48 protein-coding genes, 2 pseudogenes and 1 riboswitch (2 of these 51 running past the window's edge) are annotated in these 57,671 nt (G+C 53.7%); of the genes and pseudogenes, 23 read left to right on the top strand and 27 right to left on the bottom strand.

Annotation, left to right across the window (positions count from 1 at the left end; all coding sequences use genetic code 11):
- From citX to caiF, 6 genes are all read left to right on the top strand, one after another.
- A protein-coding gene (gene citX / locus ABVM99_RS18800; RefSeq protein ID WP_000679050.1) for a citrate lyase holo-[acyl-carrier protein] synthase crosses the window boundary here: on the top strand, window positions 1-286 show its 3' portion. Its footprint begins 266 nt before the window's first position; 286 of the gene's 552 nt are visible here — the last part of the coding sequence; its start codon lies beyond the left edge, outside the window; it ends in the stop codon at window positions 284-286.
- On the top strand, window positions 264-1,172 hold the full coding sequence (citG, locus tag ABVM99_RS18795) for a triphosphoribosyl-dephospho-CoA synthase CitG (protein WP_001103238.1): 909 nt from the start codon (window positions 264-266) through the stop codon (window positions 1,170-1,172). The genes citX and citG overlap by 23 nt, the downstream gene beginning before the upstream one ends.
- Window positions 1,173-1,351: 179 nt before the next feature.
- Complete coding sequence (gene dapB, locus ABVM99_RS18790; protein ID WP_023194854.1) at window positions 1,352-2,173, top strand: 4-hydroxy-tetrahydrodipicolinate reductase; 822 nt, start codon at window positions 1,352-1,354, stop codon at window positions 2,171-2,173.
- An 851-nt stretch (window positions 2,174-3,024) separates the two neighbouring features.
- Window positions 3,025-4,173 carry a glutamine-hydrolyzing carbamoyl-phosphate synthase small subunit gene (gene carA, locus ABVM99_RS18785; protein ID WP_000597280.1) on the top strand — a complete coding sequence of 383 codons (1,149 nt, stop codon included), beginning with the start codon at window positions 3,025-3,027 and terminating at the stop codon, window positions 4,171-4,173.
- Between the two features lie 18 nt (window positions 4,174-4,191).
- Window positions 4,192-7,419 (top strand): carbamoyl-phosphate synthase large subunit, encoded by a 3,228-nt coding sequence (gene carB, locus ABVM99_RS18780; RefSeq protein ID WP_001126317.1) that lies wholly within the window; start codon window positions 4,192-4,194, stop codon window positions 7,417-7,419.
- Between the two features lie 273 nt (window positions 7,420-7,692).
- Complete coding sequence (caiF, locus tag ABVM99_RS18775) at window positions 7,693-8,088, top strand: carnitine metabolism transcriptional regulator CaiF (protein ID WP_000333324.1); 396 nt, start codon at window positions 7,693-7,695, stop codon at window positions 8,086-8,088.
- 77 nt (window positions 8,089-8,165) lie between these two features.
- On the opposite strand, the gene caiE is transcribed toward caiF, so the two are convergent.
- From caiE to caiT, 6 genes are all read right to left on the bottom strand, one after another.
- Window positions 8,166-8,762, bottom strand: coding sequence for a carnitine operon protein CaiE (caiE, locus tag ABVM99_RS18770; protein ID WP_000122863.1), 597 nt, complete (start codon window positions 8,760-8,762; stop codon window positions 8,166-8,168).
- Between the two features lie 109 nt (window positions 8,763-8,871).
- On the bottom strand, window positions 8,872-9,657 hold the full coding sequence (gene caiD, locus ABVM99_RS18765; RefSeq protein ID WP_000004383.1) for a crotonobetainyl-CoA hydratase: 786 nt from the start codon (window positions 9,655-9,657) through the stop codon (window positions 8,872-8,874).
- Window positions 9,658-9,710: 53 nt separating this feature from the next.
- Window positions 9,711-11,264, bottom strand: coding sequence for a crotonobetaine/carnitine-CoA ligase (caiC, locus tag ABVM99_RS18760; RefSeq protein WP_052938226.1), 1,554 nt, complete (start codon window positions 11,262-11,264; stop codon window positions 9,711-9,713).
- A 62-nt stretch (window positions 11,265-11,326) separates the two neighbouring features.
- Entirely contained in the window at window positions 11,327-12,544 is a 1,218-nt protein-coding gene (gene caiB, locus ABVM99_RS18755) for an L-carnitine CoA-transferase (RefSeq protein ID WP_001016209.1), read from the bottom strand.
- A 111-nt stretch (window positions 12,545-12,655) separates the two neighbouring features.
- Window positions 12,656-13,798: a crotonobetainyl-CoA dehydrogenase gene (gene caiA, locus ABVM99_RS18750; RefSeq protein WP_023195025.1), complete on the bottom strand. Its 1,143-nt coding sequence runs from the start codon at window positions 13,796-13,798 to the stop codon at window positions 12,656-12,658.
- A gap of 34 nt (window positions 13,799-13,832) precedes the next feature.
- The gene (gene caiT, locus ABVM99_RS18745) at window positions 13,833-15,350 is read right to left on the bottom strand and encodes an L-carnitine/gamma-butyrobetaine antiporter (RefSeq protein ID WP_000787073.1); all 1,518 of its coding nucleotides are present in this window, start codon (window positions 15,348-15,350) and stop codon (window positions 13,833-13,835) included.
- A gap of 480 nt (window positions 15,351-15,830) precedes the next feature.
- Between caiT and ABVM99_RS18740 the strand changes: the two genes are divergently transcribed.
- The 8 genes and pseudogenes from ABVM99_RS18740 to ABVM99_RS18705 all read left to right on the top strand — a co-directional run bounded on the left by ABVM99_RS18740 (window position 15,831) and on the right by ABVM99_RS18705 (window position 21,692).
- Window positions 15,831-16,601: an electron transfer flavoprotein FixA gene (locus ABVM99_RS18740; protein ID WP_000692185.1), complete on the top strand. Its 771-nt coding sequence runs from the start codon at window positions 15,831-15,833 to the stop codon at window positions 16,599-16,601.
- A 15-nt stretch (window positions 16,602-16,616) separates the two neighbouring features.
- Entirely contained in the window at window positions 16,617-17,558 is a 942-nt protein-coding gene (locus tag ABVM99_RS18735) for an electron transfer flavoprotein subunit alpha/FixB family protein (protein WP_001032198.1), read from the top strand.
- Between the two features lie 49 nt (window positions 17,559-17,607).
- Window positions 17,608-18,894: an FAD-dependent oxidoreductase gene (locus ABVM99_RS18730; RefSeq protein WP_001287773.1), complete on the top strand. Its 1,287-nt coding sequence runs from the start codon at window positions 17,608-17,610 to the stop codon at window positions 18,892-18,894.
- On the top strand, window positions 18,891-19,178 hold the full coding sequence (fixX, locus tag ABVM99_RS18725; protein ID WP_000203736.1) for a ferredoxin-like protein FixX: 288 nt from the start codon (window positions 18,891-18,893) through the stop codon (window positions 19,176-19,178). The genes ABVM99_RS18730 and fixX overlap by 4 nt, the downstream gene beginning before the upstream one ends.
- Window positions 19,179-19,324: 146 nt before the next feature.
- Window positions 19,325-20,665, top strand: a complete 1,341-nt coding sequence (locus ABVM99_RS18720; RefSeq protein WP_001187057.1) for an MFS transporter — start codon at window positions 19,325-19,327, stop codon at window positions 20,663-20,665.
- An 88-nt stretch (window positions 20,666-20,753) separates the two neighbouring features.
- Window positions 20,754-20,984 carry a YgdI/YgdR family lipoprotein gene (locus tag ABVM99_RS18715; protein WP_001172089.1) on the top strand — a complete coding sequence of 77 codons (231 nt, stop codon included), beginning with the start codon at window positions 20,754-20,756 and terminating at the stop codon, window positions 20,982-20,984.
- 31 nt (window positions 20,985-21,015) lie between these two features.
- A pseudogene (locus tag ABVM99_RS18710) lies at window positions 21,016-21,105 on the top strand (glutathione-regulated potassium-efflux system ancillary protein KefF); the annotation flags it as partial.
- A gap of 170 nt (window positions 21,106-21,275) precedes the next feature.
- Window positions 21,276-21,692 (top strand): hypothetical protein, encoded by a 417-nt coding sequence (locus tag ABVM99_RS18705; RefSeq protein WP_000767274.1) that lies wholly within the window; start codon window positions 21,276-21,278, stop codon window positions 21,690-21,692.
- A 223-nt stretch (window positions 21,693-21,915) separates the two neighbouring features.
- Here ABVM99_RS18705 and srfN read toward each other — a convergent pair whose 3' ends face one another.
- Window positions 21,916-22,206 (bottom strand): DUF1471 family virulence protein SrfN, encoded by a 291-nt coding sequence (srfN, locus tag ABVM99_RS18700; RefSeq protein WP_000745961.1) that lies wholly within the window; start codon window positions 22,204-22,206, stop codon window positions 21,916-21,918.
- 898 nt (window positions 22,207-23,104) lie between these two features.
- On the opposite strand from srfN, the gene ABVM99_RS18695 reads away from it, so the two are divergent.
- Window positions 23,105-24,994 (top strand): sulfatase-like hydrolase/transferase, encoded by a 1,890-nt coding sequence (locus ABVM99_RS18695; protein ID WP_000066315.1) that lies wholly within the window; start codon window positions 23,105-23,107, stop codon window positions 24,992-24,994.
- Window positions 24,995-25,345: 351 nt separating this feature from the next.
- Here ABVM99_RS18695 and ABVM99_RS18690 read toward each other — a convergent pair.
- A pseudogene (locus ABVM99_RS18690) lies at window positions 25,346-25,426 on the bottom strand (hypothetical protein); the annotation flags it as partial.
- Window positions 25,427-25,547: 121 nt separating this feature from the next.
- Between ABVM99_RS18690 and kefF the strand changes: the two are divergent.
- From kefF to folA, 3 genes are all read left to right on the top strand, one after another.
- Window positions 25,548-26,078: a glutathione-regulated potassium-efflux system oxidoreductase KefF gene (gene kefF / locus ABVM99_RS18685; RefSeq protein ID WP_000600707.1), complete on the top strand. Its 531-nt coding sequence runs from the start codon at window positions 25,548-25,550 to the stop codon at window positions 26,076-26,078.
- A complete protein-coding gene (gene kefC / locus ABVM99_RS18680) occupies window positions 26,071-27,933 on the top strand; it encodes a glutathione-regulated potassium-efflux system protein KefC (protein WP_052938227.1) in 1,863 nt (620 codons plus the stop codon). Before kefF ends, kefC begins: the two co-directional genes overlap by 8 nt.
- Window positions 27,934-28,131: 198 nt before the next feature.
- The gene (folA, locus tag ABVM99_RS18675) at window positions 28,132-28,611 is read left to right on the top strand and encodes a type 3 dihydrofolate reductase (protein ID WP_000624379.1); all 480 of its coding nucleotides are present in this window, start codon (window positions 28,132-28,134) and stop codon (window positions 28,609-28,611) included.
- A 105-nt stretch (window positions 28,612-28,716) separates the two neighbouring features.
- On the opposite strand, the gene apaH is transcribed toward folA, so the two are convergent.
- The 6 genes from apaH to lptD are packed head-to-tail and all read right to left on the bottom strand — an operon-like array spanning window position 28,717 to window position 35,463.
- Window positions 28,717-29,565, bottom strand: a complete 849-nt coding sequence (apaH, locus tag ABVM99_RS18670; protein WP_000257211.1) for a bis(5'-nucleosyl)-tetraphosphatase (symmetrical) ApaH — start codon at window positions 29,563-29,565, stop codon at window positions 28,717-28,719.
- 10 nt (window positions 29,566-29,575) lie between these two features.
- Entirely contained in the window at window positions 29,576-29,953 is a 378-nt protein-coding gene (apaG, locus tag ABVM99_RS18665) for a Co2+/Mg2+ efflux protein ApaG (protein WP_000610894.1), read from the bottom strand.
- A gap of 2 nt (window positions 29,954-29,955) precedes the next feature.
- The gene (gene rsmA, locus ABVM99_RS18660) at window positions 29,956-30,777 is read right to left on the bottom strand and encodes a 16S rRNA (adenine(1518)-N(6)/adenine(1519)-N(6))-dimethyltransferase RsmA (RefSeq protein ID WP_001065397.1); all 822 of its coding nucleotides are present in this window, start codon (window positions 30,775-30,777) and stop codon (window positions 29,956-29,958) included.
- Window positions 30,774-31,763, bottom strand: coding sequence for a 4-hydroxythreonine-4-phosphate dehydrogenase PdxA (gene pdxA / locus ABVM99_RS18655; RefSeq protein ID WP_000093005.1), 990 nt, complete (start codon window positions 31,761-31,763; stop codon window positions 30,774-30,776). Before pdxA ends, rsmA begins: the two co-directional genes overlap by 4 nt.
- Window positions 31,763-33,049: a peptidylprolyl isomerase SurA gene (gene surA / locus ABVM99_RS18650; RefSeq protein WP_000800482.1), complete on the bottom strand. Its 1,287-nt coding sequence runs from the start codon at window positions 33,047-33,049 to the stop codon at window positions 31,763-31,765. The genes pdxA and surA overlap by 1 nt, the downstream gene beginning before the upstream one ends.
- A gap of 53 nt (window positions 33,050-33,102) precedes the next feature.
- Entirely contained in the window at window positions 33,103-35,463 is a 2,361-nt protein-coding gene (gene lptD, locus ABVM99_RS18645; protein WP_052938539.1) for an LPS assembly protein LptD, read from the bottom strand.
- 253 nt (window positions 35,464-35,716) lie between these two features.
- Between lptD and djlA the strand changes: the two genes are divergently transcribed.
- Window positions 35,717-36,529: a co-chaperone DjlA gene (gene djlA / locus ABVM99_RS18640; protein WP_001200595.1), complete on the top strand. Its 813-nt coding sequence runs from the start codon at window positions 35,717-35,719 to the stop codon at window positions 36,527-36,529.
- 94 nt (window positions 36,530-36,623) lie between these two features.
- Here djlA and rluA read toward each other — a convergent pair whose 3' ends face one another.
- From rluA to ABVM99_RS18620, 4 genes are all read right to left on the bottom strand, one after another.
- Window positions 36,624-37,283, bottom strand: a complete 660-nt coding sequence (gene rluA / locus ABVM99_RS18635) for a bifunctional tRNA pseudouridine(32) synthase/23S rRNA pseudouridine(746) synthase RluA (RefSeq protein ID WP_000525196.1) — start codon at window positions 37,281-37,283, stop codon at window positions 36,624-36,626.
- An 11-nt stretch (window positions 37,284-37,294) separates the two neighbouring features.
- On the bottom strand, window positions 37,295-40,201 hold the full coding sequence (gene rapA, locus ABVM99_RS18630) for an RNA polymerase-associated protein RapA (protein ID WP_001116966.1): 2,907 nt from the start codon (window positions 40,199-40,201) through the stop codon (window positions 37,295-37,297).
- Between the two features lie 173 nt (window positions 40,202-40,374).
- Window positions 40,375-42,726 carry a DNA polymerase II gene (gene polB, locus ABVM99_RS18625; RefSeq protein ID WP_023195792.1) on the bottom strand — a complete coding sequence of 784 codons (2,352 nt, stop codon included), beginning with the start codon at window positions 42,724-42,726 and terminating at the stop codon, window positions 40,375-40,377.
- Between the two features lie 43 nt (window positions 42,727-42,769).
- Entirely contained in the window at window positions 42,770-43,390 is a 621-nt protein-coding gene (locus ABVM99_RS18620; RefSeq protein ID WP_023181834.1) for a YdcF family protein, read from the bottom strand.
- Between the two features lie 517 nt (window positions 43,391-43,907).
- Here ABVM99_RS18620 and ABVM99_RS18615 point away from each other — a divergent pair.
- Window positions 43,908-44,327 carry a DUF4751 family protein gene (locus ABVM99_RS18615; protein ID WP_001103154.1) on the top strand — a complete coding sequence of 140 codons (420 nt, stop codon included), beginning with the start codon at window positions 43,908-43,910 and terminating at the stop codon, window positions 44,325-44,327.
- A 5-nt stretch (window positions 44,328-44,332) separates the two neighbouring features.
- Here the strand turns inward: ABVM99_RS18615 and araD are convergent, their stop codons facing one another.
- From araD to araB, 3 genes are all read right to left on the bottom strand, one after another.
- On the bottom strand, window positions 44,333-45,028 hold the full coding sequence (araD, locus tag ABVM99_RS18610; protein WP_023195791.1) for an L-ribulose-5-phosphate 4-epimerase: 696 nt from the start codon (window positions 45,026-45,028) through the stop codon (window positions 44,333-44,335).
- 140 nt (window positions 45,029-45,168) lie between these two features.
- Window positions 45,169-46,671, bottom strand: a complete 1,503-nt coding sequence (gene araA / locus ABVM99_RS18605; protein WP_023195790.1) for an L-arabinose isomerase — start codon at window positions 46,669-46,671, stop codon at window positions 45,169-45,171.
- Window positions 46,672-46,681: 10 nt separating this feature from the next.
- Window positions 46,682-48,391 (bottom strand): ribulokinase, encoded by a 1,710-nt coding sequence (araB, locus tag ABVM99_RS18600; RefSeq protein ID WP_023195789.1) that lies wholly within the window; start codon window positions 48,389-48,391, stop codon window positions 46,682-46,684.
- A 340-nt stretch (window positions 48,392-48,731) separates the two neighbouring features.
- On the opposite strand from araB, the gene araC reads away from it, so the two are divergent.
- Complete coding sequence (gene araC / locus ABVM99_RS18595; RefSeq protein WP_000852387.1) at window positions 48,732-49,577, top strand: arabinose operon transcriptional regulator AraC; 846 nt, start codon at window positions 48,732-48,734, stop codon at window positions 49,575-49,577.
- A gap of 118 nt (window positions 49,578-49,695) precedes the next feature.
- The gene (locus ABVM99_RS18590; protein WP_001148369.1) at window positions 49,696-50,463 is read left to right on the top strand and encodes a DedA family protein; all 768 of its coding nucleotides are present in this window, start codon (window positions 49,696-49,698) and stop codon (window positions 50,461-50,463) included.
- 38 nt (window positions 50,464-50,501) lie between these two features.
- On the opposite strand, the gene thiQ is transcribed toward ABVM99_RS18590, so the two are convergent.
- The 4 genes from thiQ to sgrR form a co-directional block, all read right to left on the bottom strand.
- Window positions 50,502-51,209 (bottom strand): thiamine ABC transporter ATP-binding protein ThiQ, encoded by a 708-nt coding sequence (thiQ, locus tag ABVM99_RS18585; protein ID WP_000915965.1) that lies wholly within the window; start codon window positions 51,207-51,209, stop codon window positions 50,502-50,504.
- Window positions 51,193-52,803: a thiamine/thiamine pyrophosphate ABC transporter permease ThiP gene (gene thiP / locus ABVM99_RS18580; protein ID WP_001647644.1), complete on the bottom strand. Its 1,611-nt coding sequence runs from the start codon at window positions 52,801-52,803 to the stop codon at window positions 51,193-51,195. The genes thiQ and thiP overlap by 17 nt, the downstream gene beginning before the upstream one ends.
- The gene (gene thiB, locus ABVM99_RS18575) at window positions 52,779-53,762 is read right to left on the bottom strand and encodes a thiamine ABC transporter substrate binding subunit (protein ID WP_023195788.1); all 984 of its coding nucleotides are present in this window, start codon (window positions 53,760-53,762) and stop codon (window positions 52,779-52,781) included. The genes thiP and thiB overlap by 25 nt, the downstream gene beginning before the upstream one ends.
- A 31-nt stretch (window positions 53,763-53,793) precedes the next feature.
- Window positions 53,794-53,893: riboswitch (TPP riboswitch) on the bottom strand.
- Between the two features lie 46 nt (window positions 53,894-53,939).
- Window positions 53,940-55,598, bottom strand: coding sequence for an HTH-type transcriptional regulator SgrR (gene sgrR / locus ABVM99_RS18570; protein ID WP_023195787.1), 1,659 nt, complete (start codon window positions 55,596-55,598; stop codon window positions 53,940-53,942).
- Window positions 55,599-55,690: 92 nt separating this feature from the next.
- On the opposite strand from sgrR, the gene sgrT reads away from it, so the two are divergent.
- Entirely contained in the window at window positions 55,691-55,813 is a 123-nt protein-coding gene (gene sgrT / locus ABVM99_RS18565; RefSeq protein ID WP_001248755.1) for a glucose uptake inhibitor SgrT, read from the top strand.
- 334 nt (window positions 55,814-56,147) lie between these two features.
- Here the strand turns inward: sgrT and leuD are convergent, their stop codons facing one another.
- Window positions 56,148-56,753: a 3-isopropylmalate dehydratase small subunit gene (gene leuD, locus ABVM99_RS18560; protein WP_000818264.1), complete on the bottom strand. Its 606-nt coding sequence runs from the start codon at window positions 56,751-56,753 to the stop codon at window positions 56,148-56,150.
- Between the two features lie 10 nt (window positions 56,754-56,763).
- A protein-coding gene (leuC, locus tag ABVM99_RS18555; RefSeq protein WP_001140632.1) for a 3-isopropylmalate dehydratase large subunit crosses the window boundary here: on the bottom strand, window positions 56,764-57,671 show its 3' portion. 493 nt of this gene lie beyond the right edge of the window; the window shows 908 of its 1,401 coding nt (coding positions 494-1,401); the start codon falls outside the window, past its right edge; its stop codon occupies window positions 56,764-56,766.

The following is a 57,671-nucleotide window of genomic DNA, read 5'->3' as shown; positions in this document are numbered from 1 at the left end:
CGGCCCGGAATGGATGGCAGCGGTCTGTGCGCCGGCAATGGCGTTGAAACAGCACATGTCGACACTAGAGATGAGCCATCCGTTAGGGCGGCTTTGGGACATCGACATTATTGATAGCGACGGTAAGTCGCTATCACGCCGTGAACTCGGGCATCCTGCCCGGCCATGTTTGATATGCCAGCAGGATGCTCATCTCTGTGCCCGGGGCAAGCATCACACCCTTGACCTTTTGTTGGATGAAATTGCACGAAGGATTGAATGCTATGAACGTGAGCGTTGTGACTGAACGGCGTACGCCAGCGTACTCATCGCTGGCGGCTGGCGAACTTAATGGGTTGGTTGCAAGAGCGCTGCTGACGGAAGCCAGGCTGACACCAAAACCCGGTCTGGTCGATATTCGTAATTCGGGAGCGCATAGGGATATGGATCTGGCGGCATTTGAACGTAGCACTACCGCCATTGCTCCATGGATGGAAAAGTTTTTTATCATGGGCAACAACACGGCGGCGCTGGCGGCAGAAAATGTCCTGGTGATGCTGCGTCCGCTGGGGATGGCCTGTGAGAACGATATGCTACAGGCGACCAATGGTGTGAATACCCATCGCGGGGCGATTTTCGCTTTTGGCCTGCTGAGCGCAGCGATTGGCCGACTTCTCGCGCGGGGAGAACCGTTGGAGCAAAATCGTATCTGCGACCAGGTTGCCCGCCTGAGTCGGAATATTGTTGCCCACGAGCTCTCAGCAAAAAAAGCGGGAAAACTGACAAAGAGTGAAACCCATTTCCAGTGTTATGGCCTGTCGGGCGCGCGGGGAGAAGCGGAAAGCGGTTTTCGAACCGTCAGAACGCAGGCTTTGCCGGTGTTTAACCGGGTCGTGCAGGAGCATGACGATACCCATCTTGCCCTGCTGCAAACATTGTTGCATCTGATGGCGTGGAATGATGATACCAATCTGGTGTCACGGGGAGGCCTGGAAGGGCTTTACTACGTGCAGCAGCAGGCACAAAAATTGTTGTGGCAAGGGGGCGTATTGGTTGAGGGGGGCATTGAAGCGATGCAGTCCCTCGATGATGAACTCATCCTGCGTAACTTAAGCCCTGGCGGTAGCGCGGATTTACTGGCAGTGACCTGGTTTTTAAGTCATTTTCCTGCCGGTTCCCTCTATCCTGAGTAAGTTTCTCTTCTTTCATTCTCTCCAGCAATGATTCATCCTGCGGGATGAATCATGTCTTTTACTGATATCGCTCCCTGTTTATCATTAATTTCTAATTATCGGCGATTTTAGATGGCGGCCTCCGGGCGCGCTGGTTACTCTGAAAACGGTTTACGCAATTTTTACAAAAGAGAATAGCTATGCATGAAGCACAAATCCGCGTCGCCATTGCCGGCGCCGGTGGCCGCATGGGACGGCAGTTAATCCAGGCCGCCATGGCGATGGAAGGTGTTCAGCTGGGTGCCGCGCTGGAGCGCGAAGGCTCTTCCTTGCTGGGCAGCGATGCTGGCGAACTGGCGGGGGCGGGAAAGTCCGGCGTGATCGTTCAAAGCAGCCTTGAGGCGGTAAAAGATGATTTTGACGTTTTCATCGATTTTACCCGTCCGGAAGGCACGTTGGCGCATCTGGCGTTTTGCCGCCAGCATGGTAAAGGGATGGTGATTGGTACTACCGGCTTTGACGACGCCGATAAACAGGCCATTCGCGAGGCGTCACAAGAGATTGCGATCGTTTTCGCCGCAAACTTTAGCGTCGGCGTTAACGTCATGCTCAAGCTGCTGGAGAAAGCGGCGAAGGTAATGGGCGACTACACCGATATTGAAATTATTGAAGCGCACCACCGCCATAAAGTGGATGCACCGTCGGGTACGGCGCTGGCAATGGGCGAGGCAATCGCCGGGGCGCTGGATAAAGATCTGAAGGACTGCGCGGTCTACTCGCGTGAAGGTTATACCGGCGAGCGCGTACCGGGCACGATTGGCTTTGCGACCGTTCGGGCGGGCGACATCGTCGGCGAACATACCGCGATGTTTGCCGATATTGGCGAGCGCGTAGAGATTACGCATAAAGCTTCCAGTCGCATGACGTTTGCAAATGGCGCGTTGCGATCGGCATTATGGCTAAAAACGAAGAAAAATGGGCTATTTGACATGCGGGATGTGCTGGGGCTGGATGTATTATAGCGACTAAATACCTTCGTGATGTGGTTGTGGTAATCAAGATTAATTGATTACAAAGGGCAATATATTATTGCCCTTTTGTTTTTTGCCCCCGGTTATTCGGTCAGATAAATAACGCCTTTCACCATTCATGTTTCGACAGTTTCTTCGCCCACGACATATTCAGCCGCAGTGGCTTACCGTATGCAAAAGGCACCTCGACCAGACTGATATCCATCGGAGGGGGAGTGCTGTTCCTCGGGGGCGTTTTATCTCTTTTGCTTCAATAGGTTGGCTTTTTTATGCTGTAGTGAGGCTGGTTGTGGTCCAATCGTATGCGCTAGTCTTAAAAAAAAGAAGCTGTATCTTTATATCGCGATTGTAATTCTTATTACATTGTCTTAATTTGCTGTTTTTTATTGATTTTATAATGCATTTGATTTGTTTTTTATCTTTTTAAGATATTGATTTTTAAAATGTTTTTGTCGTTAATTTTCTTAATTTTGAATTTTTATGCATTTGGTGGCATTAATGACTATTAAATGAATTTTTATCGTTGTTTTTTGTTGTTTTAATGTGAAATTTGACCATTTGGTCCACTTTTTATCGTTCCAGTCAGCTTTTTTCGAACTTAAGGAAGCGCAAGCGTTTTCTATCGTCACTTAGTTGATCTTTTTACCTATTAAACAGAATAACTTCCTTATAATGTGCAAAATAACATAAAAAATACCCTCTTTAAGTTGACTTTTATCCGGCTTAACTTCAGAATGCCGCCGTTTGCCAGAAATCCACGGGTAAGCAAATTTGCATTGCTTCATACTGACTGAATGAATTAATATGCAAATAAAGTGAGTGAATATTCTCTGGAGGGTGTTTTGATTAAGTCAGCGCTATTGGTTCTGGAAGACGGAACCCAGTTTCACGGTCGGGCCATTGGGGCAACGGGTTCGGCGGTTGGGGAAGTCGTTTTCAATACTTCAATGACCGGTTATCAAGAAATCCTCACTGATCCTTCCTATTCCCGCCAAATCGTCACTCTTACTTATCCCCATATTGGTAATGTCGGCACCAATGAAGCCGATGAAGAGTCTTCTCAGGTTCATGCGCAAGGTTTAGTGATTCGCGATCTGCCGTTGATTGCCAGCAACTTCCGTAACACCGAAGACCTCTCTTCTTACCTGAAGCGCCATAACATTGTGGCGATTGCTGATATCGATACCCGCAAGCTGACCCGACTGCTGCGTGAGAAAGGCGCACAGAACGGCTGCATCATTGCAGGCGATAGCCCGGATGCGAAGCTGGCGCTGGAAAAAGCGAAAGCATTTCCTGGACTGAACGGTATGGATCTGGCGAAAGAAGTGACCACGGCGGAAACTTACCGCTGGACGCAGGGTAGCTGGACGCTGAAAGACGGTTTACCGGAAGCGAAATCTGAGGATGACCTGCCGTTCCACGTGGTGGCCTACGATTTTGGCGCCAAGCGCAACATTCTACGTATGCTGGTGGATCGCGGCTGCCGCCTGACGGTGGTGCCAGCGCAGACCTCTGCTGAAGAGGTGCTGAAAATGAATCCGGACGGCATCTTCCTGTCAAACGGCCCTGGCGATCCGGCCCCGTGCGACTACGCGATTACTGCTATCCAGAAATTCCTCGAAACCGACATTCCGCTATTTGGCATCTGCCTCGGCCATCAACTGCTGGCGCTGGCGAGCGGTGCGAAGACCGTTAAGATGAAGTTCGGCCATCACGGCGGCAACCATCCGGTAAAAGATATGGACAGAAACGTGGTGATGATCACCGCGCAGAACCACGGCTTTGCGGTGGATGAAGACTCGCTGCCAGCCAACCTGCGCGTGACCCACAAGTCGCTGTTCGACGGCACCCTGCAGGGTATTCATCGTACCGACAAACCGGCGTTCAGCTTCCAGGGACACCCGGAAGCGAGCCCCGGCCCGCACGATGCGGCGCCGCTGTTCGACCACTTTATCGAGCTTATTGAGCAATACCGTCAGTCCGCGAAATAATCAGGAGTAATAAGAGCCATGCCAAAACGTACAGATATAAAAAGCATCCTGATTCTGGGCGCGGGTCCGATTGTTATCGGTCAGGCGTGTGAGTTTGACTACTCCGGCGCTCAGGCGTGTAAAGCCCTGCGCGAAGAGGGCTACCGCGTTATTCTGGTGAACTCCAACCCGGCCACCATCATGACCGACCCGGAAATGGCCGATGCCACCTACATCGAGCCGATTCACTGGGAAGTGGTGCGCAAAATCATTGAAAAAGAGCGTCCGGATGCAGTGCTGCCGACCATGGGCGGCCAGACGGCGCTGAACTGTGCGCTGGAGCTGGAGCGGCAGGGCGTGCTGGAAGAGTTCGGCGTCACCATGATTGGCGCCACCGCCGACGCCATTGATAAAGCCGAAGACCGTCGTCGCTTCGATATCGCGATGAAGAAAATTGGTCTCGACACCGCGCGTTCCGGTATCGCGCACACTATGGAAGAAGCGCTGGCGGTTGCCGCTGACGTGGGCTTCCCGTGCATCATCCGTCCGTCCTTTACCATGGGCGGCACCGGCGGCGGTATCGCTTACAACCGTGAAGAGTTCGAAGAAATCTGCGAACGCGGTCTGGACCTCTCGCCAACCAACGAGCTGCTGATTGATGAATCGCTGATCGGCTGGAAAGAGTACGAGATGGAAGTGGTGCGTGATAAAAACGACAACTGCATCATCGTCTGCTCTATCGAAAACTTCGATGCGATGGGTATCCACACCGGTGACTCCATCACCGTGGCCCCGGCACAGACGCTGACCGACAAAGAATACCAAATCATGCGTAACGCCTCGATGGCGGTGCTGCGTGAAATCGGCGTCGAAACCGGCGGTTCTAACGTCCAGTTCGCAGTAAACCCGAAAAACGGTCGTCTGATCGTTATCGAAATGAACCCGCGCGTCTCCCGCTCCTCGGCGCTGGCGTCGAAAGCCACCGGTTTCCCGATTGCCAAGGTAGCCGCCAAACTGGCGGTGGGCTACACCCTCGACGAACTGATGAACGACATCACCGGTGGACGTACTCCGGCCTCCTTCGAACCGTCCATCGACTACGTTGTGACCAAAATTCCACGCTTCAACTTCGAAAAGTTCGCGGGCGCGAACGACCGTCTGACGACGCAGATGAAGTCCGTTGGTGAAGTGATGGCGATTGGCCGCACGCAGCAGGAATCCCTGCAAAAAGCGCTGCGCGGCCTGGAAGTGGGCGCCACCGGCTTCGACCCGAAAGTCAGCCTCGACGACCCGGAAGCGCTGACCAAAATCCGCCGCGAGCTGAAAGATGCGGGCGCAGATCGTATCTGGTACATCGCCGATGCTTTCCGCGCAGGCTTGTCTGTGGATGGCGTGTTCAACCTGACCAACATCGACCGCTGGTTCCTGGTGCAAATTGAAGAGCTGGTGCGTCTGGAAGAGAAAGTAACTGAAGTCGGGATTACCGGCCTCAACGCCGACTTCCTGCGTCAGCTGAAGCGTAAAGGGTTTGCCGATGCGCGTCTGGCGAAACTGGCGGGCGTGCGCGAGGCGGAAATCCGCAAGCTACGCGACCAGTATGACCTGCACCCGGTCTACAAGCGTGTGGATACCTGCGCGGCGGAATTCGCCACCGATACCGCCTACATGTACTCCACTTATGAAGATGAGTGCGAAGCGAACCCGTCCGTTGACCGCGACAAAATCATGGTCCTCGGCGGCGGCCCGAACCGTATCGGCCAGGGCATTGAGTTTGACTACTGCTGCGTACACGCCTCGCTGGCGCTGCGCGAAGACGGTTACGAGACCATCATGGTCAACTGTAACCCGGAAACCGTCTCCACCGACTACGACACTTCCGACCGTCTGTACTTCGAGCCGGTGACGCTGGAAGACGTGCTGGAAATCGTGCGTATCGAGAAGCCGAAAGGCGTTATCGTGCAGTACGGCGGCCAGACCCCGCTGAAGCTGGCGCGCGCGCTGGAAGCGGCAGGCGTGCCGGTTATCGGCACCAGCCCGGACGCCATCGACCGCGCGGAAGACCGTGAACGCTTCCAGCATGCGGTTGACCGTCTGAAGCTGAAGCAACCGGCCAACGCCACCGTCACCGCCATTGAACAGGCTGTCGAAAAAGCGAAAGAGATCGGCTACCCGCTGGTGGTACGTCCTTCTTACGTGCTGGGCGGTCGGGCGATGGAAATTGTCTATGACGAAGCCGATCTGCGTCGCTACTTCCAGACGGCGGTCAGCGTCTCTAACGATGCGCCGGTGCTGCTGGACCGCTTCCTTGATGACGCGGTTGAAGTGGACGTGGACGCTATCTGCGACGGCGAAATGGTGCTGATTGGCGGCATCATGGAGCACATCGAGCAGGCGGGCGTACACTCCGGCGACTCCGCCTGTTCCCTGCCAGCCTACACGCTGAGCCAGGAAATTCAGGACGTGATGCGCCAGCAGGTGCAGAAGCTGGCCTTCGAGTTGCAGGTGCGCGGCCTGATGAATGTGCAGTTTGCGGTCAAGGACAACGAAGTCTACCTGATTGAAGTCAACCCGCGTGCGGCGCGTACCGTACCGTTCGTCTCCAAAGCCACCGGCGTGCCGCTGGCGAAAGTGGCGGCGCGCGTGATGGCCGGCAAATCGCTGACCGAGCAGGGCGTGACCCAAGAAATTATCCCGCCGTACTACTCGGTGAAAGAAGTGGTGCTGCCGTTCAACAAATTCCCGGGCGTTGACCCGCTGTTAGGGCCAGAAATGCGCTCCACCGGGGAAGTGATGGGCGTGGGCCGTACCTTCGCGGAAGCGTTCGCTAAGGCGCAGCTGGGCAGTAACTCCACGATGAAGAAACAGGGCCGTGCGCTGCTCTCGGTTCGCGAAGGCGACAAAGAGCGCGTGGTGGACCTGGCCGCTAAGCTGCTGAAACAAGGCTTCGAGCTGGATGCCACCCACGGTACCGCGATTGTGCTGGGCGAAGCCGGTATCAACCCGCGTCTGGTGAACAAGGTGCACGAAGGTCGTCCGCACATTCAGGACCGTATCAAGAATGGCGAATATACCTACATCATCAACACCACCGCAGGCCGCCGCGCGATAGAAGACTCCAGGGTGATTCGCCGCAGCGCGCTGCAGTATAAAGTGCATTATGACACCACGCTGAACGGCGGTTTTGCCACGACGATGGCGCTCAATGCTGATGCCACCGAGAAGGTAACCTCGGTGCAGGAAATGCACGCGCAGATCAAAAAGTCGTAAACAAAGGGTCCGGCGGATATTGCTCTAACCGGACCTGTAATATAATGTTGAAAGGGTTTCTGTAAAGAAACCCTTTTTTTATCTTGCGTAAGGTCATTCCTGGAGAAGTCCGTTTCCGTAACCACATTTTCAATGTAATAAGCACGATATTGCTCACACTAATCAATATTTAAGTCGCATACTATCTTGCATATCCACAATTTTAATATGGCTTAGTTTTTATTAGTTTGGACAGGCCGTAGCCAGATTTTTAATTTGTGAAATGGTGTGCTTATGTGTGAAAAATATGTTGAAAGACCGCTTTATTTGTTAATTGCTGACTGGATGATGGCAGAGAACCGATGGATCACTGCCAGGGAGATTTCCCGTCAATTTGATATTGAACATTGCAAAGCAATTAATACGCTCTCCTATATTCTGTCAGAAGTGGGGGAAATTGTTTGTGAAGTGAAGATGATCCCTAACCAAATTGCAGGACGAGGCTGCCAGTGCCAGCGTCTGGTGAAAGTCGTGAGTATCGACTCTCAACTCTATCGCCGATTGAATCATAATTTGCAGGAAAGAAAAGTGAGCGTGGCGAAAGCGCCGCGGCTGTCTGCCGTTCCCCCCACAGAGCTAAACCGTGAGCAGAAATGGCAGATGATGCTCTCCAAGAGTATGCGTCGCTAATTGTCTGTTTAACCTGTTGGCGGGGTAAACGGTAATTGACGCGTAGGCCGGATAAGCGTGAGCGCATCCGGCATCAATTACTGTGCTGATTTTGGCTTCACGTCCGTCGTGCCTTTCAGGCGCGGTCGGTTTTCTTCGACCTGCGTTAACGGCTTCGTTTCAGATAACCCCGTTCGACAACGGATCGCAAGATCCTGATATTCTTTGGTATTGAGGCGTTTCCAGTGCAGCTCCTGGTCCGTAACCTGGCGTAGTACGCGCGCCGGTGATCCCACCAGCAGTTGCCTTGCCTCACCCTGAAATCCGGCTTTGACAAAACTCATAGCGGCGACAATGCTCTCTTCGCCAATCACTGCGCCGTCCATAATGACGCTATTCATGCCGACCAGGGCGTCCCGTCCCACCACGCAGCCATGTAGAATAGCGCCGTGGCCGATATGGCCGTTTTCATGCACGATGGTATCGGTATCGCAGTAGCCATGCATAATGCAGCCATCCTGCAGATTAGAGCCTGCCTCCAGGATCAGGCGACCATAATCCCCACGCAATGACGCGAGTGGGCCAATATAAACACCGGCGCCCACGATGACATCGCCAATCAGCACGGCGCTGGGATGGACAAACGCGTCCGGATGCACCACCGGGATCAGTCCTTCAAAGGCGTAATAGCTCATAGTTGTACCTCGGTTTTTTTGCCGGATGGCGGCGTAAACACCTTATCCGGCCTACGGTTGCGCATGTGCTGTAGGCCGGATAAGCGGAGCGCCATCCGGCATAGTCACATTAACGACCTTTCCACACGGGATCGCGTTTTTCGGCAAATGCCTGCGGTCCTTCGAGCGCATCTTCTGAATGCAGTACCGACGGATAATGCTTCAGTACGCCGCTGCGGATGTAGCGGTAGCCTTCTTCTACCGGCATTTCGCTGGTCGCGCGATAAATCTCTTTCAGCGCCGCGATAGCCAGCGGGGCGCTATTGACCAGTTGTTGCGCCAGTTCGCGCGCGCTATCCATCAGTTCGCTCTGGCTGACAACGCGGTTCACGACTCCCCAACGCAGCGCTTCTTCGGCGCTCATTCGTCTGCCGGTCATTACCATTTCGTTGACGATAGCCGGTGGCAGCAGCTTAGGCAGACGCAATACGCCGCCGCTGTCAGGCACGATGCCGAGCTTGGCTTCCGGCAGCGCGAAGCTGGCGTTTTCGGCGCAGACAATAAAGTCCGCCGCCAGCGCCAGCTCAAAACCGCCGCCAAACGCGTAGCCGTTCACCGCGGCGATAACCGGCTTATCGAGGTCAAATATTTCGGTTAAACCGGCAAAGCCGCCGGGACCAAAATCAGCATCCGGCGCTTCACCTTCCGCTGCCGCTTTTAAGTCCCAGCCAGCAGAAAAGAATTTCTCCCCGCCGCCGGTAATGATTGCTACGCGTAATTCCGGATCGTCACGGAAATTAAGAAAAGCTTCACCCATTGCAAAGCTGGTTTTGGCGTCAATGGCATTCGCTTTAGGTCGGTCGAGGGTAATTTCCAGGATCGGGCCGTTACGGGTCAGATGTAATGACTCACTCATAGTTCATCTCCAGATAAATAGTTTCCCGGCGGGAGGGATTCCTGCCGGAAGGTTTATTTCAGATTTTTTTTGATTATTTTTCCTGAACAGTTGCGCGGCAGGTCGGTTCTGATCTCCATAAAAGAGGGAACCTTGAATTTCGCCATATTGTTTTCGCAAAAGCTGAAAAACTCGGCTTCGCTTAATGTTTCACCTTCATTAAGGACGATAAACGCTTTAATGGCCTCATCACGGATCGCGTCTTTAATACCGACCACCACAATGTCCTGTATTTTCGGATGCGCAGAAATAATATTTTCCAGCTCGACGCAGGAGACATTTTCCCCGCCACGTTTAATCATGTTGCAGCGTCTGTCGACAAAATAGAAATAGCCATCCTCATCCTGGTAACCCGAATCACCGGTATGTAACCAGCCCTCTGGTTCCAACGCCCTGGCGGTTGCCTCCGGCTGCATGTAATACTCTTTGAAGATAGTCTTGCCGGGGATGCCTTTAATACAGATTTCGCCAATTTCTCCGGCGGGCAGCGGGCGATTTTGATCGTCGCGAATTTCAGCTTCATAGCTAAAACCCACGCGACCAATGGAAGGCCAGCGCCGTTTGTCTCCGGGACGGTCGCCAATAATTCCGACAATGGTTTCAGTCATACCATAAGAGGTCAGCAGCCTGACGCCAAAGCGTTCGGTAAAATCGTCTTTTTCCTGCTCGGATAAATTGAGATAGAACATCACTTCGCGCAGGTGATGCTGCCTGTCCGTTGGTGCGGCGGGCTGGACCATCAGCGTGCGGATCATCATCGGGATGCACTCGGTCACCGTCGCCTGATATTTACGTACCTGATCCCAGAAGGCCCGGGCGCTGTACTTTTCCAGGAGCACAAAGGTGCTGCCGGCGGAAAAGGCTGGCATTGCGGCGGTACACTGGCAGTCGATATGAAACGCGGGCATCACCGTCATGTACACGTCATCATCGCGCAGGGCGATTTGCCAGGCAGAGTAGTAGCCTGCAAAACGCAGGTTGTAGTGGGTAATTACCACCCCTTTAGGCCGTGAGGTGGTGCCTGAGGTAAACAGAATTTCCGCCGTATCGTCAGTGGATAACGCGGGCGTATAGCACAGCGTGGCCGATTGACGTGCTTGCAGTTGGGTAAAGTGGCTCACGCCGTCGTCAGCCGGAAGCTGCTCGCCAATCAGACAGATATGATTAAGCGGAGTGCTATTTTCCTGGCGTATTTCACGGTACATAGGATAAAACTGGGCGCTGGTAACCAGCAGACTCACCTGGCTGTTTTGCAGGATCCAGGCGCTTTCTTCGCCCAGTAAGCGGGCATTAATCGGCACCATAATGGCGCCGATTTTTGCCAGTCCAAACCAGCAAAAGATGAATTCCGGACAGTTATCCAGATGCAGCGCGACCCTATCACCCTTGCGGATCCCTAAGGAATAAAAAAGGTTCGCCGTGCGGTTAATCTCTTCATTGAGCGAAGCATAGCTAAACTGCCGAACGATTCCCTCACAGGATTCGAAAATTAACGCCGTTTTATCTCCGTACACCCCGGCCAGGTCGTCCCACATCTGACGTAAGTTTTGTCCGCCAACGATATCCATATTGCTTTATCCACTGAAATCAGGCGTGAGCGCTAACCGGAAAACCGATTAGCGCATCGCGTTTAATCCTCAACTTTGGCCAGGCCTTTGCCGACCAGTTCCTTAATATCTGCTTCGCTATAACCAATGTTTTTCAGAATGGCGGCGGTATCCATGCCGTGTGACGGCATGCCACGCCAGATTTTCCCCGGGTTGTTTTTAAATTTCGGCATGATGTTCGGCCCTTTACAGGTGCGACCGTCCATTGTTTGCCACTGAGTAATCGATTCGCGGGCAACGTACTGCGGGTTACCTTCCAGTTCCGGAATGGTGAGCACCTTCGCACAGGCGATATTCAGCTCAGCAAAACGCGCCTGAACGTCGGCGATGGTATGTGCTGCCAGCCAGGCGTCCAGTTTCTCTTCGACGAGCGGGCCGTAAGGGCATTCCACGCGATGGATGAGCTGCGTGCCTTCCGGAACTTCCGGCGTACCGAGAATATGGGCCAGGCCAATATCTTTAAAACACTCGTTGATTTGCGTGATGCCGACCAACTCCATGACGATGTAACCATCGGCGCATTTATACAGGCCGCAACCGGCGTAGTAGGGGTCTTTCCCTTTCGTCATACGTGGACAGATTTCGCCGCCGTTGAAGTAGTCCATCATGAAATACTGACCCATGCGCAGCATCACTTCGTACATGGCGATATCGATGCTTTCACCTTTACCCGTTTCGCGTACTTTGTGCAGGGCTGCCAGCGCGGCTGTCGTCGCGGTCATCCCGGAGAAGTAATCGGCGGTATACGGGAAGGCTGGCATCGGTTGGTCAACGTCGCCGTTTTGGATCAGATAACCACTGAATGCCTGCGCGATGGTGTTATACGCCGGAAGATTGGTGTACTCCTCGGTACCATACTGGCCGAAGCCGGAAAGGTGGGCAATGACCAGTTTCGGGTTATGTTCCCACAGCACTTCATCAGTAATACCACGGCGGGCAAAGGCCGGGCCTTTACTGGCTTCAATGAAAATATCGGTGGTTTCCATCAGTTTCAGAAACGCTTCCCGACCTTCATCTTTGAAAATATTCAGCGACAGGGCGTGCAGGTTGCGGCGTGAGAGCTGCGGGTAGTTAGGCTGTACGCGAATGGTATCGGCCCATGCGACGTTTTCAATCCAGATAACCTCGGCGCCCCATTCGGCGAACATCTGTCCGGCGAATGGACCGGCGATTTCGATTCCTGAAAAAACAACGCGTACCCCAGCAAGCGGGCCAAAGGTTGGCATTGGTAAATGATTCATCATTTTTCTCCTGGCATTTTTTGCGGTATGTAGGCCGGATAAGCACAGCGCCATCCGGCATGATTGCCTGATGGCGACGCCCCGCGTCTTATCAGGCCTACAAGGGATCGATTAGCGGTATTGCTTAAGTACCGCACGACCCAACGTCAGGATCTGCATTTCGTCAGAACCACCAGAAACACGGTCAACGCGCAGGTCACGCCAGAAACGCGTGATGCGGTGGTTGCCCGCGATACCAACACCTCCCAGTACCTGCATGGCGGTGTCTACCACTTCAAACGCGGCGTTGGCGCAGAAGTATTTGCACATGGCCGCGTCGCCGGAGGTAATCGTGCCGTTATCTGCTTTCCACGCGGCTTCCAACAGCATATTTTTCATGGAGTTCAGTTTGATCGCCATATGCGCAAACTTCTCCTGAATCAGCTGGAAACGGCCAATAGCTTCACCAAACTGCACGCGCTGATTAGCGTAACGCGCAGCGTCTTCAAAAGCGCACATTGCGGTACCGTAGTTGGTCAGCGCGACGAGGAAGCGCTCATGGTCAAACTCTTCTTTCACGCGGTTGAAGCCGTTACCTTCCCGACCGAACATGTCTTTCTCGTCCAGTTCAACGTCGTCAAAGGTGATTTCACAGCAGCTGTCCATGCGCAGACCGAGTTTATCCAGTTTGTTGACCTTGATACCCGCTTTGCTCATGTCCACAAACCACTCGGTGTAAACCGGTTTATCCGGCGATGCACCGTCTCTCGCCATGACCACGATGTACGGGGTATAGGCGCTACTGGTGATAAAGCACTTACTGCCATTGAGATAAACCTTACCATTTTTGCGTGTATAAGTGGTTTTCAGACTACCAACATCCGATCCCGCTCCCGGTTCAGTGATAGCAGAGTTCCACATCTGCTTACCGGTGCCCCGGAACGCCATGATTTTATCAATTTGCTCCTGAGTTCCTTCACGCAGGAAAGTGTTAAAACCTCCCGGCAATTGGTACAACACGTAAGTTGGCGCGCCAAGACGTCCCAGCTCCATCCAGACGGCGGCGACGGTAACAAAACCCGCTTCCAGACCGCCGTGTTCCTCCGGGATCAGCAGGCTATCAATACCCATATCCGCCAGCGCTTTTACAAAACGCTCAGGGTAGACGCTGTCACGATCGCACTCGGCAAAATAAGCTTCCCAGTTCTCACTGGCCATCAGTTCGCGAATACCGGCGACAAACAGCTCCTGTTCGTCATTTAAGTTGAAATCCATCTTTCAGCCTCTTGATCAATTGGGTTAATAAGAATTACTTGTCTTTCCAGTGCACTTTGGCGTCTTTAATAAAGGACAGCGTCACCATAATGTTGACGAAGAACAGCGGGCATCCTCCGGCGATAATCGCGGTCTGAATCGGCTTCAACCCACCCAGCGCCAGCAGAACGATACCGATGATGCCGACCAGCACCGACCAGCCGATACGCACTAACAGAGGCGGCTCTTCACCATCGCGAACTTCACGACAGGTCGACATCGCCAGGGTGTAAGAGCAGGCGTTAATCAGCGTGACGGTGGCAATAAAGCAGAGGATAAAGAAGCCCCACATGGTGGCGGTGCTGAGCGGCAAGGCGGCCCAGGTTTCGATAATGGCGCGCGCCACGCCGTGTTGCTCAATCAACTGCGGAATGTTGAGGATGTTTTTATCCATCAGCAGCAGCGTGTTGCTGCCAAGGACTGTCCACAGGATCCAGGTAGACGCGGTCAGACCCATCACCATCCCGAAGCACAGTTCACGTACGGTACGACCACGGGAAATACGGGCCAGGAAGATACTCATCTGGATGGCGTAAATAACCCACCACGCCCAGTAGAAAACAGTCCAGCCCTGTGGGAAGCCGCCTTTACCGATGGCGTCGGTATAGAACAGCATCCGTGGCAGGTGCATTAACAGCATCCCGACGGAGTCGGTGAAGTAGTTCATGATGAAGCTGGCGCCGCTGACGATAAACACCCAGCCGAGCATCAGGAAGCTCAGGTAGCTACGCACATCGCTGGCGATTCTGACCCCTTTTTGCAGGCCGCAGGCCACGCAAATCGCGTTCAGAATGATCCAGCAGGTAATGATGATGGCATCCAATTGCAGCGTATGCGGAATACCGAACAGCCATTGCATACACTCGGTGACCAGCGGGGTAGCCAGACCGAGGCTGGTGCCCATCGCGAAGATCAGCGCCACCAGGTAGAAGTTATCGACGATGGTACCGAACAACCCTTTCGCATGCTTTTCACCGACGAGCGGTACCAGCGTGGAGCTGGGGCGGATGACATCCATCTTGCGTACAAAGAAGAAGTAGGCGAAGGCCACGGAAAGGAAGCTATAGGTTGCCCACGGTAGCGGCCCCCAGTGGAACAGGCTGTACGCCAGGCCTATCTCTTTCGCGCCCGTGGAATTTGGTTCCAGGCCGAACGGCGGGGTGGAGATATAGTAGTAGATCTCAATAGAGCCCCAGAACAGAACCGCAGCGGATGTACAGGAGGCGAACATCATGAAAATCCAGCTGGCGGTGCTAAACTCCGGTTTTTCGTCACCTAATCTCTTTTTGGCATAGGGGCCAAAAACCAGCCAGAACCAGCCGAAGAGCATGACGACCATATACCATTCAAATGCCCAACCCCAGACGTTGGTGACATAACTGAATACCGCATTAATAACGACGTTAGCGGCATCAAGATCTCTGACTGTTAGCCAGCAAAGTATCCCGACAATTATTAATGGCGGAAAAAAAACCTTCGGTTCAATTCCCGATTTTTTCTTTTCATTTTTCATAAGTGAATTCCAGTGTGAAAACGAAATTTATTTAGCGTGCCAGTCCATGAACGTTTGTTTATTTATTATTAATGATTTGTTGATAAGTTTTTAACCTCTGGGACGCCTCAATGAGTAACTCATGATGGGTATTCACTTCGGGTGATTCTGTTATCTTCGTCACACTTTTTTGCGTTGATTATTTTGTGTCTAAATTTTTATTTTTTCTTTATTTATCAATTTGTTGGTTGTGGTTTTTTAACTTTTTTAAGTATCTGACGTTCAATATTGTTGAGCCAGCAAACAATATTGAAAATTTTCATATTTGGCATATTTCTTTCAATATTGGTGAGGTGCGTAACACTATTGAAAGTTACGAATATCAATGTGTGACATTTTCAATATTGGTGATTAAGGTTTTATTTCCGAATTAAAGAGCGTGATATCTGTATTTAACACCGCCGATATAAATACGTTTCCTTCATGATTTCTGGAGATGCAATGAAGATAATTACTTGCTACAAATGCGTACCTGATGAGCAGGATATTGCGATTAATAATGCTGACGGAACACTCGATTTCAGCAAAGCGGATAGCAAAATCAGCCAATATGATCTGAATGCAATTGAAGCTGCTTGCCAGTTAAAACAGCAGTTGGGAGACGCTCAGGTTGTCGCCATGAGCGTTGGCGGCAAAGCGCTGACTAATGCAAAAGGGCGCAAAGATGTCCTCTCTCGTGGCCCTGATGAACTGATTGTGGTCATTGACGATCAATTTGAGCAGGCGCTGCCGCAACACACCGCTACCGCGCTGGCCGCTGCCGCGCAAAAATCAGGTTTCGATCTACTTATCTGCGGCGACGGTTCTTCCGATCTTTATGCTCAGCAGGTTGGTTTGCTGGTGGGCGAAGCGTTGAACATTCCGGCGATTAACGGCGTGAGTAAAATCCTCTCTCTTACCGACAGCACATTGACAGTAGAACGCGAACTGGAAGATGAAGTTGAAACGCTGAGCATCCCGCTCCCGGCGGTGATCGCGGTTTCCACCGATATTAACACCCCACAAATCCCTTCGATGAAAGCCATTCTTGGCGCGGCGAAAAAACCGGTTCAGGTCTGGTCGCCTGCGGATATCGGGCTGAACAGCGTACCCGCGTATTCCGCACAACAGGTTGCCGCACCGAAGCAGCGCGAGCGTCAGCGCGTGGTGATTGAAGGTGACGGTGAAGAACAAATCGCCGCGTTTGTCGAGAATCTGCGCAAAATCATTTAATTATCAGGGGATGTTATGAACAAATTTTCCAGTGTCTGGGTATTCAGCGATACCCCTTCTCGTCTGCCCGAACTGATGAGTGGCGCGCAGGCTGTAGGTGAAAAAGTTAACGCGTTCGTACTGAACGAAGCAGACAGCGCGACAGCATGTCATTTGGGCGCGGATCATGTCTGGCTGCTCAGCGGCAAACCAGAAGACCGCATGATCGAAGACTACGCTGCTGCGATGGCTGAGACTATTCGTCAGCATAGCGAGGGCGGCGCGGTGCTGCTGCCGAATACGCGTCGGGGCAAGCTGTTGGCGGCAAAGCTGGGCTATCGCTTGTCGGCTGCGGTTTCCAATGACGCCAGCGAAGTCGCCCTGCAGGATGGAAAAGCGGCGGTTAAACATATGGTCTACGGCGGTCTGGCGATAGGGGCAGAAACCATCGCTTCGCCGTTTGCCGTGATCACACTCAGCAGCGGAACGTTTGACGCACAACAACCGGATGCTTCTCGCAGCGGCGAGATGCACACCGTGCAGTGGCAGGCTCCGGCTACTGCCGTGACCCGCACCGCAACCCAGGCGCGTCAGAGCAACAGCGTTGACCTCGACAAAGCACGTCTGGTGGTCAGCGTGGGACGCGGCATCGGCAGCAAAGAGAATATCTCGCTGGCCGAAGCGCTGTGCCAGACGATTGGCGCCGAGCTGGCCTGTTCCCGCCCGGTAGCGGAAAACGAGAAGTGGATGGAGCACGAGCGCTATGTCGGTATCTCCAACCTGATGCTTAAACCTGAACTGTATCTGGCGGTGGGGATCTCCGGGCAGATCCAACACATGGTCGGCGCCAACGGCGCGCAGACGATTTTCGCCATCAACAAAGATAAAAACGCGCCAATCTTCCAGTATGCGGATTTTGGCATCGTTGGCGATGCGCTGAAGATCCTGCCTGCGCTGACGGCTGCCTTAGCGCGATAAACCATTTCGGGCAGGATGCGAAGGTATCCTGCCGCTGACAGGAGTACGTATGTCCGAAGATATCTTTGATGCCATCATCGTGGGTGCAGGTCTGGCCGGTTCGGTTGCGGCGCTGGTGCTTGCTCGCGAAGGTGCACAGGTGCTGGTTATCGAGCGCGGCAATTCTGCTGGCGCGAAGAATGTCACCGGTGGGCGTTTGTATGCACATAGCCTGGAACGCATCATTCCCGGCTTTGCGGATCAGGCCCCCATTGAACGCATGATCACCCACGAAAAACTCGCCTTTATGACCGACAACGGGGCGATGACTATCGACTACTGCAATGGTGAAGATGCTTCAGCGTCGCAGGTTTCCTATTCCGTCTTACGCAGTAAATTTGACGCCTGGCTGATGGAGCAGGCCGAAGAGGCGGGGGCGCAACTGATCACCGGTATTCGCGTCGATAACGTTGTTCAGCGTGATGGCAAAGTCGTGGGCGTGGAAGCCGATGGCGATATTCTGGAAGCCAAAGTCGTGATCCTCGCTGACGGGGTGAATTCTCTGCTGGCTGAAAAGCTGGGCATGGCCAAGCGTGTTGAGGCATCGCATGTTGCTGTCGGCGTGAAGGAACTGATCGAATTGCCGAAGTCGGTCATTGAAGATCGTTTCCAGTTACAGGGCAACGAAGGTGCCGCCTGTCTGTTTGCCGGAGCGCCGACCGATGGTCTGATGGGCGGTGGCTTCCTGTATACGAATGAAACAACCCTTTCCCTGGGGCTGGTCTGTGGACTTCATCATCTGAAAGACGCGAAAAAATCGGTCCCGCAAATGCTGGAAGATTTCAAACAGCATCCGGCCGTTGCGCCGCTGATCGCCGGTGGCAAGCTGGTGGAATATGCCGCGCACGTTGTACCCGAGGCGGGAATGAATATGCAGCCTGAACTGGTGGGCGATGGCGTACTGATTGCCGGGGATGCTGCCGGCATGTGTATGAACCTCGGCTTTACCATCCGGGGTATGGATCTCGCCATATCCGCAGGCGAAGCGGCGGCGAAGACGGTGCTTTCGGCGATGAAGCGCGACGATTTTAGCAAGCAATCGCTGGGGGAATACCGTCAGCATCTGGACGAAGGTCCGATGCGCGATATGCGTATGTATCAGAAACTGCCGGCTTTTCTTGATAATCCCCGCATGTTTACCGCCTATCCCGAAATGGCGGTCAATATCGCGCGCGACCTGTTCACCGTGGATGGCTCCGCTCCGGTGCCGATGCGTAAAAAAATCCTGCGCCATGCGAAGAAAGTGGGCTTCATCAATCTGATGAAAGATGGCCTGAAAGGAGTGACCGTATTATGACATCTCCCGTTAATGTTGACGTCAAACTGGGCGTCAATAAGTTCAATGTGGATGAAGACAGTCCGCACATCATTCTCAAAACCGATCCTGATAAACAGGCGCTGGAGGTGCTGATTAAGGCCTGTCCGGCGGGACTGTATAAAAAGCAGGACGACGGCAGTGTTCGTTTTGATTACGCCGGGTGCCTGGAGTGCGGAACGTGCCGGATCCTCGGCCTTGATACGGCGCTGGAAAAATGGGAATACCCGCGCGGGACGTTTGGCGTGGAGTTCCGCTACGGCTAATAAGTACGAAGTTGTGCCCCCGTAGGCCGGATAAGATGCGGTAGCGTCACCATCCGGCAATCATGTGGCGCCAATGCCGGATGGCGGCGGAAACGCCTTATCCGGCCTACAGATGCGCTTTGCCCGTGTTGACACAGGACATCACCATGCAGCAGCCCAGGAACTTTGATGACCTTAAATTCTCCTCCATTCATCGCAGAATTATGCTGTGGGGAAGCGGCGGCCCGTTCCTTGATGGCTACGTGCTGGTGATCATTGGCGTGGCGCTGGAACAACTGACGCCGCTATTGCACCTTGATGCTGAATGGATTGGCGCGCTCGGCGCGGCTACGCTTGCCGGACTGTTTATCGGCACCTCGTTGTTTGGCTATATTTGCGATAAAGTCGGGCGGCGTAAAATGTTCCTGCTTGATATTATCGCTATCGGCGTTATCTCCGTGGCGACCATGTTTGTTTCCACGCCGCTTGAATTGCTGGTGATGCGCGTTTTAATTGGCATTGTTATCGGCGCGGATTACCCTATCGCCACTTCCATGATTACGGAGTTTTCCAACACCCGCCAGCGCGCGTTCTCCATCGGTTTTATCGCCGCGATGTGGTACGTCGGCGCGACCTGCGCCAACCTCGTGGGCTACTGGCTGTATGACATGGAAGGCGGCTGGCGCTGGATGCTTGGCAGTGCCTTTATCCCGTGCTTAATCATTTTGATTGGCCGCTTTGACCTGCCGGAATCGCCACGCTGGCTATTGCGAAAAGGACGGGTAAAAGAGTGTGAACAAATGATGATCAAACTGTTCGGCGAACCGGTCTGCTTTGACGATGAGCCGCCGCAGGAGACCCGCTTCCTGCAGCTGTTTAACCGCCGTCATTTCCCGTTTGTACTGTTCGTTGCGGCTATCTGGACCTGTCAGGTGATCCCGATGTTCGCTATCTATACCTTTGGGCCGCAGATCGTCGGGTTACTCGGCTGGGAGCAGGGGCGCAACGCGGCGCTCGGCAATGTGGTGATTAGCCTCTTTTTTATGCTGGGCTGTATACCGGCGATGTTTTGGCTAAACAGTATTGGCCGTCGCCCTCTGCTTATTGGCAGCTTCGCCATGATGACTATCGCGCTGGCGCTACTGGGGCTGGTGTCAAATCTGGGCATCATACTGGTCGTGGTGGCGTTTGCGGTATACGCCTTCTTTTCCGGCGGACCGGGCATACTGCAATGGCTTTATCCTAATGAACTCTTCCCGACGGATATTCGCGCTTCGGCCGTGGGGGTCATCATGTCATTAAGCCGCATCGGAACCATTGTCTCCACCTGGGCATTACCGATTTTCATTACTCGTTACGGTATTAATAACGTCATGCTGATTGGCGCGTTGATTTCGTTAGTCGGGCTTGGCGTATCGGTGATGTTTGCCCCGGAAACTCGCGGCTTGACGCTAACACAGACCGGAAACATGACTTTGCGCGGAACGCCATCGGATAACCCTCGTTAAGAGTGTTCTGCATTTCTCCCTGCTTTTCGCCAATAACGCTACAGTTAACAGTCACATGCTAAAACAACTGAAAAGCAGGGAGAACACCATGCAAAAACGTCTTATGACCGCACTGTTTACCGCAGCAACACTATTCACCGTCGCAGGATGCTCTTCTAACCAGGCGGTTGAAACCACGGATGGCAAAACTATTGTCACCGACGGGAAACCCGAGGTCGATAACGATACCGGTATGGTGTCTTACAAAAACGCCGCCACCGGGAAAACCGAACAGATTAACCGCGATCAGCTGAAAAATATGAGCGAGCTGGATAATTAATTCAATTTTTTCTGGTTAGCCGCTCAATAATATTCTCTCTTTATACGCATCCATTTATTCCCATGCGAATAAACGGATGCCTGAACAGGCAGGGACGCCGGAAAACGTCGAAATACGTTCGCCCGTGTTCCCGCTTTCCCCACCGCGCTGTCCGCTTACATGAGGTTACACTCATCGACATTTCTCTGAACAGCGGCTCAACATTTCCCGGAAAAAAACATATCGCAGGGCATTTATCCTTATGATTAGGTATAAATGATGAGGTATAAGGAACAGGAGTCTGTAATGAAACTGAAACTAATACCTTTTTATTTGCTCGCGCTATTTTCTGCCGCCTCCGGGGCTACGGAGATAAACGCCTGCAAAGACCTGATCGGAACATGGAAAACCACGGCAGATAACCCGCCTTATACCATGACAATATTGCCGCCAGTAGAAGGCTGCGGGGAAAAATGTGTGAAACTGAACGTACAGTATGAACTTGACGTGACTCACCGCAACGCGCTTTATTGCCATGAAGGACAAGAGGGGGTAAAAGGGCAGGGACCCATGGTGATAGCATTTGAAGGGGCGTATGGTGGACACGCTATTGGAACCTATAACCGACAGCTGCAATTACTTTGGGCTGGCGTAATACCGAAAAATAAAAAGGGGAAATGGATAACGAAAATGGAAAATTATTGGTTCAGGCAGGTAAAAGCGCACTAAATATTACCTTAAAACAGCCCGCAAAACCGTCTTATTCACGAAGGGCTTACTGCCTGCGCGCGCACATTCCAACGGCTTGCCTGCCCCGGATGAACTGTTGATAAAAAAGAGGGCCAGCATCTGTTTCCAGACGGCCCTGAGTGGATTGTGACGGAACATGGCACCTTGCTGGCGCTCTCTTATTATTTCATGCCTGTGCCCTCGTTATGGCGCAATCAGAGCTTTATTTCGTCGCATCGTTATAAACTTCGGCAACGGCTTCAAAATTCGGACCATGCTCACGTGCAGCGATAATATGATAATATTTTCCGCCTTTCGCATCGGCTAATTCTGACAGTTTTTCGCGTAGATCAGAGGGTGAGGAAATCTGCCCGCCACTCTGGGACACATTTATGGTGCCGACCTTAACCAGTTTGAAGTGGCTGATTTCTTGCTTAGAGACCTGCTCTGCCGCAAGCGTGCTGAATGAAGCAACCGTTGCCAGTAATGCGGCGGCAATAATGCGTTTTTTCATGGTTCTGTTCCTGTTGCATTGATGATAAGGTTTGCGCAATATCAGTAATCCGTAACGAAATTATTTATACCCTTCATACTTCAAGTGGCTTATGGGTTGGCTACGGATTACTCGGCCCATCCATGGGCCTCGCCCTGACGGGCCGTCGCATGCGACGTTCAAATCTGCTCCCGGCAGATTTGTCGCTCACCTCAGTCACATAATTATCTATGCTCCTGGGGACTCACTCCCTTGCCGCCTTTAAGCAACTCGAATTATTTTGGGTATATAACCTCGGTTGATTATCTGAAAATAGACTTATTTGGTGTGACCGTCTTATATCTTGTTATAGTCACCTCTTTATGTTGTTGTCAATGTAAAATAATGCGCTGCCAGTTAAAAAGAAACTTAACCCCCTGTAAATAATAGTTTTTATATTATTTCTTGTAATGACGTAAGTTTTATTGAATCACGCGGTAATACGCTAGTTTTATTCATAAGCAACATAACAGAATTGAGTTATGTTTTAATTTCACAGAGTGATATTACCGGTTGTATGTCTATGGTTGCGCGGCCTGTTACTGATAGTGTTTCTTTCGGGGCGATTTTATTGTAGCGGCATAGGGTAATCACCGTAGCTGAAGGGAAAAGGCACGAACACAGCGCTATAGAGTATGTTTAATAATGTATTTTTTTATGAAGTAATGTCTGCAGTTGTATCTCTAAAATAAAAACAATGAGCTTTTTATCTAAATAATTTTTCAGTGAATTATGCTCATTTATTAATATATTTCTAATTTGAAATACAAATCAATTTATAACACATATTCTTACCCGGAAGGCATTGATACATATCCACGCTTCCTCGTACAGTAATAAATGAATATGTGATAAAGTTACTGACTACAGGTATAATAATATGAGTAATAAAAAAAATCTGTCCGCAGAAGAGACGGATCTTACGCGTAGGAAACTGTTAACCAGCGCCGGTATTCTTGCCGCCGGCGGTATGCTATCCGGCGCGGTAAAGGCTGATGAAAAATGTGCCGTCAAGGCGAAACCGGCGTGGGATAAACCGTTTACTGGCGAAATCCCGGAAAAATTGCCAGAAGGATATAATATTCTGTTAGTCGTGACCGACCAGGAGCGTTTTTTTCCTACGTTTCCTTTCCCGGTACCCGGCAGAGAGCGGCTCATGAAAACGGGGGTGACATTCTGTAATCATCAGAATACCAGTAATGTCTGTACGCCTTCCCGCTCCGTATTGTATACCGGCTTACATATGCCCCAGACAAAGATGTTCGATAATCTGGGCTTACCCTGGATGCCTTATGACCTTGACCCCGCTCTTGGAACCACAGGCCATATGATGCGGGAACTGGGATACTATACGGCCTATAAAGGTAAGTGGCATCTTACAGAAAAACTGGAGAAGCCTTTGCCTGACGAAAAAGATGAGGATATTGATGTCGGGGATATTCCTGAACCAGAATTACATAAAATTATGGAAAAATATGGTTTTGCTGACTATCACGGCATCGGCGATATTATAGGCCATAGTAAAGGCGGCTATTTTTATGATTCAACCACCACGGCTCAGACTATAAATTGGTTAAGATGCAAGGGACAGCCCTTGAATGACCAACACAAGCCCTGGTTCCTGGCCGTTAACCTCGTTAATCCTCATGACGTCATGTTTATTGATACCGATAAAGAGGGAGAAAAGGTACAGTGGCGTGGCGAGTTGGATCAGGATGATAATACCCTGGCGCCCACGCAGCCACCGGAAAACGAACTTTATCAGGCAAGCTGGCCGAACTATCCGCTGCCGGCAAACAGGCATCAATCATTCAATGAGCAGGGAAGACCGCCGGCGCATCTTGAATACCAGACGGCGCGCGCTGCGCTGGAAGGGCAGTTTCCTGATGAAGATCGTCGTTGGCGTAAACTGCTTGACTACTATTTCAACTGTATCCGCGATTGTGATACTCACCTTGACCGGATATTAAATGAACTGGATGCCCTCAAGTTAACTGATAAAACGATTGTTGTATTTACTGCCGATCATGGCGAATTAGGCGGAAGCCATCAGATGCACGGTAAAGGCGCTTCCGTTTATAAAGAACAGATCCATGTACCGATGATTATTTCCCACCCGGCGTACCCCGGTAATAAGAAATGTCAGGCGTTGACCTGTCATCTTGATATCGCGCCGACATTAGTTGGGCTGACCGGTTTGCCGGAAGAAAAACAGCACCAGGCGTTAGGCAACCGCAAAGGCGTTAATTTTAGCGGATTGCTAAAAAACCCGGAGGGCGTTGCGGTTAATGCGGTGAGAAATGCCAGCTTATATTGCTATGGCATGATCTTGTATACCGATGCCCATTATCTCCACCGCGTTATCGCGCTACAAAGAGATAAACAAAAAACGGTGGCGCAAATCAAGCAGGAAATATCCCATCTGCATCCTGATTTTAGCCATCGTTCAGGGACGCGGATGATTAACGATGGCCGTTATAAGTTTGCGCGTTATTTCTCGCTAAGGGAGCATAATACGCCGGAAACCTGGGAGGATCTTATTAAGTACAACGATCTTGAACTTTACGATCTTAAAAATGATCCCGATGAGAACCATAACCTTGCTGCTGATAAACAGAAATATCAGGATCTCATTCTTACGATGAATGAAAAACTGAATAAAATTATCAAAGACGAAATTGGCGTGGATGACGGCAGTTTTATGCCGGATGCGGCCCATGAGCCGTGGGATCTTACTATTGAGCAGTTTAACCGCATGGCGAAAGATTAAGAGCCTGGCCCATTAGGCTATTTTATTCGCCATTTTGGGACCGGGCAGTGCTCAAAATCCTCACGTACTACGTGTACGCTCCGGTTTCTGCGCGCTGGTCGGCCCCAAACTGGCTTCAACAATTACGCCTGGTGGGCCAGGCTCTAAGTGTTTGACCCATTAGGTTAATTTATGCGTCGGCAATCTGGCATCCAGCGTGTCTGGAGGTTCAGATGCTGTTGGCGCTGCGCTTATTGGGCCTGTGTCATCATGTAATCTATTGATATTACTGTCATTACAGGCAAATTTAGCGCAGCGCCGCCCGACAAGAAGGCCTTAAACCGATTGGTCAGCGATTTAAGGCTGCTATCATCACCGACCTTTCCACACCGGATCGCGCTTTTCCGCAAACGCCTGCGGCCCTTCGAGAGCGTCTTCCGGGAGCAGGATGGCGTCAACTCCTTGCTGGCGTTAATTCAATTTTTTCTGATTAGCCGCTCAATAATATTCACTATTAGCCTGGCGAATTTGTCACTACACTTTGTGATAAAAAACAGATCATCACAGGCTAATCATGATCCTCATTATTTATGCGCATCCGTATCCGCATCATTCTCATGCGAATAAGCGGATGCTTGAACAGGCAGGGACGCTGGAAAACGTCGAAATACGTTCGCTTTATCACCTCTATCCCGATTTCAATATTGACGTTGCCGCCGAGCAGGAGGCGCTGTCACGCGCGAGTCTTATCGTCTGGCAGCATCCGATGCAGTGGTACAGCGTCCCTCCTTTACTCAAATTATGGATGGATAAAGTCCTCACCCACGGCTGGGCTTACGGTCATGGCGGTACGGCATTGCATGGTAAACATCTGCTGTGGGCGGTAACGACCGGCGGTGGTGAAAACCACTTTGCTATCGGTTCACATCCGGGATTTGACGTCCTTTCTCAGCCGCTACAGGCGACGGCGCTCTATTGCGGCCTCAAATGGCTGCCGCCGTTTGCCATGCACTGCACGTTCATTTGCGATGACGACACCTTACAGGCGCAGGCGCGTCAGTATAAACAGCGTTTACTGACATGGCAGGAGGTGAATCATGGATAGCCATACTCTACTGCAGGCGCTGATCTATCTTGGTTCGGCGGCGTTGATTGTGCCGATTGCGGTACGTTTGGGCTTAGGAGCGGTGCTGGGGTATCTGATTGCGGGGTGTATTATCGGCCCCTGGGGACTACGGCTGGTGACGGACGCCGAATCTATTCTGCATTTTGCGGAAATCGGCGTCGTGCTGATGTTGTTTGTTATTGGGCTTGAGCTGGACCCGCAACGGTTATGGAAGCTGCGCGCCTCGGTATTTGGCGGCGGCGCGTTACAGATGGTGGTCTGCGGCGGACTGATTGGTCTGTTCTGTATGTTTCTTGGCCTGCGTTGGCAGGTGGCGGAACTGATTGGCATGACGCTGGCGCTTTCGTCCACGGCTATCGCCATGCAGGCAATGAATGAGCGTAACCTGACCGTTTCACAAGTAGGACGTAGCGCATTCGCAGTGCTCTTGTTCCAGGATATCGCGGCGATCCCGCTGGTGGCGATGATCCCGCTGCTGGCCGCCAGCGGCGCATCCACCACGCTTGGCGCGTTTGCGCTATCGGCGTTGAAAGTCGCAGGCGCGTTGGCGCTGGTGGTGGTGCTGGGACGCTACGTCACGCGCCCGGCGCTGCGCTTTGTCGCGCGTTCTGGTTTGCGGGAAGTGTTCAGCGCCGTGGCGCTATTTCTGGTGTTTGGTTTCGGCCTGTTGCTGGAAGAGGTTGGGCTGTCAATGGCGATGGGCGCGTTCCTGGCGGGCGTTCTGCTGGCGAGTTCGGAATATCGTCATGCGCTGGAAAGCGATATTGAACCCTTTAAGGGGTTGCTGCTGGGGCTGTTCTTTATTGGCGTCGGCATGTCGATTGATTTCGGCACGCTGGTGGAGAATCCGCTGCGCATTCTGCTGTTGTTGGCCGGTTTTCTGGCAATCAAAATCGTCATGCTGTGGCTGGTCGCGAGGCCGCTGGGCGTACCGGCAAAACAGCGTCGCTGGTTTGCCGTCTTATTAGGCCAGGGAAGTGAGTTTGCGTTTGTGGTTTTTGGCGCGGCGCAAATGGCGGGTGTACTTGAGCCGGAATGGGCAAAAGCGCTGACGCTGGCGGTCGCGCTGTCGATGGCGGCAACGCCGATTTTTCTGGTGCTGCTGACGCGCATGGAGAAGACCGCGACGGGTGAAGCGCGCGAGGCGGATGAAATCGACGAAGAGCAGCCGCGGGTTATTGTGGCCGGGTTTGGACGATTTGGGCAGATAGCCGGGCGTTTGCTGCTGTCGAGCGGGGTGAAGATGGTGGTGCTCGATCACGATCCCGATCATATCGAAACGCTGCGTAAATTCGGCATGAAGGTTTTTTATGGCGACGCGACGCGTATGGATTTACTGGAATCTGCCGGAGCGGCGAAGGCGGAGGTATTGATTAACGCCATTGACGATCCGCAAACCAATTTGCAACTGAGTGAACTGGTGAAGTCGCATTTCCCGCATCTGCAGATTATCGCCCGCGCCCGTGATGTCGATCATTATATTCGCCTGCGCCAGGCTGGTGTGGCGATGCCCGAACGTGAAACCTTCGAAGGCGCGCTCAAAAGCGGGAGACAGGCGCTGGAAGCGCTGGGGCTGGGGCGTTATGAAGCCCGCGAGCGCGCGGATCTGTTCCGCCATTTTAATACCCGGATGGTGGAAGAGATGGCGAAAGGGGAAAACGATCCGTTATCTCGCGCCGCCGCCTATAAACGTACCAGCGCGATGTTGAGCGAAATTATTACCGAGGACCGGGAGCATCTGTCGTTGATTCAGCGCCACGGCTGGCAGGGAACGGCTGAGGGCAAACATTCCGGGGAGGCCGCTGATGAACCCGAGGTCAAACCGTCAATCTAAAGTAAAAAATGTGATGTTCTGCAAACTTTACTGCTAATTGGCTGTTTTTGAACTACTGTAATGCTGGCGCTCCACATCAAATGAGTGGCGTCGCCAGCAGAACGAAAAATTTTCGTGCTCATCCTCTTTTCGTCAGTCGACGAAAGATTGCGCTTTACGTATAGTGGCGGCAATTTTTTTTGTATCAGGAAATAATTAATGATCAGTCTGATTGCGGCGTTAGCGGTGGATCGCGTCATCGGTATGGAAAACGCCATGCCGTGGAACCTGCCTGCCGATCTCGCCTGGTTTAAACGTAACACGTTAAATAAACCTGTCGTCATGGGACGTCACACCTGGGAGTCCATCGGACGCCCCTTACCGGGACGTAAAAATATTGTTATCAGCAGCCAGCCGGGCACCGACGATCGCGTGCAGTGGGTGAAGTCTGTCGATGAGGCGATTGCCGCTTGCGGCGATGCGCCGGAAATTATGGTCATTGGCGGCGGGCGCGTGTACGAGCAGTTCCTGCCAAAGGCGCAGAAGCTTTATCTGACGCATATTGATGCGGAAGTCGAAGGCGATACCCATTTTCCGGATTATGAACCGGATGACTGGGAATCGGTATTCAGTGAGTTTCACGATGCCGACGCGCAGAATTCTCACAGCTATTGTTTCGAGATTCTGGAACGTCGTTAATACTGTAGTGCCGGATGGCGGCGAAACGCCTTATCCGGCCTACTCTTGAGCCAGATGTAGCCGGATGTAGGCCTGATAAGCGTAGCGCCATCAGGCATAAACCTATCAGGCGTTGACCGCTTCGCCTTCGCCCATATCCATCTGGCGGTTTGACGGCTGCACAAAATACTGTTTATCTTCCCAGCGTAAACAGGTCAACTCCCCGCCCCAGCAGCAGCCGGTATCCAGCGCGTAAATACCTTCTGGCGTCCCTTTCCCTTCCAGCGACGCCCAGTGCCCGAAAGCAATACTGTAAGCCTCGCTCACCGGCCCCGGAATGGCGAACCACGGCTTCAGCGGCGCCGGGGCATTTTCCGGCGACGCTTTACTGTACATATCCAGTTGACCGTTAGGAAAGCAGTAACGCATACGGGTAAAAGCATTAGTAATAAAGCGTAGCCGCGCCAGACCGCTTAACTCCGGCGACCAGTTATTCGGCATATCGCCATACATCGCGTCGAGGAAAAACGGGTACGAGTCGCTCGACAGCACCGCTTCAACATCGCGGGCGCACTCTTTTGCCGTCTGCAAATCCCACTGCGGAGTAATACCCGCATGCGCCATGACCAGCTTTTTCTCTTCATCTACCTGCAACAGCGGCTGACGGCGTAACCAATTCAACAGCTCATCGGCGTCCGGCGCTTCAAGAAGCGGGGTCAGCCGGTCTTTAGGTTTGTTGCGACTAATCCCGGCGAATACGGCCAACAGGTGTAAATCGTGATTCCCCAGCACCAAACGCACGCTATTGCCAAGTGATTTGACGTAGCGTAACACGTCCAGCGAACCGGGACCGCGGGCGACCAAATCGCCTGTCAGCCATAGAGTGTCTGTATCTGGCGTAAATTCCACTTGCTGTAATAAGGCGATCAGTTCGTCGTAGCAACCGTGAACGTCGCCGATGAGATAAGTTGCCATTGTTATAATTTTAGTGAATGAGTGTAGGGACGGCGAGTCGAAACACGGGAATGTCGATGGTAAAGGCGTCGCCATTTTCATCGATCATTTCGTAATGACCCTGCATGGTGCCCAGCGGCGTTTCAATTACCGCACCGCTGGTGTACTGATACTCTTCGCCAGGCGCAATGCGCGGCTGGACGCCAACCACACCTTCGCCCTGGACTTCAGTTTCACGGCCATGACCATTGGTAATCAGCCAGTAGCGGCCCAATAGCTGCACTGGCGCCCGGCCCAGATTGCGGATGGTTACGGTATAGGCAAAAACGTAACGTTCATCGTCAGGTGAGGATTGCGCCTCAATGTAGACGCTTTGCACCTGAATACACACTCTGGGCGAATTGATCATGTTTAACTCTCCTTCAAAGGCGCGTTTTCCGACAGATAGTTGGCCATCTGGCAGTACTGCGCGACAGAGATATTTTCCGCGCGCATTGCCGGGTCAATACCCATTTCCGTCAACGTCTCAACGCTAAAAAGATTGCCGAGACTGTTACGGATCGTTTTACGGCGCTGGTTAAAGGCCTCGGTGGTAATACGGCTCAACACGCGAATATCTTTAACCGGGTAAGGCATTGTTGCGTGTGGAACCAGACGCACCACGGCGGAGTCCACTTTGGGCGGCGGCGTGAAGGCGGATGGCGGCACTTCAAGCACCGGGATCACCTGACAGTAATATTGCGCCATCACGCTTAAACGACCATACGCTTTGCTGTTCGGCCCTGCAACCAGACGATTTACCACTTCTTTTTGCAGCATAAAGTGCATGTCGGCAATGGCATCAGTATAGCTAAAGAGATGGAACATCAGCGGGGTGGAGATATTATAGGGCAGATTGCCGAACACACGCAGCGGTTGGCCCAACTGCGCAGACAGTTCGCCAAAGTTCATGGTCATGGCGTCCTGCTGATAAATAGTCAGCTTCGGCCCTAAAAACGGATGGGTTTGCAAACGCGCCGCCAGATCGCGGTCAAGTTCAATGACCGTGAGCTTATCCAGTCGTTCGCCGACCGGCTCCGTCAGCGCCGCCAGGCCGGGGCCGATTTCAACCATCGCCTGGCCTTTTTGCGGATTAATAGCAGAAACAATACTGTCGATCACAAACCGATCGTTGAGAAAGTTTTGCCCGAAGCGTTTACGGGCTAAATGGCCCTGATGGACTCGATTATTCATTGGGTATTAACAATCATTTTGATGGCGAGATTAAGCGCCGTAATAAAACTGCCGACATCCGCTTTTCCACGACCTGCCAGTTCAAGCGCGGTGCCGTGGTCAACGGAGGTTCGAATAAAAGGTAGGCCGAGCGTAATATTCACTCCCCGACCGAATCCCTGGTATTTTAGCACGGGCAGGCCCTGATCGTGGTACATCGCCAGCACCGCGTCGGCATTATCGAGATATTTGGGCTGAAACAGCGTATCAGCAGGTAGCGGCCCGTTGAGTGTCATCCCCTGCGCCCGCAGCTCGTCGAGCACCGGAATGATGGTGTCTATCTCTTCCGTGCCCATATGACCGCCTTCGCCCGCGTGCGGATTCAGGCCACAGACAAGAATGCGCGGTTCGGCAATACCAAATTTGGTCCGCAAATCGTGATGCAAAATAGCAATCACTTCGTGCAAAAGCGCAGGGGTGATGGCGTCTGCAATCGCCCGTAGCGGCAGATGCGTAGTCGCCAGCGCCACGCGAAGTTCTTCGGTTGCCAGCATCATCACGACTTTTTTCGCCTGCGAACGCTCTTCGAAAAACTCGGTATGACCGGTAAACGGAATGCCTGCGTCGTTAATAACGCCTTTGTGCACGGGGCCTGTGATCAGCGCGGCAAATTCACCGTTCAGACAGCCATCACACGCTCGCGCCAGCGTCTCTACCACGTAGGGGCCATTTTCTACCGTCAACTGACCGGGGATGGCAGGCGCGCGCAGCGAGACCGGCAATAGGGTCAGCGTTCCCGCGGGCTGCGGCGCAGCGGGGACATCAGGCGAGTAAGGGAGAAGCGAGAGGGGCAGGCCGAGCATGGCGGCCCGCTCCGTCAGGAGCGCGCCGTCCGCACAGACGACCAGTTCAATCGGCCACGCGCGTTGCGCCAGTTGGACGACAAGATCGGGGCCAATCCCGGCGGGTTCGCCGGGAGTGATAACAACGCGTTGCGCACTGCTCATTAGTTACTCAAAATCTTAACGTAAGCGCTGGCGCGCTGTTCTTGCATCCAGGTCGCCGCTTCTTCTGAGAATTTACGGTTCATCAGCATACGATAAGCGCGATCTTTCTGCGCCGCATCGGTTTTGTCTACCTTACGCGTATCCAGCAATTCGATCAGATGCCAGCCGAAAGAGGAGTGTACCGGCGCGCTTATTTGGCCTTTATGCAGCTTCGTCAGCGCGTCGCGGAACGCCGGGTCGAAAATATCTGGCGTAGCCCAACCCAAATCACCGCCCTGGTTAGCGGAGCCCGGGTCCTGAGAGTACTCTTTCGCCGCAGCGGCAAAGGTGGTTTTACCACTCTTAATGTCAGCCGCGATTTCTTCCAGCTTCAGGCGCGCCTGCTGATCGTTCATGATAGGCGACGGCTTAAGCAGAATGTGACGAGCGTGAACTTCGGTCACGGAGATACTCTGGCTCTGACCGCGCAGGTCGTTTACTTTCAGAATGTGGAAACCGACGCCGGAGCGAATCGGGCCGACAATGTCGCCTTTCTTCGCGGTGCTCAGCGCCTGGGCGAAAATCCCCGGCAGCTCCTGGATACGGCCCCAGCCCATCTGACCACCTTTTAGCGCCTGCTGGTCGGCAGAGTAGGTAATCGCCAGTTTGCCGAAATCTGCGCCGTTACGCGCTTCTTCAACAATGCTTTCCGCCTGGCGCTGCGCGTCGTTAACCTGCTCGGAGGTTGGGTTTTCCGGCAGAGCAATCAGGATATGGCTCAGGTTCAGCTCGGTGCTGGCGTCGTTTTGGGTGCCAATCTGTTTTGCCAGCGCGTCAACTTCTTGCGGCAAAACGGTGATACGGCGACGAACCTCGTTGTTGCGCACTTCAGAGATAATCATCTCTTTACGAATCTGGTTACGGTAGGTTGAATAGTTCAGCCCATCGTAAGCCAGACGGCTGCGCATCTGATCCATCGTCATATTGTTTTGTTTGGCGATGTTGGCGATGGCCTGATCCAACTGCTCATCCGTGATCTTCACCCCCATCTTCTGACCCATCTGCAGGATAATTTGATCCATAATCAAACGTTCCAGGATCTGGTGACGCAGCGTGGCGTCGTCCGGAAGCTGCTGACCTGCCTGACCCGCGTTGAGTTTGACTGATTGCATTAAGCCATCAACGTCGCTTTCCAGCACGACGCCATTATTGACGACGGCTGCGACTTTATCGACTACCTGGGGGGCAGCGAAACTGGTATTCGCGATCATGGCGATACCGAGAAGCAGCGTTTTCCAGTTCTTCATACTTTTTCCATTTCAATTAACCGCAATGCGGATTACGTTGTAAATCAATCAGATTACATAGAGCTTTGGTACGGCAGAATGTTCGAACGCAACATTTCTTGCGTGCCGAGGCCGTAGTTAGAGCTCAAACCGCGCAGCTCAATGTTGAAGCCAATCGCGTTATCATAAATCGCGTGTTGTTTATCGTTATCCCAACCGTTCAGCTTACGTTCGTATCCGACGCGGATCGCATAGCAGCAAGAGTTGTACTGCAAGCCGAGCATCTGGTCTGCAGGTTTGCTCGAATTGGTATCGAAGTAGTACGCGCCGACAATCGACCAGCGATCGGCAATCGGCCAACTTGCCACCGCGCCCACCTGGTTGATGCCGTTTTTATACTGCTCTGCCGTGGAATAATACGAAGGCAACGTAGCCTGAATATATTCCGGGCTGGCATAGCGGTAGTTCAACTGTACCAGACGATCCTGATCCCGACGGTATTCGAGGCTGCTGCTGCTGGTAGCGACGCTATCCAGACGGGTATCGTACTGCACTCCGCTACGCAGCCCCCAGCGTTCTGAAATACGCCAGTAAGTGTCGCCTGCCCAAACCAGCGAACCGGTTTTGTCGTCATTCTCCCATTTAATGTTGTCATCGCCGGTGCGAGACTCCGTGAAATAGTAGATTTGACCAACAGAAACGTTAAAACGTTCAACGGCGGCATCATCATAAATGCGTGTTGTGACGCCTGTCGTGACCTGGTTGGCGGAAGCAATACGGTCGAGACCGCCATAAGTGCGGTCGCGGAACAGGCCGTTATAGTCGGATTGCAGCAAAGAAGAATCGTAGTTATAGATGCCGCTCTGGTCGCGGTACGGCACATACAGGTACTGCACGCGTGGTTCCAGCGTCTGGGTATATCCCGGCGCCAGCATCGCCATATCGCGTTCGAAGATGAGCTTACCGTCGACTTTAAACTGCGGCATGACGCGGTTAACCGAATCTTCCAGCTTATTTTTATTGTTTGGATCGCTGTTATAGCTGTCCAGATTCGTTTGCTGATAGTGCGTCGCCATCAGCTTCGCTTCGGTGTTCAGGCTGCCCCAGCGGTTGGAGAGCGGCAAATTAATGGTTGGCTCCAGGTGGACGCGGGTCGCTTCCGGCATATTGTCTTTGGTGTTAACAAAGTGCACCGCCTGGCCGTAAATCCGGGTATCAAACGGCCCGAGATCGTTATGGTAGTAGTTAACGTCTAACTGCGGCTCCGCAGAGTAGCTGCTGGTGTTTTGATCGTTAAAGACCTGGAATTGTTTGGTCGACACCGTAGCGTCAAAGTTTTGTACGGCGTAGCCGATGCTGAATTTCTGCGTTGCGTAGCCGTCGGTACTGGAACCGTACTTACTGTCGAAATCATTAAAGTAGCTGGAGTCGCTGACTTTGGTGTAATCGACGTTAAAACGCCACACCTGATCCATCACGCCTGAGTGCTGCCAGTAGAATAACCAGCGGTGCTTATCGCCCTCTTTGGGATGTTCGTCCTCGTAGACTTTATCAGAAGGCAGATAATCTAATTCCATCAACCCGGCGCCTGCCTGCGTGAGATAACGGAATTCGTTCTCCCACATAATATTGCCGCGGCGGTGCATATAGTGCGGGGTGATGGTGGCGTCCATATTGGGCGCGATGTTCCAGTAATACGGTAAGTAGAACTCGAAATAGTTCTTGGTCGTGTATTTCGCGTTCGGGATCAGGAAACCTGAGCGACGTTTGTCACCGACGGGGAGCTGTAAATAGGGGCTATAAAAGATCGGAACCGGACCTACTTTAAACCGGGCGTTCCAGATCTCCGCAACCTGTTCTTCACGGTCATGGATGACTTCACTCCCCACCACGCTCCAGGTATCGGAGCCAGGCAGACAGGAGGTAAAGCTGCCGTTTTCCAGAATGGTATAGCGGTTTTCGCCGCGCTGCTTCATGAGATCGGCTTTACCGCGCCCCTGACGGCCCACCATCTGGTAATCGCCTTCCCAGACGTTCGTGTCTTTGGTGTTCAGGTTCGCCCAGCCCTTCGGCCCTTTAAGGATGACCTGATTATCATCATAATGCACATTACCCAGCGCATCGACGGTGCGTACAGGTTCCGGCTGACCTTCCGCCTGCTTCTGATGAAGCTGCACTTCATCCGCTTGCAGGCGGCTATTCCCCTGCATAATGTCCACGTTGCCGGTAAAAACGGCATCGTCCGGGTAGTTACCTTTAGCGTTATCGGCATTGATAGTAACCGGCAGATCGTTGGTATCGCCTTTTACCAGAGGACGATCGTAGCTCGGCACGCCCAACATACACTGTGAGGCGAGATCGGCTGCCAGCCCCTGATGACTATAAAGGGCGCTGGCGATCATGGTGGCCAGAAGAGTGGGAATACGTTTTTTCATACGTTGTATTTATTGTTCCATCATCGGTAGCGTTGCGCGTGACAAACGGTCACAGCCTAACTTACTCATCTTCGCTGCGCCAGTGTTAATCCTGCCGTTTAGCGTCTGTGGTGTTAGGCACGGCATTGAATGACAGGTATGATAATGCAAATTATAGGCGATGTCCCACAATTGACCGTAGCCTTCATTCGCAGAAAAGCACCTTATTTTGTGGGAGATAGCCTCACCGATAGCGTAACGTTTTGGGGAGTCTATGCAGTACTGGGGAAAGATAATTGGCGTCGCCGTAGCCCTGATGATGGGCGGCGGCTTTTGGGGCGTGGTCCTGGGTCTGCTGGTGGGCCATATGTTCGACAAAGCCCGCAGCCGAAAAATGGCGTGGTTTGCCAACCAGCGGGAACGGCAGGCGCTGTTTTTTGCCACCACCTTTGAGGTGATGGGCCACTTAACCAAATCAAAAGGACGGGTGACGGAAGCGGATATTCATATCGCCAGTCAGTTGATGGATCGTATGAATTTACACGGCGATTCACGTACTGCCGCGCAGAACGCCTTTCGGGTCGGAAAAGCGGATAATTACCCATTACGTGAAAAGATGCGGCAGTTTCGTAGCGTCTGCTTCGGGCGTTTTGATCTGATCCGGATGTTTCTGGAAATTCAGATCCAGGCGGCGTTTGCCGATGGCTCGCTACACCCTAATGAGCGGGAAGTGCTGTATGTGATTGCGGAAGAGCTAGGTATTTCCCGCGTACAGTTCGATCAGTTTCTGCGCATGATGCAGGGCGGCGCGCAGTTTGGCGGCGGTTATCATCAACAGTCCGGCGGCGGCTGGCAGCAGGCGCAGCGCGGCCCGACGCTGGAAGATGCCTGTAATGTGCTGGGGGTTAAAACCACCGACGATGCAACCACCATTAAACGCGCTTATCGCAAACTGATGAGCGAGCATCATCCCGATAAGCTGGTGGCCAAAGGTTTGCCGCCGGAGATGATGGAGATGGCGAAGCAAAAAGCGCAGGAAATTCAGAAAGCGTATGAGCTAATCAAAGAACAGAAAGGCTTCAAGTGATTGAATTGCCGGATGCGGCTAGCGCCTTATCCGGCCTACGTTAATGAATGTAGGCCGGGCAAGCGAAGCGCCCCGGCATAAATTGGCTCAGAATTTAAAAATCTGCCGGGACTTTAAACGTCATGCTGTTACCGTAAGCGGGATGGGTAATGGTCAGCATTTCGGCGTGTAACTGCAAACGCGGCGCTAGCGACAACGCTTCCGGCGAGGCGTAAAACCGATCGCCTAAAATCGGGTGGCCTAACGCCAGCATATGCACACGAAGCTGATGCGAACGCCCGGTGATCGGTTTGAGCACCACGCGGGCGGTATTATCCGCCGCAAATTCCACCACGTTATATTCCGTTTGCGCCGGTTTGCCGGTTTCATAACACACTTTCTGCTTTGGCCGGTTCGGCCAGTCGCAGATGAGCGGTAAGTCGACCAGTCCTTCCGCCGGGGAGGGATGCCCCCATACGCGCGCCACATACTGCTTTTTCGGCTCACGTTCGCGGAACTGGCGTTTTAGCTCCCGCTCCGCGGCTTTGGTCAGCGCCACTACAATCACGCCGCTGGTGGCCATATCCAGACGATGCACCGACTCTGCCTGCGGGTAGTCGCGCTGGATACGCGTCATAATGCTGTCTTTGTGCGCTTCCAGACGCCCCGGCACGGACAACAGGCCGCTGGGCTTATTGACCACCATAATGTGCTCATCCTGATACAGGATAACCAGCCAGGGTTCCTGCGGCGGATTGTAGTTTTCCATCCCCATGTACGGCTCCGTTATTGGTGCGTGACGACGATAAGACGCAGCGCGTCCAGACGCCAGCCTGCCTGATTCAGGCTTTCCAGTACCTGCTGACGGTTGCTGTCGATAGCGGCAAGTTCGTCGTCGCGAATGTTCGGGTTGACGGCGCGCAGCGCTTCCAGACGCGACAGTTCCCCGGACAGTTTTTCATCCGCCTCGCGACGCGCGTTATCAATCAGCGCTCTGGCGGACTTTTCAATCTGCGTCTCGCCCAGTTGCAAAATGGCGTGGACGTCCTGTTGCACGGCGTTCACCAGTTTGCTGCCGGTGTGGCGATTCACGGCGCTGAGCTGGCGGTTGAAGGTTTCAAACTCGACCTGGGCGGCCAGATTGTTGCCGTTTTTATCTAACAGCATACGTACCGGCGTCGGCGGCAGGAAGCGGTTCAGTTGTAGCTGTTTCGGCGCCTGCGCTTCCACGACGTAAACCAGTTCGACCAGCAGCGTGCCGACGGGCAGCGCTTTATTTTTCAACAGCGAAATGGTGCTGCTGCCGGTGTCGCCGGAGAGGATCAGATCCAGTCCGTTACGGATGAGCGGATGTTCCCAGGTAATAAACTGCGCATCTTCGCGAGACAGGGCTACGTCACGTTCAAACGTGATAGTACAGCCGTCTTCCGGCAGGCCGGGGAAATCCGGCACCAACATGTGGTCGGACGGCGTCAGCACGATCAGGTTGTCGCCGCGATCGTCCTGGTTAATGCCGACGATATCGAACAGGTTCATGGCGAACGCGATCAGGTTGGTGTCGTCGTCCTGTTCTTCAATGCTTTGTGCGAGCTGTTGGGCTTTTTCTCCGCCGTTGGAGTGGATCTCCAGCAGGCGGTCGCGGCCCTGTTCTAACTGGGCTTTTAGCGCTTCATGTTGCTCGCGGCAGGATTTGATCAGATCGTCAAACCCGTCGGTTTCTTCAGGCGCGGCCAGATAGTTAATCAGACTGGCGTAGGCTGAATCATAAATCGCGCGACCAGTTGGACAGGTGTGCTCAAAGGCGTCCAGCCCTTCGTGATACCAGCGAACCAGCACCGACTGGGCGGTTTTTTCCAGGTACGGGACGTGGATCTGGATATCATGCGCCTGGCCGATACGATCCAGACGACCAATACGCTGTTCCAGCAGATCCGGGTTAAACGGCAAGTCGAACATCACCAGATTGCTGGCAAACTGGAAGTTACGTCCTTCGGAGCCGATTTCGGAACATAACAGCACCTGCGCGCCGGTATCTTCTTCGGCGAACCAGGCGGCGGCGCGGTCGCGTTCAATAATCGACATGCCCTCATGGAACACGGCGGCGCGGATGCCTTCGCGTTCGCGCAGCACCTGTTCCAGCTGTAACGCGGTGGTCGCTTTGGCGCAGATCACCAGCACTTTTTGCGAACGATGGCTGGTCAGATAGCCCATCAGCCACTCAACGCGTGGGTCGAAGTTCCACCAGGTGCCGGTATCGCCTTCGAACTCCTGATAAATTTGTTCCGGATAGAGCATATCGCGGGCGCGATCTTCCGCGCTTTTACGCGCGCCCATAATGCCGGAGACCTTAATGGCGGTCTGATACTGGGTCGGCAGCGGCAGTTTTACCGTATGCAGTTCACGTTTCGGGAACCCCTTGACGCCGTTACGGGTGTTGCGGAACAGAACGCGGCTGGTGCCGTGGCGATCCATCAGCATCGACACCAGCTCATCACGGGCGGCCTGCGCGTCGTCGCGATCGCTATTAGCGGCCTGCAACAGCGGTTCAATATCCTGTTCGCCGATCAGATCGCCCAGCCTGTTCAGTTCGTCGTTGCTGAGTTTATTGCCCGCCAGCAGCATGGCCACCGCATCAGCGACAGGGCGGTAGTTTTTCTGTTCTTCGACAAACTGTTCGAAATCGTGGAAACGGTTCGGATCGAGCAGGCGCAGACGGGCGAAATGGCTTTCCATCCCCAGCTGTTCTGGCGTGGCGGTCAGCAGCAGCACGCCCGGTACGCGTTCAGCTAATTGTTCGATGGCCATATATTCACGGCTCGGCGCATCGGTGCTCCACACCAGATGATGCGCTTCGTCGACCACCAGCAAATCCCACTCGGCGTCGCACAAATGTTCCAGACGCTGCTTATTACGGCGGGCGAAATCCAGCGAGCAGATCACCAGTTGTTCGGTTTCAAACGGGTTATACGCGTCGTGCTGCGCTTCGGTATAGCGTTCGTCATCGAACAGCGCGAAGCGCAGGTTGAAACGGCGCAGCATTTCTACCAGCCACTGGTGTTGCAGGGTTTCCGGAACAATGATCAATACGCGTTCCGCCGCGCCGGATAATAACTGTTGATGCAGAATCATCCCGGCTTCAATGGTTTTACCTAAGCCCACTTCATCCGCCAGCAGTACGCGCGGCGCGTGGCGACGACCCACATCATGAGCGATATTAAGCTGATGCGGGATCAGATTGGTCCGCTGACCGCGCAGGCCGCTGTATGGCATCCGGTACTGCTCGCTCTGAAATTTACGGGCGCGATAGCGCAGCGCGAACCGATCCATTCGATCGATTTGACCGGCGAACAGACGATCCTGGGGCTTACTGAAAACCAACTTGCTGTCGAGCAGAACCTCGCGCAACGTCACATTGGTCTCTTCGGTATCCAGGCGGGTGCCGACATAAACAAGCAGGCCATTTTCTTCTTTTACTTCATCGATATGTAGCTGCCAGCCTTCATGGCTTGTAATCGTATCGCCAGGGTTGAACATGACGCGGGTCACGGGAGAATCACTGCGCGCATACAGGCGGTTTTCCCCCGTGGACGGGAAAAGTAAGGTGACGGTTCGCGCATCCATCGCAACAACGGTTCCAAGTCCCAGCTCGCTTTCTGTATCGCTGATCCAGCGTTGACCAAGTGTAAAAGGCATATGTGTTCGGCTCTATATCTTTAATTGCAGGCATTACTCGCCATTCCCAGGCGACAGCACTGGATAATTGCGAGTATACGACCCCGCTACCAGGCTAATGTGGTAGTGGCGTTAATTAGGTCCAGGAATGGAAAGGGCGCTATGGTACTGGAAGGCGGCGCTTTCGTCACGCGTCAAAATAGCCCCAGTTGCCCGGTCAGTAGTGTAGCAAAATTATCTTCAACGAAGGGAAGAATTCCTTCCGCCACGGGTTGTAGCTGGCGGGTAAGATAGTGTTCGTAATCCAGCGGCGACTGCTGGTAATCCACGGGCTCGGGGCCGTTAACAGTCCAGACATATTTTATGGCGCCGCGATTCTGATACTGCGCCGGACGACCCTGCTTCAGGTTTTGTTCATCCGCCAGCCGGGCGGCGCGAACGTGCGGCGGAACGTTACGTTGGTACTCATGTAAAGGGCGACGCAGACGCTTACGATAAACCAGCTGCGCGTCCAGCTCGCCCGCCATCAGTTTATCAATAGTCTCGCGCACATAGTCTTGATAAGGTTCATTGCGAAAAACGCGCAGATACAGCTCCTGTTGAAAGCGCTGCGCCAGCGGCGTCCAGTCGGTCCGCACCGTTTCCAGACCTTTAAATACCATGCGCTGGCTGTCGCCTTCCTGAATCAGACCCGCGTAGCGTTTTTTACTGCCAGTATCCGCGCCGCGGATGGTCGGCATCAGAAAACGGCAAAAGTGGGTTTCAAACTCCAGCTCCAGCGCGCTGGTCAAATTTTGCTGTTGTAACGTCTGCGCCCACCATTCGTTCACGTGACGCACCAGCCTGTGCCCGATTTCCGCCGCGTCGGCTTCTGAATGCGCGCGCCGGAGCCAGACGAAAGTGGAATCGGTATCGCCATAAATTACGTTATAACCCTGCGCCTCAATCAGCGCTTTGGTCTGGCGCATAATCGCATGGCCGCGCATGGTGATTGACGACGCCAGACGGGGATCGAAAAAGCGACAGGCCGTGGTGCCGAGTACGCCATAAAAGGCGTTCATAATGATTTTAAGCGCCTGCGAGAGCGGTTTATTACCCTGACGTTTGGCTTCATCGCGCCCGTGCCAGATTTGGCTAACAATTTCCGGCAGGCAGTGCTTTTCTCGTGAAAACCAGGCGTCAAGGAAACCTTCGGTACTGTGTTCCGGATCCGGCTGCGCCATGCCTTCGACCAGCCCGACGGGATCAATCAAAAACGTGCGGATAATCGACGGGTACAGGCTTTTATAATCCAGCACCAGTACTGAATCGTATAATCCGGGTTGTGAATCCATTACGTAGCCGCCGGGACTTGCCAGCGGCGGCACTTCGCCGAGATTGGGCGCGACATAGCCGGCGCGGTGCATTCGCGGAAAGTAAAGATGCCCGAATGCGGCGACCGAACCGCCGTGGCGATCGACCGGCAGGCCGTTGATCGTCGCGCGTTCCAGCAAAAACGGCATGATCTCGGTTTTATGGAAAATGCGCGTGACCAGCTCGCAGTCTTTCAGGTTGTAGGTGGCGAGGGCGGGTTTATCCTGGGCAAAGCGGCGATCGATCTCATCCATACGATCCCAGGGATTCTCAATGGATTTTCCTTCGCCGAGCAGTTCCTGCGAGACGGCTTCCAGCGAAAAAGACGAAAAATTCCAGAACGCGGATTTAAGCGCGTCGATACCATCGATAATGACTCGCCCTCTGGCCTGGGCGAAAAAAACGCCGTTTTTGAAGCCATGTTCGCGCCACTCCAGTTCGCTATTGTCTCGCCCCAGCCGTAAAGGGATACGGTAGCGTTCGGCATGTTTTTGCAGCATACGCAGGTCGAACTGCACCACGTTCCAGCCGATGATGACGTCAGGATCATGTTCGGCAAACCAGGCGTTGAGTTTTTCCAGCAACTGCGGGCGGCTGGCGACATACACAAGCTCGAAGTCCAGTTGGCGGTCATCGCCATTCGCCGGACCCAGCATATAAACGGTACGCTGGCCGCAGCCTTCCAGACCAATGCAATACAGTTCGCCGTGTCGCGTGGTTTCGATATCCAGCGAGACCCATTTTAGCGGCGGTCGATAGTCGGGGTGGGGTTTAAGACGCGCATTGCGGATAACGCCGTTGCGCATCTCGCCGTCTACCCAAACGGGCGACGTAATAAAACGCTCCATCAGGTAACGTTCCGGCGGGCGTACATCCGCTTCATAAACGGTGACGCCGTTTTCGCGCAGCAGTTTCTCCATCCGCATAAGCTGGCGGTGAGTACGGCAATACAGACCGGAGACCGGCTGACGATGAAAGTCTCGCAGCTGGAGCGGCGTCAGGCGATAGTCTTTTTCCGCCTGTAGCAGCGAGGCGGCGCGGGAGGTCTGGCTGGTCGGAATAAACGCCACGGACTCTTGCGGCGCCAGCGTTGCCTGCACAGGGCCGTTGTCTGTCGCCAGCCAGAAAGAGACCTCCGTCCCTTGCGGCGTATCCCGCCAGTGCCGGGTTAAAATGAAACCTGCCTGCGCCACGATGATTACCTGTCTAAAAAATTCACGCTAATTATAACCTGTTTTAGGGGGTAATACTGTTATTTTGTACAGGCATATAACGTAAAAACCGATATCCGCTGTAATAAAAAGTTTCTCGCAGTAAGAAGCGGGTTTTCGCCCACCAGGATTTATAGCGGGTGGATCGCGTGGGTGATGAGCGGCTATCGATACCATTATCCTGAGCGATAGTTTTCAGACGCAGCATATGCAGCGGATCGCTGACCAGTAACGCTGTGCGCCATTGTTGTTGTCGCAGTATCTGTTTTGCGTAACGAATATTTTCGCGCGTCACGGTAGAGCGCTCTTCAATAAAAATCGCCTTAGCCGGAATCCCTTTTTCCAGAACGTATTGACGGGCTATCGCCGCGTCGGAAACCGTTGCGCCAGCGCCGTAGCCGCCGGTTAATACCAACGCGCGGACAATGTGTTGTTGGTAAAGCCAGATGGCATGATCCAGTCTGGCCTGAAAAACGGGAGAAGGCGTTTTTCCGCTAACGCCTGCTCCTGCGACAATCGCGCAGTCAGCTACGCGCGTCTGGTTTTGCTGACTGAACTGATAAATAGCGATGGCATTATGGATAAACACCGTAGCCATAATGAGAATTATGCCTGCCGCGATTCTGATGATGTAGCGATATTTCATGAATGAGTTCGTTCCCCGTGACGGGTGTAATGGATATTTTAACGATAAAATGGCTTTTAGCGTCAGATATTTTTGCTGACGTATATTTATCAATATAATGATGCCAGTATATACAGCAGATATAATTATCCTATAACTGCTAATTTTGAATCATGTTTATTTACCATTTTTACCCATGTATTAGCCGTTTTGTGTCAAGTCTGTTTTCATACATTCAGTATTTTTCAGAAAGGCGCTTGTTCGAATCTGTTACTTATTTCTCGGATTAACAAAAAAGCGATATTTTTTGTTTGTTTTACTTAATGAAAAGTGTAACAATTTCATTTGGAACATCCGCACCGTCAGGTAGAAATATAATATTCCAATTGGCCGCTATGGTTAAATAAAAATGGATTACAGTGCGAATTCGTCGGGAACTCTCTGCATAATTTAATTTTTATTTTAGAATATAATTTTAATTTGACTTTCGGGTGCGGGTGTTTTTATCAAAATTTGTGGTATTCGGGAATGATCTTTTATGAATGTGAGTATGCAGGCGCGTCTGGTAGGGAGCGACCGTTATCTTTTCGTCAATACTCAACGCGCTAACCCTTCCATAAAAACCGTGAGTCGATTTTTTGAGTATAAAACATGGACAGAACAAATTTGGCGTACCGAGATTATTGAAAACGGCAATGCTTTTTTTCACTGGCAAGGACACGACAGAAAAAACGGACATCGGGATACCATTATTAACTATCTGTTAAATGGGCAACGCTGGCAGTCAACAATCGAAGATTATATTTTCTTCCATGCGCTGGAAGGAAAAGCGTGGCAGGGACATTATGATAATATTATTGAATATGTGAGTTCTGATCATTACGTCTATCAAAGCGCATTTGCTGAATATATCACCGACCAGATTCATCAACGCGCCCCCCATGGGACGCGTTTTTAGAGGCATTACTGCCCGTAATAGGCTTTTGCGCCGTGTTTGCGTAGATAGTGTTTATCCAGCAGGGATTGCTGCATGTCGGGCAACTGCGGCGCAAGATGGCGGCAGAAGATCCCCATATAGGCCACTTCTTCCAGCACGATGGCGTTATGCACGGCATCCTCGGCATTTTTACCCCAGGCAAACGGGCCGTGCGAATGGACAAGCACGCCGGGCATTTGAGCGGCGTCAATGCCTTGTTTTTCAAAGGCTTCAACAATGACATTGCCCGTTTCCCATTCATACTCGCCATTAATTTCCGCCTCGGTCATTTTGCGAGTGCAGGGAATCGTACCGTAGAAATAGTCGGCGTGGGTGGTGCCCGTCGCCGGAATCGGCTGACCCGCCTGCGCCCAGATAGTCGCGTGGCGCGAATGGGTGTGTACGATGCCGCCGATAGTCGGAAATGCCTGATATAACAAACGGTGGGTTGGCGTATCGGACGACGGTTTCTTATGGCCTTCAACGACTTCACCAGTCTCCAGGCTGACCACCACCATATCGTCAGCGGTCATGACGCTATAATCGACGCCGGACGGCTTAATCACCAGTACGCCGCGTTCGCGATCGACGGCGCTGACGTTACCCCAGGTAAGGGTGACCAGGTTGTGTTTTGGCAGCGCCAGATTGGCTTCCAGTACCTGGCGTTTGAGATCTTCTAACATTGTTTTCTCCCTGCCGGATGGCGCTTCGCTTATCCGGCCTACGAGCGACGGTGTGCCGGATGGCGACACAAATGCCTTATTCGGCCTACAGGACCGTAGGCCCGGTAAATGCAGTGCCGCCGGGCATTCAGACTCCACTTTTAGCGTTTTAAACCGTAATACACCTCGTTCCAGCGCAGCGCGTCCTTAAAGGCCGGCAGACGGGTATCATTATCAATTACCGCGATTTCGATATCGTGTATTTCTGCGAACTGGCGCATATCGTTCAGATCCAGCGCGTGGCTGAAGACGGTATGGTGCGCGCCGCCAGCCAGAATCCACGCTTCGGAGGCGGTCGGCAGATCCGGCTGCGCCTTCCACAGCGCGTTAGCCACCGGCAGTTTCGGCAGGGAGTGCGGCGTTTTTACGGTGTCAATGCAGTTGACCAGCAGGCGATAACGATCGCCGAGGTCGATCAGGCTGGCGACGATCGCCGGGCCTGTTTGGGTATTGAAAATCAAACGCGCCGGATCTTCCTTGCCGCCAATGCCGAGGTGCTGGACGTCGAGGATCGGTTTCTCTTCCACTGCGATGGACGGACACACTTCCAGCATGTGCGAGCCGAGCACCAGATCGTTGCCTTTCTCGAAGTGGTAGGTGTAATCCTCCATAAATGAGGTGCCGCCCTGCAGACCGGTTGACATCACTTTCATAATGCGAAGCAGAGCGGCGGTTTTCCAGTCGCCTTCGCCCGCAAAGCCGTAGCCCTGTTGCATAAGACGCTGTACGGCCAGACCCGGGAGTTGTTTCAGGCCGTGCAAATCTTCAAATGTCGTCGTAAAGGCGTGAAAGCCGCCCTGTTCCAGGAAACGCTTCATACCGAGTTCAATACGCGCCGCCTCCCGCACGTTCTGGCGTTTATTGCCGTGGATTTGGGTGGCGGGCGTCAGGGTATAGCTGCTTTCATACTCGTCAATCAGAGCGTTGATATCGCCGTCGCCGATAGAATTCACCACCTGCACCAGATCGCCGACCGCCCAGGTATTGACCGAAAAGCCAAATTTGATTTGCGCGGCCACTTTATCACCGTCAGTCACTGCGACTTCACGCATATTGTCGCCGAAGCGGCAGACTTTTAGCTGGCGGGTATCCTGTTTAGAGACCGCCTGGCGCATCCAGGCGCCGATACGCGTATGGGCCTCTTTATCCTGCCAGTGGCCAGTGACGACCGCGTGCTGCTGGCGCATCCGCGCGCCGATAAAACCGAACTCGCGGCCGCCGTGCGCAGTCTGGTTCAGGTTCATAAAGTCCATATCGATGCTGTCCCACGGCAGGGCGGCGTTAAATTGGGTATGGAATTGCAGTAGTGGTTTGCTAAGAATACTCAGCCCGTTGATCCACATTTTGGCCGGGGAGAAGGTGTGCAGCCAGACCACCAGCCCTGCGCAGCGATCGTCATAATTGGCGTCACGACAAATGGCGGTAATCTCATCCGGCGAGGTGCCCAGCGGTTTTAATACCAGTTTACATGGCAGTTTGGCTTCGGTATTCAGCGCGTTGACCACATGCTCGGCATGTTGGGTGACCTGACGCAGGGTTTCTGCGCCATACAAATGCTGGCTGCCAATCACAAACCATACTTCATAATTATCAAAAATCGTCATTGTCGTGTCCTTAATGAGTCAGGATTGCCTGATTGGCCGGGGTCGTTGGCGCCGGCGCGGCAGTCGGAAGATAATGTTGTTCTGCGCTTAGCGCCCACTGCTGGTAGCGGCGGTAAAGCTGTTCGAAGCGTTGCGCCTGTTCAGGGCGGGGACGCAGAGTGCGTTCTACCGCGCTTGCCATGCTTTGCTGGGCGGCAGGAATATCGGCATGGACTTTCGCAGCGACGGCGGCAAAGATAGCGGCGCCTAATGCGCAACACTGGTCGGAAGCGACGATCTGCAACGGACGATTCAGTACGTCGCAGCAGACCTGCATAATGACCTGATTTTTACGGGCGATGCCGCCAAGCGCCATCACGTTATTGACCGCGATACCCTGATCGGTAAAACACTCCTGAATGGCGCGCGCGCCGAAGGCGGTCGAAGCGACCAGACCGCCAAACAGCGCTGGCGCGTCGGTGGCGAGATTGAGATCGGTAATGACGCCTTTCAGACGCTGATTAGCGTTTGGCGTGCGGCGACCGTTAAACCAGTCGAGCACCACCGGCAGGTGATCCAGGGACGGATTTTTCGCCCAGGCGTCGGTGAGCGTTGGCAGTAGCTGCTTCTGGCTTGCGTTAATCTGGGTTTTCAGTTCCGGGTGCTGCGCGGCAAGTTGCTCCAGCGGCCAGCTCAATACGCGGCTAAACCAGGCGTAGATATCGCCGAAAGCGGACTGGCCCGCTTCCAGACCGATAAAGTTCGGCACCACGCTGCCGTCAACCTGACCGCAAATGCCTTTCACGGCGCGATCCCCGACGCTCTGTTTATCCGCAATCAGAATGTCGCAGGTAGACGTGCCGATGACTTTTACCAGCGTATTGGGCTGTGCGCCCGCGCCGACCGCGCCCATGTGACAGTCGAACGCGCCGCCGGAAATCACCACGCTTTCCGGTAAGCCGAGGCGCTGCGCCCATTCGGCGCACAGGGTGCCCACGGGCAGATCGGCGGTGAAGGTTTCGCTAAATAACGGGTAGCGCAGATGACGGTTAATGCACGGATCGAGTTCATCAAAAAAGCTCGCGGGCGGCAGACCGCCCCAGCTTTCATGCCACAGCGTTTTGTGCCCGGCGCTGCAGCGGCCACGGCGGATATCTTGCGGGCGAGTGGTGCCGGAAAGCAGCGCCGGCACCCAGTCACACAGTTCAATCCACGAGACGGCGGCCTGCGCGACGGCGCTATCCTGGCGGGTGACGTGCAGAATCTTCGCCCAGAACCATTCGCTGGAGTAAATGCCGCCAATATAGCGGGAGTAGTCGACCTTGCCTGGCTTATGGCACAGACGAGTGATTTCGTCGGCCTCTTCCACGGCGGTGTGATCTTTCCACAGCACAAACATCGCATTCGGGTTCTCGGCGAACTCCGGACGCAGCGCCAGGACGTTACCGTCGGCGTCAATCGGCGCTGGCGTAGAACCGGTGCTGTCAACGCCAATGCCAACGATATTTGCGCGTTGCGCGGCGCTTAATTGTGCCAGAACGGCTTTCAGCGCGGCCTCCATTGACTCCATGTAGTCGCGCGGATGATGACGGAACTGGTTGTTCGGGCCGTCGCAATAACGGCCTTCTTGCCAGCGCGGATACCACTCTACGCTGGTGGCGATCTCGTCGCCGGTGGCGCAGTCCACTGCCAGAGCGCGCACTGAATCACTGCCAAAATCGAGGCCAATTGCAATTGCCATCGTCTTACTCCATCCAGAAAAACAGGTATGGAGAAACAGTAGAGAGTCGCGGCAAAAACCGTCAGGCAGGATCCGCTAATCTTATGGACAAAAATGCTAATGCTTTGCAAAGTGTGACGCTGTGCAAATATTCAATGTGGACATTCCAGCCATAGTTATAGACACTTCTGTTACTTAATTTTATCGCCTGAACTGTACGCTTTTGTTACAAAGCGCTTTTCACAAGCGGGGTTGATACGTGCTTTCATTAAGCGCAAGGTCTTGCGGAGACGTAAGCTCTGTCGTCCTGGTCAATATGGACAATTTGTTTCTTCTCTGAACATCGGGGGGTAGAGAAATCATGGCTGAAACGCAAAATGATCCGCTATTGCCGGGATATTCATTTAATGCCCATCTGGTCGCCGGACTGACGCCAATTGAAGCGAATGGATATCTGGATTTTTTTATCGATCGTCCGTTGGGCATGAAGGGATATATTCTTAACCTGACCATCCGCGGAGAGGGCGTCATTAATAATAATGGCGAGCAGTTTGTCTGTCGGCCTGGCGATATATTATTGTTTCCGCCGGGCGAGATTCATCACTATGGACGGCATCCGGACGCCAGCGAGTGGTATCACCAGTGGGTTTATTTCCGGCCTCGCGCCTACTGGCAGGAGTGGCTGACCTGGCCGACAATCTTTGCCCAGACAGGATTTTTCCGCCCGGACGAGGCGCGCCAGCCGCATTTCAGCGAACTGTTCGGGCAGATCATCAGCGCCGGGCAAGGGGAAGGCCGCTATTCTGAGCTACTGGCGATCAATCTGCTGGAGCAGCTGTTGCTCAGACGTATGGCGGTAATTAATGAGTCGTTGCATCCGCCGATGGATAGCCGTGTGCGCGATGCCTGCCAGTATATCAGCGACCATCTGGCGGACAGTCATTTTGATATCGCCAGCGTCGCCCAGCATGTCTGCCTGTCGCCCTCCCGGTTATCGCATCTGTTCCGCCAGCAGTTAGGCATTAGCGTATTGAGCTGGCGCGAAGATCAGCGTATCAGCCAGGCGAAACTCCTGCTTAGCACTACGCGAATGCCGATAGCGACCGTTGGGCGCAATGTTGGATTTGACGATCAGCTCTATTTTTCGCGGGTATTTAAAAAATGCACCGGGGCAAGTCCTAGCGAGTTCAGGGCCGGATGTGAATAAAAAGTGAATGATGTGTCCACAAAGATGTCATAAGCCGTAACTATTCGGATAATTGACGGCTTGACGAAGGGGGACGGGGTAAGCAGAATCCCTGCTTCATCACGCTGACGGACACACTATGCAAGCACTGCTGGAACACTTTATCACCCAATCCACTCTGTATTCGCTTATCGCCGTGTTGCTGGTCGCCTTCCTGGAATCGCTGGCGCTGGTGGGGTTGATTTTACCCGGCACGGTACTGATGGCGGGGCTGGGCGCGCTTATCGGCAGCGGCGAGCTCAATTTTTGGCATGCCTGGCTGGTGGGTATTATCGGCTGTCTGATGGGCGACTGGATTTCGTTCTGGCTGGGGTGGCGCTTTAAAAAGCCGCTACACCGCTGGTCTTTTATGAAAAAGAACAAGTCGCTGCTGGATAAAACCGAACACGCGCTGCATCAGCACAGTATGTTCACGATCCTGGTCGGACGTTTTGTCGGTCCGACGAGGCCGCTGGTGCCGATGGTGGCAGGGATGCTGGATCTTCCCGTGGCGAAATTTATTGGGCCGAACTTGATTGGCTGTTTGCTGTGGCCGCCGTTTTATTTCCTGCCGGGCATTCTGGCGGGAGCGGCAATCGATATTCCTTCCGATATGCAGAGCGGAGATTTCAAATGGCTGCTGCTGGCGACGGCGTTGCTGCTGTGGGTCGGAGGCTGGCTATGCTGGCGGCTGTGGCGCAGCGGCAAAGCGGCAGTCGATCGTTTAACCGCGTATTTCCCCCGCAGCCGTTTGCTGTATCTGGCGCCGTTGACGCTCGGGATCGGCGTGGTCGCGCTGGTGGTGCTGGTTCGCCACCCGCTGATGCCGGTATATATCGATATTCTGCGCAAAGTTGTGGGTTACTAACGATTCCTTTGCCGGATGGCAGCTTCGCCTTATCCGGCCTACAAAATATGGGATTTGATGCCCAATAGCGCTGAGGCGCTGGCCTGACCGCTTAGTAGCTCGTCTGTTTTGCCTTGCCACGCAATGCGTCCGTCGGCGACGACGATTGACCGGGGCGCAATTCGCGCCGCATCTTCCACGCTGTGCGAGACCATCAACAGCGTGAGCTGTCGCTCGCGGCAGATATCGCTGACCAACGTCAGCATCTCCTGGCGCAGCGCGGGATCGAGCGCGGAGAACGGTTCATCCAGCAGCAGTACCGGCTGTTCACGTACCAGGCAGCGCGCCAGCGCTACCCGCTGACGCTGGCCGCCGGACAGTTCGCCCGGTAAACGCGTCATCAGACTCTCAATGCCCATCTGATGTGCGATAGCGTCCCGTTTTTCCCGCTGGCTGGCGTTGAGCGTTAACCCAGGGTTTAGCCCCAGACCGATATTTTGCTGCACATTCAGGTGGCTGAATAAATTATTCTCCTGAAACAGCATTGAGACCGGACGGCGTGAGGGCGGCGTAAGCGTATGATCGTCGCCGGCAATCAGTAGCGTACCGCTGGCAGGCGCAAGAAAACCGGCAATTAAATTCAACAACGTGCTTTTCCCCGCGCCGCTGGGGCCAAGAATCGCCACCTGCTCGCCGCGTTCTACCGCCAGCGTAAAACGCATCGGCAAATGATGGTAAAGCCAGGTGATATCAATCAGTTTTAGCATGTCGGCCCGGTAGTTTCTCTATGAGGGTAAATAACGTAAAGCAGAGCAGCAGCAGTATCAGCGCGGTCACCGCGCCGTCCTGGCTGCGGTAGGAGCCGATCTGCTGATACAGATAAAACGGCAGCGTGCGGAAATTGTCATTGCCGAAAAGCGCGACGACGCCAAAATCACCGATAGAAAGTACGCAGGCAAACGCCAGCGCCTGCGCCAGCGGACGTTTCAGCGCCCGCAGTTCCACGACCTTTAACCGCGACCAGCCTTCAATTCCTAATGACTGGCACAGCATTCCATAACGGGCGGTAATATCGCGCATTGGGTTTTCCAGGACTTTTAGCGCGTAGGGGATTGCCATCAGCGCATTGGTGAAAATCACGATGCCGTCGGCGGATTCCGGTAAGCCAATGCTGTTATTGAGCAGTAAAAAGAAGCCTGTCGCCAGTACGATCCCCGGCATCGCGAGGATCAACATCCCGCTGAGTTCCAGCGTTTGTCCGGCGAATAGTTGCTGGCGTTGGCGTAGCTCGCGGCTACTCCACAGCAGCATCATGGTCAGCACCACACACAGAACGCCCGCCGCCAGCGCAATGCGTAGCGATGTCCAGACAGCCTGCCACAGAATGGGTTGCGCCAGCACCTCCGGCAGGCTGCGGTTGACGCCATCGACCACCACGGCGACCAGCGGCGGAAGCAGCAGCAGCAGCGCCAGCACGATTAATAAGGCGTCCGTCAGACGGCTGTGGAGACGATCGTCAGGATCGCGCCAGCCCTGCGTCAGCGTCATCCCCGGCGCAATCGCTTTGCTCAACCGTTGGCTTAGCAGTACCAGCGCCAGGCAGCAGACCATCTGGATTAATGCCAGCATCGCCGCGCGGGCGGGATCGTAGTCATAACTGAGCGCCTGAAAGATAGCCAGCTCGATAGTGGTGGCCTGCGGGCCGCCGCCGAGCGACAGAACCGTTGCGAAACTGGCGAAGCAGAGCATAAAAATCAGCGCCGCGACGGGCGGAATTTGGCGGCGCAGCCACGGCCATTCGACAAAACGGAAAAAATGCCAGCCGCGCATACCGAGCTGGGCGGCGAGCTGGCGCTGCTCGCCGGGAATGCTTTCCAAAGATTGCAGCAACAAACGGCTCGCCATTGGCAGGTTAAAAAAGACGTGCGCCAGTAAAATGCCCTGCAAGCCGTAGGGGGAGAATGTCCACTGAAGCCCCAGCATCTGCCACAGCGAGGCCAGCCAGCCCTGACGGCCATACACGCTAAGAATGCCGAACACGGCAACCAGTACCGGCAGAATCAGCGTCATGGCGCACAGACGCAGCAGCGCCAGACGTCCAGGAAAACGGCGTCGATAAAGCGCGCGGGCGAGAAAAACCGCCGGGACCACAGACAGCACTGCGGACAGAAACGCCTGCCAGAATGAGAAGCGCACCACATGCCACAGGTAGCTATCCCGCCAGATTGTCGACCACGCGCCCGACGGCGCGTTCAGCCAAAGCGCCAGAAAGGCCGCCAGCGAGACGGTTATCATCAGCGCGGCGGCGCACAGCCCCGGAATCAGCCAGCCGGGAATTAACGGCTGACGGCGCGTTGCCATTCGCTAATCCATGCCTGGCGTTGTGCTGCCACCTGTTGCGGCGTGAATTCCAGCGTTGTGGCGGGTTTGGCCAATGATTCAAACCCTGCTGGTAGGGAGACGTCCGCTACCGGGTACATCCAGTTGCCGGTGGGTATGGCGTTCTGAAACGCCGGAGAAACCATAAATTTGAGGAATTTCTCCGCCAGTTCCGGCTGCTTACTGGCGACGGTACGCGCCGCGACTTCTACCTGTAAGTAATGGCCTTCGCTGAAGTTCGCGGCGGCGTAATTGTCCTTCTTCTCTTCAATAATGTGATACGCCGGAGAGGTGGTGTAACTGAGCACCAAATCGCTTTCACCTTTCAGAAATAAACCGTAGGCCTCGCTCCAGCCTTTCGTCACCGTCACCGTTTTGGCCGCCAGTTTTTGCCAGGCCTGCGGCGCGTTATCGCCATAGACTTTGCGCATCCACAGTAACAGCCCCAGCCCTGGCGTACTGGTACGCGGGTCCTGATAAATTACCCGCCATTTTTGATCGCTCTCGACCAGTTCTTTCAGGCTTTTCGGCGGATTTTTCAGCTTGCTTTTATCGTAGACAAAGGCGAAATAGCCGTAATCGAACGGCACAAATGTGTCGTTTTTCCAGCCGCCGGGCACCTTGACCGCTTCATTCGCCACGCCGCTTTTGGCAAAAAGTTTAGTTTGCGTGGCCGCTTCCAGCAGATTATTGTCCAGCCCCAACACCACATCGGCTTTGCTGTTCTTCCCCTCCATCCGCAGGCGGTTGAGCAGTGAAACGCCATCCTCCAGCGCCACCAGTTTCAGCTCGCAGTTGCAATCGGCTTCAAACGCTTTTTTCACCACCGGGCCTGGCCCCCAGTCGGCGGCGAACGAGTCGTAGGTATAGACGGTGAGAACGGGTTTGGCGAAAGCAGGCGCCGCGCACAGGAGTAAAAGCGGAAGATATTTTTTTAACACTTTGCACCTCAGTTAAAGAGTGGCAAAGGACTTGAGAGGTAACCTCAAATCCCTTCGCCGGCATTATCCGGATCAGGTTCGACGGGTATTTTCTCAGCGCGCGCATGAGCGCGGCACCCCGTTGAGTTCGGCGTTAGTGTAGTGATTTTGTTGCCGGGCAGCAATCAAGAGCTGGCGTTAAGGATCTGGCGGCGCAAACCACGCCGATTTAAAATCAAACCAGCCGAGGGTATTCATGCGCAGCCCGCGCATACTGCGCTGTCCCTGGATAATCAGCCAGTGGTGGATCAGCGGCACAATCGCTTTGTTGGCCAGCAGTTGCTGGCACCAGTTCGCCAGGTTCATCTCGCCAGCGCGCCACTGCGCGGCGTCGTCCTGCCAGTCGCGCGGAATGCAGTTCTGCAAGAGCGGTACTTCGCACAGGTGCGCGAACAGCGAGAAATCCAGCGGCAGCGTAAAGTTAGCGCTATTGAGCCAGATATCGCTTTCGATCTCGCCGGCGTGCCATTGATCGTAGTCGATCTCCTGAATATGCAGATGCACCTGATGTTCAGCCAGAAGCGCGCTCATGATACGGGCGATAACCAGGTGCTCAATGTGTTCGCGATAGAAGGTCAGCGTGAGGGTTTCCAGCCCGGCGGGTTTTTCCCCCGGGCCTGGACGGGCGTGATGCCAGCGCGGTAAAAGCCCATAGGCCGGGAACCAGAGCTGCTGTAGCGGTTCATCGGCATGATAGAGTAAATTGGTGGGGGAGAGGACGTGGCTTACCCATTCTCTGACCTGCGGATGTGCGCCGCGCGGCGTTCTGGCGTCGAATAGTAGGTAATAGCACCCCTCTTCCAGTCGGCTTTCTATCGCTTTTTCACCGCCTTGTATCGGCCCTTCCAGCATCAAGCCGCAGGCCGGTTCTTCACTGATATCCGGCAGTACCCAGACGTTCACTTCGTCTATCAACGCCCGATAGCCGAAGTAATCATCAAAGGCGAGTATCTTGAGCTGGTTTGGCGTATTACGCCGCACGGCATAAGGCCCGGTGCCGATAGGGTGGCTGGCGAAATTAGCCAGCGTTTCCCACTCCCGCGGCAAAATCATCGCCGGGACCTGGCCCAGCAGCCACGGCAACCAGCGATCCGGCTGGGAAAGATGAATATCCAGCGTCCACGCGGTAGGGGAATCTATTTTTGTGATGTGCGAGTAAAGCGGAAGCGTATTGATACGCGTCAGCGAGGCGATGACATCTTCCATCTCCAGCTCGCGGCCATGATGAAAATGAATGCCGGGGCGCAGGTAGAAGCGCCACAGTAAAGGGGAAATTTGCTGCCAGTGGTGCGCAATGTCCGCTTCCAGTTCCCCGTTTTCCTCATTTACCCGCGTGAGCGAACTGAAAATTTGCCGGGCAATATGGGTTTCCGAGCGACGTAATGCGGTTCCCGGCAGGAGATTGTGCATCGGACGATAGTAAAGAACCCGCAGAATATGCCGCCCCTGGCGGAAGCTGCGTCCCAGATGGGAAATCAGCATTTGCCTGACAGCGCTTTTATCGCCGACCAGTTGTACCAGTTGATCGATTCGATCTTGTTCCAGCAGGTCTTCCGCCCGCTGCTGTTGCAGCGCCAGTCCGGTATACAGGAACGTCAGACGCGAACGCTTTCCGCGTCCAACCTCGGCCTCCCATGTTAGCCAACCGCGCGCCTGCATCGTATTTAGCAGCGTACGCATATGGCGACGCGAACAGTTCAGCAGATCCGCCAGCTCATTAAGCGTGGTGTCTTGCGTTTTACCGTCACAACATTGCCAGAGACGGATAAATTGTTGTTGCAGGCGACCTGAGGGCATAAAAGGGGAACTCCGATGAAAAACTCAGCAATTTTATTATCCCTATATTAGGCCAATAATATCTTTCGATGAAGCAAGAGGAAGAGGTCACTATGCGCCAGTTCTGGTTGAGATATTTTGCCGCGACGGAAAAAACGTCCTGGCTGGCTTGCCTGAGCGCGCCGCAGCGCTTAAAAATGCTCGCGGAACTGATGCAGTGGGAGGCGACCGATTGAAGCCAATTGCAGACATCATGTGTGACTGAGTATTGGTGTAGGCGATAGCCTAAAATCACCCGCCAGCAGATAATATCTGCTGGCTTTTTTTATTTCGGCTGTTTCTGGATGACGATGATGGGACGGCGTCTCAACGGGATTTATACGGCGGTTTCTGTGGTCACGCGGGGGTGAGCGGGCGAGTAAAAGACGTATAAAAAATGCCGGAGTATCCCCGGCATGAGCGACTGATGAGTAACCCGGAGCTTGATGGCGCTACGCTTATCAGGCCTACAGGATATAGTGGCAACCTGGTGATATTGCATAACCTGTAGGCCCGGTAAGGCGTGAAAGGTTACCGCATAAATGCCGGTTGTTTATTTTCGTAGGCGGCAATCGCGTCTTCGTGCTGTAGCGTCAGCCCGATGCTGTCCAGACCGTTCAACATGCAGTGGCGGCGGAAGTCGTCGATTTTAAAGCTGTAGGTCTTATCGCCTGCTTTCACCACCTGTGCTTCCAGATCCACTTCAAAATGAATCCCCGGATTGGCTTTCACCAGAGCAAACAGCTCATCGACCTGTGCGTCGCTCAGGGTTACCGGCAGCAGTTGGTTGTTAAAGCTGTTGCCGTAGAAAATGTCGGCGAAGCTTGGCGCGATCACCACTTTAAAGCCGTAATCGGTCAGCGCCCACGGCGCGTGTTCGCGCGACGAGCCGCAGCCAAAGTTTTCCCGCGCCAACAGTATCGACGCGCCTTGATATTCCGGAAAGTTCAACACGAATTCCGGATTTGGCTGTTGGCCCTTTTCGTCCAGGAAGCGCCAGTCGTTAAACAGATGGGCGCCAAAACCGGTGCGCGTAACCTTCTGCAAAAACTGTTTAGGGATAATTGCATCGGTATCGACGTTGGCGGCATCCAGTGGGACAACCAGGCCGGTATGCTGGGTAAATTTCTCTGCCATGGTAGTTTCCTTATTTGATGCTGCGAATGTCGGCGAAGTGGCCGGTAACGGCGGCAGCGGCGGCCATCGCCGGGCTGACTAAATGCGTGCGACCCCCGCGGCCCTGACGGCCTTCAAAGTTACGGTTGCTGGTGGAGGCGCAGCGCTCGCCCGGGTTCAGGCGGTCATTATTCATGGCCAGGCACATGGAACAGCCCGGTAAGCGCCATTCAAATCCTGCTTCGATAAAGATCTTGTCCAGACCTTCCGCTTCCGCCTGCGCTTTCACCGGACCTGAACCCGGCACCACCAGCGCCTGTACGCCCGGCGCGACTTTGCGCCCTTTGGCGACTTCCGCCGCCGCGCGCAAATCTTCAATGCGCGAATTGGTACAAGAGCCGATAAAGACTTTATCGATAGCAACGTCCGTTAACGGTACGCCCGGCTGTAAGCCCATATAAGCCAGCGCTTTTTCGGCGCTGGCGCGTTCAACCGGATCGCTAAAGGAGGCGGGATCGGGGATGATGTCGGTGACGGAAATCACCTGGCCCGGATTCGTGCCCCAGGTCACCTGCGGCGCGATCTCTTCTGCTCGCAGGGTGACGACAGTATCAAAGGTCGCGCCGTCATCGGTTTTCAGCGTTTTCCAGTACTCGACGGCTTCGTCAAAATCGCGGCCCTTCGGCGCGTGCAAACGCCCTTTTACGTAGTTAAAAGTGGTTTCATCCGGGGCGACCAGACCGGCTTTGGCGCCCATCTCAATCGCCATATTGCACAGCGTCATGCGGCCTTCCATACTCAGCGCGCGGATAGCGTCGCCGCAAAATTCAACCACGTGCCCGGTGCCGCCGGCGCTGCCGGTTTTACCGATGATCGCCAGCACGATGTCTTTGGCGGTAATGCCCGGTGCGGCGTTGCCCGTGACTTCAATCTTCATGG

The sequence above is a fragment of the Salmonella sp. SJTUF15591 genome, from assembly GCF_043356435.1.
Lineage (GTDB): Bacteria > Pseudomonadota > Gammaproteobacteria > Enterobacterales > Enterobacteriaceae > Salmonella > Salmonella enterica.
Note: the sequence above shows the minus strand (reverse complement) of the source record. Positions and strands in the feature narration are given on the sequence as shown.

Coding starts and splice junctions, on each gene's coding strand:
- kefC (WP_052938227.1), top strand. CDS start 26,071: ATGGATAGCCATACTCTACTGCAGGCGCTGATCTATCTTGGTTCGGCG.
- srfN (WP_000745961.1), bottom strand. CDS start 22,206: ATGAAAAAACGCATTATTGCCGCCGCATTACTGGCAACGGTTGCTTCA.
- pdxA (WP_000093005.1), bottom strand. CDS start 31,763: ATGAGCAGTGCGCAACGCGTTGTTATCACTCCCGGCGAACCCGCCGGG.
- apaG (WP_000610894.1), bottom strand. CDS start 29,953: ATGATCAATTCGCCCAGAGTGTGTATTCAGGTGCAAAGCGTCTACATT.
- lptD (WP_052938539.1), bottom strand. CDS start 35,463: ATGAAAAAACGTATTCCCACTCTTCTGGCCACCATGATCGCCAGCGCC.
- ABVM99_RS18735 (WP_001032198.1), top strand. CDS start 16,617: ATGAACAAATTTTCCAGTGTCTGGGTATTCAGCGATACCCCTTCTCGT.
- araB (WP_023195789.1), bottom strand. CDS start 48,391: ATGGCAATTGCAATTGGCCTCGATTTTGGCAGTGATTCAGTGCGCGCT.
- sgrR (WP_023195787.1), bottom strand. CDS start 55,598: ATGCCCTCAGGTCGCCTGCAACAACAATTTATCCGTCTCTGGCAATGT.
- fixX (WP_000203736.1), top strand. CDS start 18,891: ATGACATCTCCCGTTAATGTTGACGTCAAACTGGGCGTCAATAAGTTC.
- caiD (WP_000004383.1), bottom strand. CDS start 9,657: ATGAGTGAGTCATTACATCTGACCCGTAACGGCCCGATCCTGGAAATT.
- ABVM99_RS18715 (WP_001172089.1), top strand. CDS start 20,754: ATGCAAAAACGTCTTATGACCGCACTGTTTACCGCAGCAACACTATTC.
- carB (WP_001126317.1), top strand. CDS start 4,192: ATGCCAAAACGTACAGATATAAAAAGCATCCTGATTCTGGGCGCGGGT.
- caiF (WP_000333324.1), top strand. CDS start 7,693: ATGTGTGAAAAATATGTTGAAAGACCGCTTTATTTGTTAATTGCTGAC.
- leuD (WP_000818264.1), bottom strand. CDS start 56,753: ATGGCAGAGAAATTTACCCAGCATACCGGCCTGGTTGTCCCACTGGAT.
- caiC (WP_052938226.1), bottom strand. CDS start 11,264: ATGGATATCGTTGGCGGACAAAACTTACGTCAGATGTGGGACGACCTG.
- ABVM99_RS18740 (WP_000692185.1), top strand. CDS start 15,831: ATGAAGATAATTACTTGCTACAAATGCGTACCTGATGAGCAGGATATT.
- caiE (WP_000122863.1), bottom strand. CDS start 8,762: ATGAGCTATTACGCCTTTGAAGGACTGATCCCGGTGGTGCATCCGGAC.
- citG (WP_001103238.1), top strand. CDS start 264: ATGAACGTGAGCGTTGTGACTGAACGGCGTACGCCAGCGTACTCATCG.
- surA (WP_000800482.1), bottom strand. CDS start 33,049: ATGAAGAACTGGAAAACGCTGCTTCTCGGTATCGCCATGATCGCGAAT.
- araD (WP_023195791.1), bottom strand. CDS start 45,028: ATGTTAGAAGATCTCAAACGCCAGGTACTGGAAGCCAATCTGGCGCTG.
- kefF (WP_000600707.1), top strand. CDS start 25,548: ATGATCCTCATTATTTATGCGCATCCGTATCCGCATCATTCTCATGCG.
- caiT (WP_000787073.1), bottom strand. CDS start 15,350: ATGAAAAATGAAAAGAAAAAATCGGGAATTGAACCGAAGGTTTTTTTT.
- araA (WP_023195790.1), bottom strand. CDS start 46,671: ATGACGATTTTTGATAATTATGAAGTATGGTTTGTGATTGGCAGCCAG.
- ABVM99_RS18620 (WP_023181834.1), bottom strand. CDS start 43,390: ATGAAATATCGCTACATCATCAGAATCGCGGCAGGCATAATTCTCATT.
- rsmA (WP_001065397.1), bottom strand. CDS start 30,777: ATGAATAATCGAGTCCATCAGGGCCATTTAGCCCGTAAACGCTTCGGG.
- dapB (WP_023194854.1), top strand. CDS start 1,352: ATGCATGAAGCACAAATCCGCGTCGCCATTGCCGGCGCCGGTGGCCGC.
- folA (WP_000624379.1), top strand. CDS start 28,132: ATGATCAGTCTGATTGCGGCGTTAGCGGTGGATCGCGTCATCGGTATG.
- caiA (WP_023195025.1), bottom strand. CDS start 13,798: ATGGATTTCAACTTAAATGACGAACAGGAGCTGTTTGTCGCCGGTATT.
- sgrT (WP_001248755.1), top strand. CDS start 55,691: ATGCGCCAGTTCTGGTTGAGATATTTTGCCGCGACGGAAAAAACGTCC.
- djlA (WP_001200595.1), top strand. CDS start 35,717: ATGCAGTACTGGGGAAAGATAATTGGCGTCGCCGTAGCCCTGATGATG.
- apaH (WP_000257211.1), bottom strand. CDS start 29,565: ATGGCAACTTATCTCATCGGCGACGTTCACGGTTGCTACGACGAACTG.
- ABVM99_RS18720 (WP_001187057.1), top strand. CDS start 19,325: ATGCAGCAGCCCAGGAACTTTGATGACCTTAAATTCTCCTCCATTCAT.
- ABVM99_RS18590 (WP_001148369.1), top strand. CDS start 49,696: ATGCAAGCACTGCTGGAACACTTTATCACCCAATCCACTCTGTATTCG.
- rluA (WP_000525196.1), bottom strand. CDS start 37,283: ATGGGGATGGAAAACTACAATCCGCCGCAGGAACCCTGGCTGGTTATC.
- araC (WP_000852387.1), top strand. CDS start 48,732: ATGGCTGAAACGCAAAATGATCCGCTATTGCCGGGATATTCATTTAAT.
- ABVM99_RS18730 (WP_001287773.1), top strand. CDS start 17,608: ATGTCCGAAGATATCTTTGATGCCATCATCGTGGGTGCAGGTCTGGCC.
- thiQ (WP_000915965.1), bottom strand. CDS start 51,209: ATGCTAAAACTGATTGATATCACCTGGCTTTACCATCATTTGCCGATG.
- thiP (WP_001647644.1), bottom strand. CDS start 52,803: ATGGCAACGCGCCGTCAGCCGTTAATTCCCGGCTGGCTGATTCCGGGG.
- ABVM99_RS18615 (WP_001103154.1), top strand. CDS start 43,908: ATGAATGTGAGTATGCAGGCGCGTCTGGTAGGGAGCGACCGTTATCTT.
- ABVM99_RS18695 (WP_000066315.1), top strand. CDS start 23,105: ATGAGTAATAAAAAAAATCTGTCCGCAGAAGAGACGGATCTTACGCGT.
- rapA (WP_001116966.1), bottom strand. CDS start 40,201: ATGCCTTTTACACTTGGTCAACGCTGGATCAGCGATACAGAAAGCGAG.
- caiB (WP_001016209.1), bottom strand. CDS start 12,544: ATGAATCATTTACCAATGCCAACCTTTGGCCCGCTTGCTGGGGTACGC.